This window comes from Xanthomonas vasicola, from assembly GCF_000772705.2.
GTDB classification, from domain to species: Bacteria; Pseudomonadota; Gammaproteobacteria; order Xanthomonadales; family Xanthomonadaceae; genus Xanthomonas; species Xanthomonas vasicola.
The window spans coordinates 1-57,671 of sequence record NZ_JSBW02000014.1 but is presented as its reverse complement, the minus strand read 5'-3'; the positions used below and the strand labels follow the sequence as shown (position 1 = coordinate 57,671).

Sequence of the window (57,671 nt, the reverse complement as noted above, 5' to 3'; positions counted from 1 at the left end):
TCCCAACCACGCTGTAGGCCATGGCGCGCTCACGCGCTGCGTGACGCCGCAAAGGCAGGCAGGTGTCTGGCAGTGCAAGCCTGCGCACTTCTCTGCAGTGGGCGTACGCAACGCACAGCGACCGCACTGACGCCGCCCTGAAAAAGGCAGTTGCGGCACCGCCGACCAAGACGCAGCGCCGCCATACCGCGCGTAGTAACGCCTCACACATCCCACTCTTCAACGCTGCACGGTCATGCGATCTGTGCCGCGCTTTGCCCTGGAATCACCGCAATGCCCACCATCACCTCGCGTTCGTCGTTCCGCAAGACACCTGCATCGTTGCTCGCCGTCATCGTCACTGCAGCGCTGGGCAGCCTCGCAGTTCAGGCGCACGCCCAAGACGCCACCGAAGCGGCGCTCTGCACTGATCGGCCGACCAAGTCCAATGCCACCTGCACCGTGCCGGCTGGCGATTGGCAGCTGGAAACCGACATCGGCAATTACACGCGCGACAGCCAGCCCGGCACACGCACGGAAACCTCGTACTTCACCAGCCCCACGCTCAAGTACGGCGTCAGCGACCGTATCGATCTGCAGCTCAACTGGGCGCCGCAGCTGCAGGTCAAGACCACCGACCGCGCCACCGGCGAACGCAGCAGCCTGAGCGGCGGCGGTGATCTGTATCTGCGCATGAAGGCACGCGTCTACGAGAGCGACACCGCCAGCGTGGCGTTGCTGCCGTTCGTCAAGGCACCCACCGCACGTAGCGGCCTGGGCAACGACACCTGGGAAGGCGGCCTCGCGCTGCCGGTCAACTTCGTGATGCCCAGCAGCTTCTCGCTGACGTTTGGTCCGGAACTGGATTGGTTGGCCGACAGCGATGGCAGCGGCAAGCATGTCGCCATCGTCAACGTGATCAATCTGGCGCATCCGCTCACGCCGAAGTTGTCGATGGCGGTGGAATTGTGGTCTTCGATCAACCGCGATCCTGCGCAGACCGTCGAGCAATACTCGGCCGATATCGCAGCGTCGTATCTGCTCAACCCGCTGTTGCAGCTGGATGTGGGCGCCAATTTCGGCCTCAACGACCGCACGCCCGACACGCAGGTCTACATAGGCCTGTCGCACCGCTTCTAAGAGCAACTAACAAAATTACTGCGCAGCCGCCAGACGGGCGCGGCCGGTGCTCGGTGCGGCATGTACCACTCGTACACCGCGGTTACTCCGCGCCGTCCACGCCTACCTGACGACTGCTCGCTACATTTTGTTAGCCGCTCTAAAGCGCTCAGTCGCCCATGTCGCAGGGATGCGGCATGGGCAAGCGATTGACGGCGTGACGCGCGATGTCGCGCCGCATGACCTCCTGCCTTTGCGCGTGCGCCGCAGCAACGCCTAACATCGACGTTTTGCCGTTGCCGGAGAGCTCGATGAAGCTGCGTCACGCCGTATTGCCCCTGTGTTTGCTGGCTGCCCTGCCAAGCCTAGCCGCCGCGCGCGGTTTCGATGTGCGCGACATGGTGGCACTTGACCGGGTGTCCTCGCCCACGCTCAGCCCGGATGGCAGCGTGGTGCTGTTCGCCAAGCGCCAGGCCAAGACCGCCAATGGCAAGCCGGCCAGCAGCCTGTGGGTGCGCAATCTGCGTACCCGCGATTTGTCGCCGCCCAAGCGGCTCACGCCGGAGGGTTGGAACGTCAACAGCCCGGCGTTGTCGCCGGACGGCAAGACCGTGTACTTCCTCAGCAGCAAAACCGGCAGCCAGCAGCTCTACGCGCAGCCGATGGCCGGCGGCACCCCGCAGCAACTCACCGCGTTTGCGGTGGATGTGGATAGCTACAAGCTCTCGCCCGACGGCAAGCGCATCGCTTTCAGTGCAGGTGTGTTCCAGGACTGCGGTTCGGATCTGGGCTGCACCAAGAAGAAGTTAGGCGAGCTCAAGAACAAAAAGGCCAGCGGCGTGGTGTACGACCAGTTGTTCGTGCGCCACTGGGATACCTGGAACGATGGCCGCCGCAATACCTTGTTCGTGGCCGAGTTGCCCGCTGCTGGTGCCAGGGCAGTGGTCGGGGCGTCGGCGATCAGCGCCACGCTGGCCGGCGATGCGCCGTCCAAGCCGTTCGGTGGCAATGACGATTACACCTGGTCGCCCGATGGCGCCAGCGTGGTGGCCAGCGTGCGCATTCCGCAGCCGCATGGCCCGGAAGCAGGCAAGAATGCCAAGACCGGCGCCAAGCCCACCGGCAATGACGAGCCGTGGCAAACCAACTTCGATCTGTACCGCCTGGATGCAAGCGGCAAGTCTGCGCCGGTCAATCTGACTGCGGCTAACCCGGCCTGGGATGCCGGCCCGGTGTTCAGCACCGACGGCAAGACGCTGTACTACCGCGCCATGAAGCGCCCGGGCTTCGAGGCCGACCGCTTCGGCCTGATGGCGATGGACGTGGCCAGCGGCAAGACGCGCGAGATCGCGCCGAAGTGGGACCGCTCGGCTGGCGAAATCGTGTTGAGCGACGACGGCAGCAGCCTCTACACCAGCGCTGACGATCTTGGCGAGCACCCGCTGTTCAAGATCGATATCGCCAGCGGCGAGGCGACCAAGCTGGTGGGCGAGGGTAGCGTGCACGCGCCGACGCTGGCCGGCAATACGCTGGCGTTTACCCGTAGCTCGCTCAAGAGTGGCGACCAGATCTTCGTCAGCGACACGCAAGGCCAGGGTCTGCGCGCGATCAGCCAGAGCGCCGCTCAACTGCTGCCCGACGTGCAGTTCGGCGACTACGAACAGTTCCAGTTCAAGGGTTGGAACAACGACACCGTGCATGGCTACGTGGTCAAGCCCTACAACTACCAGGAAGGCAAGACCTACCCGGTGGCGTTCCTGATCCACGGCGGCCCGCAGGGCAGCTTCGGCAATGGTTGGAGCAACCGTTGGAATCCGCAGACCTACGCCGGCCAGGGCTACGCGGTGGTCATGATCGATTTCCACGGTTCCACCGGCTACGGCCAGGAATTCACCGACGCCATCAGCCAGCATTGGGGCGACCGCCCGCTGGAAGATCTGCAAAAAGGCTGGACTGCCGCGCAGAAGCAATACGGCTTCCTCAACGGCGACAAGGCCTGCGCATTGGGCGCCAGCTATGGCGGCTACATGGTCTATTGGATGGCCGGCAACTGGAATCAGCCGTGGAAGTGCCTGGTCGACCACGACGGCGTGTTCGACAACCGCACCATGGGCTACGCCACCGAGGAATTGTGGTTCAGCGAATGGGAAAACGGCGGCACGCCGTGGCAGAACCCGGCCGGCTACGAGAAATTCAACCCGGTGCTGCACGTGGACAAGTGGAAGGTGCCGATGTTGGTCATCCACGGCCAGCAGGATTTCCGCATCCCGGTGGAGCAGGGCCTGGCCGCGTTCACCGCGCTGCAGCGCAAGGGCATCGATTCCAAGTTCCTGTATTTCCCTGACGAAAACCACTGGGTGCTCAAGCCGGATAACAGCATCTTGTGGCACGACACCGTCAATCGCTGGCTGAAGCAGCATATCGGCCAGTGACGGACGACCGACACGCCGCCAGGCGCGGCGTGTCGGTTGCACAAGGTAAATACGCGAGGCCTTACCTGGGAGAAGCGGCCTATCGTATTAGAGGATGTCGACTCACGCAGATCTTATGTCGCATCGATATCAGAAGAGACGCAATCCAGCATCTATTAGTTTCCCAATTCTCATATATACAAGTGAGCCGCACTGCCCAGGATTAGCGCCGGCGTATGCAGCAGCAGTCACAATCCCATACGCGGTAGATGAGCTCCAGACTGGGCCGCCGCTGTCACCGCCGAAGCAAGCTAGCTCCTTTCCAACCATGACCATGTAAGCAGAATTATCACAATTCTGGCCATTACAGGCCCCTGGCAAAAAGCCAAAACTTGTTGCCGATACAACTCCACAAGAAAACCCAGTATTTACCCCGCGATGACAAATTCGCTGCCCCACACTGGCCGTACCTGAAAATATTATAGCCTCGATACCAGCTGGATCAGTGGTCGATCCAGTAATTGACGATGATGCCTCATAACCTATGCTTGGAAAACTATGCCACTGCAAGTCATGACTGGCATCCCACATTTATTTTTTGAAGTCCAGAATAGCAGTTACCTGTCCAGGTTGTCCGGCAGGAACCCAGTTGTAATAAACCATGGTATTTGGGCAATGGCCAGCAGTTAATACTCCCGGCATTTTTGTCGCAACATCTCTAACCATAAAGCCAGTTGTACATTGGTTGCCGTTCGAACCCTGAAGTGTGTTGCCGCCCCGGAGGTATGCTGTATTCCGCATCGGCCCCGGCATGAAATCTATGCGGACCGGATTCCCGAGCGCTCTTGCAAGTGCAGAAACCTCCTTCTTTATACCTTCCTTTTCCGGCTCCGGAACGTAGACATACAAGACAATCTCACCTGTTTTCTCATCATAAAAATAACCCTGTAGCCCGGGTATACTCTTGACAATGGCCACCTTGTTCTCATTAATTATTTTCTGCACTTCCTCCATAGTCTTGCCAGCCCCGGTTCTAACTACAACAGGCACATCGCCAAACCTTGTCGATAGCTTTACTGGAGGAATCGGGTTATTACCTTTTAATCTGATAACATACCGGAAATCAGGTGAATCCTCCCAATAGGCACCTGCAAGACGATCTTTATAACGACTCGTTAAAGCTGCCAAATCTTTCGAGGAGCTTTCTTGAAGATTCACTCTTCTTGCTGCCTCAGAAGGACTTACCATGGCGCTCCTTGCGTAAGCCTTGACTTCGTCACTCTCTACATTTACGCCACGGGACTGAGCAGCCGAATTAAGAGAAACAAGAGAAACAAGAGAAAAGCTTAAAAATACTATTTTTGCGCAAAATTTCATCCTAGTCTCCTTGGATTTACCTGCAATTAATCTATAACATGCATCAATTTTAAGATCAACCCGAATCAATAAACTGCCTGATTAGCCCTTGCCTTCAGCCGGCTGTCGCAGGATCTGCGTCGGGCTGTGTGGATGCTGCTGTCAGCTGAAGCTAATGAGGTGGTGTGATGAGCATCAATGCCGCGCAGTTCCAGGCAAGATTGTCGATGCCTGAGTTCTTCGCGTCCTACAGCACCGAGGCTAATTGGCGTTGCTCTGGCTGGCATTCTCCATCATCTGCTCACGACTTCTTCCTGTGTTTTATTAGCCGCTCTAAGAGCGGCTAACAAAACGTAGCGAGCAGTCGTCAGGTGGGTGCGGGCGGCGCACAGGAACCGGAGTGTACGAGTGGTACATGAGGATTCCGAGCACCGGCCGCGCCCGCCTGGCGGCTGCGCAGTAGTTTTGTTAGCTGCTCTAAGTGCTATCGCGCACTTTACAAGTGGCGGTGGCTGCAGGGATTTCGCTGCCCTTGCTGTGCCGGACGAGTGCGCTCGCGCTTCAAGCGTGGCGGCATCATCTACTACCAGTGCAGTGCGTGTCGGCACCAGACCAGCCTGATCGCTGGCACGATGTTCCAAGGCACCAAGCTGCCGCTGCGCACCTGGTGCTGGCCTTGCAGCTGTTGACCTCGACCAAGACCAACATGGTCTCGCTGGAGCTGATGCGCCATCTGGGCATCAACGACAAAAGCGCCTTGCGGATGAAGCACAAGATCATGCAGGTCATGGCCGAGTGCTAAGCCATGCGCAAACTGACCAGTTTCGTGCAGATCGACGATACCTATCCTGGCGGCGAGCGCAACGGCGGCAAGGCCTGACGCGGATCGGAGAACAGGCAGCCGTTCCTGATGGCGGTGCAGATGATGCCACCTTCCCCCGCACCACGCTGTGTGGTGATCGAGCCGGTGCGCAGCTTGGACAACATCTCGCTGCAGGACTGGATCACCCGCAGCCTGGCGCCCGACGCAAGGTCTATACCAATCCGATGCCATCCCGTGCGATGGATGAGCACGCTTGGCGTGAACCGCTTGCAACGCCGCTGTGCAGATCACGGGCCAATGCATCCCAAATGCAATTGCCGCAGCGCATCACAGGCATGTCAAACTAGCGCATCTTCCTCTTCCCAGTTCCCTGCCAGGACCGCAAGGACCGTTTGCATGCGCACGTCGTTCCGCCCCGCATTGTGGGTAATCGCTCTGATCTGCAGTCCCGCCCTGGGCGCCGCGTCGCGGCCTGCCGTTGCGCCTGCGCGCGCCCCGATGGCGGTTGCGTCTTCCGAGCAAGGCAACGATGCGAGCGTGCCATTGCCGGCCACGCTGACATCCAGCATGGGGTATCGCGCGTTTGCGCAGGCGATGATGGAGCAGGGCTGGCAGCTGGTGGATCCACTCGCGGCCGATAGCTGCATGGCCGCTGGCGACTGCGACGTTGAGTTCATTGCGCCCGGTGGCAGTGCGCGCTTGCGCGTGCAGGTGGGCTCGCAGGCCGGTGCGGCGGTAGTGCAGAGCTGGCGTGCACGACAGGTGCCACTGGATCGCATCGGCAACCCGACCGCTGCGGCGGGAGATGCCAAGCCTGCATCGGCAGGAGTGCACGCAGGCAACACCTCGCGCTGAGTCCCCGGCCGCAGGCGGATCGCGCATGCGGCGTATCATGGCGCGGCAGGGGCGGATTGTTACGATCACGCGCCGCGTTTGATGCGCCTTCCCCGCTCCCGAGCCCATTGCACTGCATGAACCCTTGCGCATGAAGAGCATCGATCCTGCCGATCTGGAAGCGTTGTTCGATGCCGTGCCGGACGTGTTGTTCTTCGTCAAGGATCGCGAAGGCCGCTACACCCACGTCAACCAGACCATGCTGCGGCGGCTGGGGCTGAAATCGCGCAAGGAACTGATCGGCAAGCGTGTTGCCGAGGTCTATCCCAGTGGCCTGGGTGCCAATTACGCCAATCAGGACGAGCAGGTGCTGGCCGGCGAGGTGATCGACAACCTGCTGGAGCTCCATTTGTTCGCCAACCGTGAGCCCGGCTGGTGCCTGACCTGCAAGCGGCCGTTGCTAGTGAACGGCAAGGTGCAGGGCATCATCGGCATCTCGCGCGATCTGGGCCCGCAGGATGGCCACGAATCGCAATACGAAAAGCTGCGGCTAGCGCTGGCGTATCTCAACGCCAATTACGCGCAGAACGTCCGCATGCAGGCTCTGGTGGAGATCACCGGGTTTTCGATGTCCAAGCTGCAACGCTCGTTCCGCAAGGTGTTTCAACTGACGCCGCAACAAGTGCTGGCCAAGCTGCGCCTGCAGATGGCCATGCATCTACTGCATGAAAACAAGAGCCTGACCGAAATCGGCCATGCCTGCGGTTTCAGCGATCAAAGCGCTTTTGCGCGGCAATTCAAGCAAGCAGTGGGCATGACGCCACGCGAATATCGTGCGTTGGCGAATGCGCAGCAGTTTTCAACCGAGGCCGTGTAGAGTTCGGGGCGACCTCAACGTGCATGCGCAAGACGTGGGTTGAGCCTGAATCTCTTGCACTGCCTGATGAGGTGTTTTTCAAACAAGTGCCCTGTGGGGCGCCGATACCGCGTTGTGCAACTGGCCCAGGCGGCGAGCCTGGGCCGCAGCGCACGCCTTGTCTCGACGCGCCACAGGTCGCTTCGCATTCACCTCAAAGTGCATAGCGCGCTCCAAAGGGGGTCGGATGTGGTAACGGGTCTTGATAGGTCCAAGTGATTGGGGGATGCCTTGATAGCCTTGTCTGGTCCTTGAATAACGGCGTGCGCAGCCGGGTCGTCTTCGTATCAGTCACCACGCATTCGCGCGGCATGCCAACAGCGCGGCATTCGGTGGTTTACTAAAGCAGCGATGTCACGCACATCGAAATGAGTGGGTCGGGCTTCTTGCGTTGAAACGGTAATACGGATTTCGCTGCACACGTCATTGCTGAATTGCGTGATCAAAAACATGCCGGGCGGAGCCGGCAGTGAGGGACGCAGGCACGCCACATGCAGCACGAGAAGGCAGTCGGATCGAGCCCCATGGCACAGGTAACGCGATCACTGCGCGACGCATTGGCAACACGCGTCGCTGCTGGCTCGCAAGGCCTGGTTTACTGCACCACCACGTTCCACGCACATTCCGGGACTGGGTGACATCAGGACGTCGTGTGCGAGCAAATTGAATGGCAATATCGGAGGATGCACCGTGCCTAAAATTGAATCGACCAAGCAGGCCGCACCGTATCCCGCGCAATTGATTCAAACTGCACCGACACCATCGGGCTCGGGAGCAACCACAAGCGCGTCTGCCGACAGCGTGGCGCTCTCCGCGCAACTCGGCGGGCTTGCCATCAGACCGCGCAGACCGGGCCGAGCCTCCAGAGCCAATCCTCCAGCGACATCGTCTACCAACGCACAGGACGTCATGGCGGCGCTCTTTGCCGCGCCATCAGTTCCGGAAGGGGCAGATCTTTTCGAAGTATTGCGCAAGGCCACATCCAGGCTGAAACGCTTCGACGACTTGGCACGAGAACGTGACGCACCAGCGGATATCAGAGCGCTGGAAGCAAGACTCCAATCCGGAAAGTCTGCTATCGAATCCGCTCGACAAGCCTTGCAGGCGCTGGCCGAGCTGAAGATCCAACAATGCATGCCGATCGACAACGTCGCAGAACACGAGAATTTCCTGGTGCTGCATTTCGCAGTGGCCGCATCCCTGCACTACGACGCATGCGATAAGATGATCTATCAAAAAATGGCCACCGAATTGGGCCATGTGATGACCCAAAGGGTCGAGATGGTGCTGTTGTCTGCTGACGCCATCCGTCTGCAACAACCGGAACCATGGCTTGCGTTACGCGGGCATCTTCTGAATGTGCTTGCAGCGATGGAGGAGGTTTGCCAGCGCATCAAGTCGCCGATGACGGGTCAGAAGCCACGCGACTCGCTCAAGGACCATCTCCCGGTCGTCAGGGCGGTGATGGGAGCGTGCCATGAACGGATGCAGACCGTCCGCGGGATGCTCGTTGAAATAAATTCAAGGAGACTTGCCGAGGAGGCCAGCGATTGCGGCCTAACCCAGGTGCTTGACGCACTGTGGGAGCTTGAAGAAATCGAAAGCCTTCATCGCGCTGAGGTGGGCGAAGCGCTCAAGCAAGTGGTCCAGGTCCATATCGAACGCCTGTCCTCAACCGAGCACTCACTGACGCCGCAGATGCTGGCCATGTACAAGGAGGTGCTTGTCGATTACGCCGAGATACGCGGCCGAGCCGGGATGCAACTGTGTATGGATGCCGCCGCGCTCATCGAAGACGGGGGGCATGCCAGAGATCATCTATGGCCAACGATGCTCGATCTTGCACAGGCACTTGCCGACCAACGCCAGGCGCTTCTTGATATGTGCCAGTTCGCCGTCCAGGACAGACAGCTGATTGGCGCAGCAGCGGCTTCGCCCGAGCAAGCACCGTCATCGATCACACCAAGCGTGCCGAAAACCACGACGACAACAGGCAAATCGAGCAGGTCACGCAAGGCGCGCAAGCGCACGCCTGATGCTTCCAGCTCGGCGGCAGTGCCTGTGCGGCAGGTCATCGATGAGCGCAGCGCGGCGCAAAAGCAGGCCGACGAGATACTGAAAAGCATCGCCTTGGAGTCGTTGCCAGTGGCAGAAATCGGGGGGGATTTCATCGCGCTCGCCAAGCGCCTTGGCAAGGACACCACCGACGTAGAGCGCCTGATCAGTGACTCCAGGCACGACGCGGCGACGGCCTTCGATTTTGCCAGGACCTCCATGCAGGGCTGGTTCGGATCGAGTGAGCGCCTGCTGCAGCTCAAAAGCAAGCTCCGCGCAGGAGACGGGCGCATCGAACACCTCGACACGCGGTTGCGTCTTCTCCAGAGGATCGAGCACGATTTCGAACGGCGCGAAGCCGATGCGCTCAAGACCGATCCGCAACCACGTGCGCCACACCTGGAGCGCCTGTTGGCGATGCATGGACTGGCACGCGTCACGGCGCCGAACCGCCTTCGCTCGGAGGACGACATTGGCGACCGTGGCACGCTGTTCGAAGTGCGTATCGACCACATGCCGCAGTCCAATGGAGACATCCCGCGGCCCTGGTTCGTCCACGTACATACCGAAAAACCGGTAACCGCCGCCGGGCTGCGCGCGCTCCACTATAAGGACTTGGCCGCCGTCCACCTGAAGACGGAGAAAGAAGTCAACCTGGGCGCACGCTGGGAGGAGATGATGCGCGCCCTGGGAAATAGCGAGGCCAAGGTGCACCGGGCGACCATCGGCTCCAAGCTGCTGGCCCAGCTTTGGGCGGCCGGCGCTGGCGGGCAGCGATAGCCACAACGGTCAACGTCCCGTCGCACACCCAGACCACCAAGTCTCGCATCTGCTGCGAACAGGCACATCTGGGCGTCATGCGTGGCAATTGAATGGCAATATCGGAGGATGCACCGTGCCGAGAGTTCGAGCGACCAATCAAACCCCAGTGGATCCCGCGCAGTCCGCTCAACCAGCGGCGCCGCCACAGGATGCGGCAACCAACGCGAGCGTGCCTGACGACATAGTGGCGCCCTCCGCGCAACTCAGCGGGCTTGCCATCAGGCCGCGGAGAACGGTCCGAGCCTCCAGAGCCAATATTCCAGGGACATCCTCTGCCAACGCCAGGGACGTCATGGCGGCGCTCTTTGCCGCGCCGTCAGTTCCGGAAGGGCCAGATCTTTTCGAAGTATTGAGCAAGGCCACATCCACACTGATACGCTTCAACGACTGGGCACAAACAATAGGGCGGACGGATACAAAGGATATCGGAGCCTTGGAAACAAGAATCGGGACCGGAAAGTCTGCGATCGAATCCGCGCGACAAGGCTTGCAGGCGCTGAGTGAGCTTAAGATTCAACGCCGCATTTCATCCCCCGACATCGAAGCCCATGAAGATCGATTGGTTTCGTCTCTCGGACAAGCCGCAGCGATGACCTATGTGGCATGCGAACAACTGATCGATCAGAAATTTGCCCAGGAATTGGGTGCGACGCTTACGGATAGCACCGGCTTTGCGCAATTTGATCCCCAAGCCATCCGACTGGTGCAGCCGGAACCATGGCATGCGTTACGCGCTCATCTTCTTGATGTCATTGCAGCGTTGGAAGAGGTTTTCCGGCGTATCAAGTCGCCGATGACGAATCGGGCGCCGTCCGACGCGCAGAAGGGCCATCTGCCGCTCATCAGGATGACGATGGGATCTTGTTACACGCGCATGCAAGCCGTCCGTGCAGTCCTATCCGAAATATATGCAAGAAGACTCTCCGATCAAGCCAGCAATTGCGGCTTGCCACAGGTGATGGATCGACTGAACGCGCTGGAAGAAATAGACAGGAGCATGGATGCTAAGGCCGGACAAGCGCTCAATGAGCTGACCAATATTCATGTTGAACGCTATGTCTCAACCAAGCACTCGCTGACGCCGGAGATGCTGGCCATGTACAAGAACGTGCTTGTCGAATATGCCGAGCTGCGCGGCCGAGCGGCGACGCAGCTGTGTATGGATGCCGCCGCGCTCATCGAAGAAGGGGGGCATGCCAGAGATCGTCTATGGCCAACGATGCTCGATCTTGCACAGGCGCTTACCGACCAACGCCAGGCGATTATTGACTTGTGCCAGTTCGCCGTCCAGGACAGACAGTTGATTGGCGCAGCAGCGCCTTCGCCCGAGCAAGCACCGGCGTCAGTCACACCAAGCGTGCCGATAACGACAGCAGGCAAATCGAGCAGGTCACGCAAGGCGCGCAAGCCCACGCCTGATGCTTCCAGCTCGGCGGCAGTGCCAGCGCCGCAGGCAATCGATGCGCGTAGCGCAGCGCAGAAACAGGCCGACGAGTTACTGAGAGCCGCTCCCCTGGAGTCGTTGCCAGTGGCAGAACTCGAGGGAGATTTCATCGCGCTCGCCAAGCACCTTGGCAAGGACACCACCGACGTAGAACGCCTGATCAGTGACTCCAGGCACGACGCGGCGACGGCCTTCGATTTTGCCAGGACCTCCATGCAGGGCTGGTTCGGATCGAGTGAGCGCCTGCTGCAGCTCAAAAGCAAGCTCCGCGCAGGAGACGAGCGCATCGCACAACTCGACACGCGGCTGCGTCTTCTCCAGAGGATCGAGCACGATTTCGAACGGCGCGAAGCCGATGCGCTCAAGACCGATCCGCAACCACGTGCGCCACACCTGGAGCGCCTGTTGGCGATGCATGGACTGGCACGCGTCACGGCGCCGAACCGCCTTCGCTCGGAGGGCGACCGTGGCGACCGTGGCACGCTGTTCGAAGTGCGTATCGACCACATGCCGCAGTCGAATGGAAGCATTCCGCCGCCCTGGTTCGTCCACATACATACCGATAAACCGGTGATGCCCGCTGGGCTGCGCGCGCCCCACCCTAAGAACCTGGCCGCCGTCCATCTGAAGACGGCCAGTGAGGTCAACCTGGGCGCACGCTGGGAGGAGATGATGCGCGCCCTGGGAAATACCGAGGCCAAGGTGCACCGGGCAACCGTCGGCTCCAAGCTGCTTGGCCAGCTTTTGGCGCTTGGCTCTGGTGGACAGCGATAGCCACAACGGTCCACGTGCCGTCGCACACCTAGACCACCAGGTCTCGCATCTGCAGAGAACAGGCGCATCTGGGCGTCATGGGTGGCAATATCGGAGGATGCACCGTGCCGAGAGTTCGAGCGACCAATCAAACCCCAGTGGATCCCGCGCAGTCCGCTCAACCAGCGGCGCCGCCACAGGATGCGTCAACCAACGCGAGCGTGCCTGACGACTTAGTGGCGCCCTCCGCGCAATTCAGTGGGCTTGCCATCAGAGCGCCCAGGCCGGCCAGTGCGTCCAGAGCCAGTGCGCCCGCAGCATCATCCGCTAACACCAGGGGCGTCAGGGCGCTGCCCTTCAACCCGGCGCCTGTCTCAGGAAGGCCAGATCAGCTCAAGGTATTGCACACGGCTTCGGCCAGGCTGCAACTGTTCAATCACCTGGTCACAAACGTGGCGCCAATGGGGGTAGCAGACACAAGATCCCTTGAAGCAAGGTTAAGGTCCGGCGCATCGGCGATCGCATCCGCGCGACAGGGCTTGCAGGCGCTGAGCGAGCTCGAGATTCAACGCCGCATGTCATGCTCCGACATCGAAGCGCATGAGGATCGATTGGTTTCGTCTCTCGGACAAGCCGCAGCGATGAACTATTTGTCATGCCAAAGAATGATCGATCACAAATTGACCCGGGAAATGGGTTCTGCGCTTGCGCAAAGCAGCCATTATGCGCGGTTTAATGTCCAGGCCATCCGTTTGCAGCAGCCGGAATCATGGCATGCGTTACGCACGCATCTTCTTGATGTCATTGCAGCATTGGAAGAGGTTTTCCGACGGATCAAGTCGCCGATGACGAATCGGGCGACTCCCGACGTGCTGAAGGCCCAGCTGCCGATCATCAGGATCACGATGGGGTCTTGTCACACGCGGATGCAAACCGTCCGTGCAGTGCTGTACGAAATATATTCAAGAAGACTTTTCGATCAAGCCAGTCGTTGCGGCTTGCCACAGGTGATGGATCGATTGAGCGCGCTCGATGAAGTAGACAGGTGCATGGAAGCCAGGGTCGGGCAAGCGTTCACGGAGCTGACTAAGATTCATGTTGAACGCTTTCTCTCAACCGAGCACTCACTGACGCCGCAGATGCTGGCCATGTACAAGGAAGTGCTTGTCGAATACGCCGAGCTGCGTGGCCGAGCGGCGACGCAGCTGTGTATGGATGCCGCCGCGCTCATCGAAGAAGGGGGGCACGCCAGAGATCATCTATGGCCAACGATGCTCGATCTTGCACAGGCACTTGCCGACCAACGCCAGGCGATTCTTGATATGTGCCAGTTCGCCGTCCAGGACAGACAGCTGATTGGCGCAGCAGCGGCTTCGCCCGAGCAAGCACCGGCATCGATCACACCAAGCGTGCCGAAAACCACGACGACAACAGGCAAATCGAGCATGTCACGCAAGGCACGCAAGCGCACGCCTGATGCTTCCAGCTCGGCGGCAGTGCCAGCGCCGCAGGCAATCGATGCGCGTAGCGCAGCGCAAAAACAGGCCGACGAGGTACTCAAAGGCACTCGCTTGGAGTCGTTGTCAGTGGCAGAACTTGGGGAGGATTTCATCGCGCTCGCCAAGCGCCTTGGCAAGGATACCACCGATGTAGAGCGCCTGATCGGCGACTCCAGATATGACGCGGCGACGGCCTTCAATTCTGCCAGGACCTCCATGCAGGGCTGGTTCGGATCGAGTGAGCGCCTGCTGCAGCTCAGAGGCAAGCTCCGTGCAGGAGACGGGCGCATCGAACACCTCGACACGCGGTTGCGTCTTCTCCAGAGGATCGAGCACGATTTCGAACGGCGCGAAGCCGATGCGCTCAAGACCGATCCGCAACCACGTGCGCCACACCTGGAGCGCCTGTTGGCGATGAATGGACTGGCACGCGTCACGGCGCCGAACCGCCTTCGCTCGGAGGACGACATTGGCGACCGTGGCAGGCTATTTGAAGTGCGTATCGAGCACGCGCCGCAGTCCAATGGAGACATCCCGCGGCCCTGGTTCGTCCATGTACATACCGAAAAACCGGTAACCGCCGCCGGGCTGCGCGCGCTCCACTATAAGGACTTGGCCGCCGTCCACCTGAAGACGGAGAGAGAAGTCAACCTGGGCGCACGCTGGGAGGAGATGATGCGCGCCCTGGGAAATACCGAGGCCAAGGTGCACCGGGCAACCATCGGCTCCAAGCTGCTGGGCAAGCTTTTAGCGGCTGGTACTGGTGGGCAACAGTAACCACGACCCGCCGTCTGTCCTCGCCAAGGAAAGAGATCTCCGGAAAAGAACGCCCCACGACCGGCCTACTCACTCAATGTGCATGGGCAGCCTTGCCGCCCAGGAGAATGTTCTTCAAGCGAAAAAGCTAAGTCCTTAAATCCGCCAAGTGAATAAATGGTGGACGCCCTGGATCGAATCCCAAATGTGAAACCAGCTCCATAATCTCTTCATATTCGTTTGGATCAAGATCGACGTTATGCTCCAAGAGATGGTCGCATAGAATCTCGAATGCCAGTGCGCTTTCTCCATGATCAATATAATTCAGGGCGCCATCGACAAGGGAATTTTCAAGCCTGCCTGAGAATTTGCGTCCAAGGTCATGTATTAGTTGATTAATCATAAATTTATTCAATCTTTTTTAACCAAGGCATTGGCGTGTCGTCAGGGAAGGCCGTAATGACCTTCCCAATCGCCGGCTGATAAATAACGCGAATACGAACAGCCCCGCGCACTTCAAATGCGACCCACTTCGCTGGATCACCCCGACGCGTATAGGTTTCGCCACTACCAGTTTGCGCATACCAGGTCGTTTCAGGAGATGTGGCGATGTCGCCAATTTGATGGATGATCTGATCTGCCCCCCACGACTGCGGGAACACGCTCTTTCCTTGCTGTCCTGGCCACATATGCCCACCATTTCCAGATTCATCCCCGTATAGTATGTGCCGTTTGATCTCGAGTGGAATGATGTCCACATAGTTGTTCGGCTCTGCCATTGGGCTGGCGTGGTCGATGCCAAGCGCATCCAGCTGCCCGGGGTTTACGTCCTGCGGCCTTGAGGCGCTGGCCCTGAGCGAATGCGTCCCCGTTCGTGTCCGTCGGACGGGCGCAGGAGTGAGGAAGGCAAGGGCGGTGTGGCGTGCTTGGGCGTTGTGGGAGGCAACAGACACAGACGTGGCCGACTGCATGTAGTCTCCCCGCTGCAGCAGGCTTGGCAAAGATCTGAAGACTGTAATCATCCGATAGCTCCGGATCGAGCAGGTTGGGATCTTAGGGCTTTTCTGTCCTGACGATACTTGCACGAAGAAAGCCAATGTCAAAAGCTGTAAGCAGCCCGAAGGTTGGCTGACTTGAGGCGCGACGTGGCTCATGCGAGATGTCGCCGTCGGCAGGACTGATATTATGTATATCGCTGTCTGCAATATTACTTGCTGCGGTCTTCATTTCCAGGCTTTCTCAACCACGCTGAGGAAAGAGGAATTGCGTTCCAACACCTGGTTCACCAGCGCGGCATCCGGCATCCAATCCGCGCCAGACATGGATTACGTCAAATAAGACAGGGATGCCAAGCGGATTGCGTAATCGAGGATCAGCGGCAACAAGGCTGTCGTGAATCTCGCAGACATCGTCGATGTCCAATGCATCCGTTTTCGCTTTTTCCGTCAATTTCTTACCTTTCTCGGTATCGAGAACAGCATGGAAGGCCACTGTCAGCCATTGTTGCGTAGCCTCTTTGTCCATGGTGCCCTCAATCAGCCTGACTGCCGAGCCGACGATGTAACCCAAGCGCTTGTTGGCCTCCGCGCCTTGCCCCTTCGCGCAACATTTCACTGCTTAACCCAGCAGGCTTCGGGAAATTCCGGTTTTGACAAGTTGCGCCTGGCTATCGAGCATCCCGACCATGCCCACGTCGCTGCCTTCCAACGTCGCCTTGGAGCGCGAGAAGACCACAGCGCTTCCGGAAAGGCTCAGCGTGGGGCCAATGCCGCCAATCTCGGCATTGGTTGATAGAAACGCTATAGGCCGAATGATCGAAAATATAGGCTTATTCGCCCGGTTTACGACTGGAGCCGCGGCAAGCGCAAGTATGCTTTTGCTGCACGTTGCGTCCGGAGTTGCGCAATTAAGCACGGCGGCCGTGCTGGCCCGCGCCACGTTGCGGCAGGGCGTTAGTCCAGCCAATCGGGAAGCAGTTCCATGTTGCCGATCGTCGGCGGTCGCTGGGCTGCGTGGTAACGCCGCGTGATCGGCTGCAGGCAGCGGTAAACTTGCTGCGCCAGAGGTCGGGTTGATACGAGATTCCATACCGTGCTCAAGTGACTAGCGGCACATTCTGCAATGCGGCCAATCCCAAGCGACTCCGCTTGGCGCAATCGTCATCCGGTAAGCGAATATCGACCGAGCATCATCATCAACGCCACCCCGTGATCTGAACGCGAGCGGCATGCAAAAGTCGCTCGCGGCAGGGTGCTCTATCGCGGCTTGGTGGCGAACATCGCGCAAATGCTCATGCCGTTTGCGCTATCGAAGCTTTGGCTAAAGCGAAACAGTTGACGCTCTCCATAGGATGGGGCGCGGTAACCCGCCGCTGCCCCGCAAACGCGTTGTAGCGGCGAAAACCGAGGGGCGTAGGGCCGCCGGCGCGGCCAATGTGGCGTCCCCCGGTTTTAAGCCGGGTTCTCGGACCTTCCCTGGGCGCGCGATTACGCCAGCATGCGCACCTTCGGCTCGCGTGCCCACTGGCGTGTCTTCGCGGCGGTGATGAACGCCTTGGTATCGGCTGCTGGAACGACGCCTGCATCCTTACCGACATTGCCGGCCTTCAACAGCAATTGCGCACCATCGTCGAAGGCGATGGCCTTCAAATGCGCCCAGGCGAAGCTCACGAAATCCAGTGCTGCCGATTCGCGGGTCAGCAACTTGGCCGCTTCCGAAGACAGCAGTACCGCCACGGCATCGAACACCACCGACGGCGTCCCAGCCAGCTGCCCATCGGCGGCCAGTTGCTTGCCGTCGCTGAGCTTGGCGCCACCGAGCTTGGGGGCGACGATCTTGACCGTTGCGCCTGCAGCTTCCGCTGCCTTGCGCACTGCCTTGATTGCCGCTGCGTCGGAGCCATCGTGAATCAGGATGCCGACCGTGCGTCCCTTCAAGGTGTCTTTCATCTTGCCGATGACCTGCAAGGCAGGCGACAGCGGCATGTCGATCGGGGCCACGGCAGCCGGCGGTGCTGGCGGTAGGGCAGTCATGCCCATGCCATCGGCCACACGCTGCGCGAGCTCCTGGTCGATGTGGCGCAGATGCCCCACGATGGCTTCGCGCACGTGTGCGGTTTCCACCTTCGACAATTCGAACACTAATGCCGATGCCATATGCGCCTGTTCCGGTGCGGTCTGGCTGCGGAAGAACAGTCTTGCCTGGCTGTAATGATCGGCAAAGCTCTCTGCACGCACGCGACCCTTCGCACCCTCTTCGGCCGGGGTTGCATGGCTGGGGAATCCACGCAGCGCTTCACGCGGCGCATCGGCCTGCAGCGAGCTGGGCTCATAGGCAACACGGCCCTTCGGCACGCCCATCTGCATGTGACCATCGCGCTGATTGTTGGCGAACGGACACTTGGGTGCGTTGACCGGAATCTGATGGAAGTTCGGCCCCCCCAATCGGCTCAGCTGCGTATCCAGATACGAGAACAGGCGCCCTTGCAGCAGCGGATCGTTGCTGAAGTCGATACCGGGCACGATGTTGGCCGGGCAGTAAGCAACCTGTTCGGTTTCGGCAAAGAAGTTGTCCGGCCAACGGTCGAGCACCATGCGGCCGACGATCTGCAACGGCACCAACTCTTCGGGAATGACCTTGGTCGAGTCCAGATGATCGAACGGGAAGGCATCTGCTTGGGCCTCGGTAAACAACTGCACGCCGAGTTCCCATTCCGGGAAGTCGCCGCTTTGGATCGCTTCGAACAGATCGCGACGGTGAAAATCCTGATCGGCACCGGCGATTTTGACGGCCTCGTCCCAGATGGTCGACTGCAGGCCCAGCTTGGGACGCCAATGGAATTTGACGAAGGTGCTCTCGCCTTTTTCATTGAGGAAGCGAAAGCTGTGGATGCCGAAGCCTTCGATCATGCGCAGCGAACGCGGAATGGTGCGGTCGCTCATCGCCCACATCATCATGTGCATCGATTCGGGCGTCAGTGAGATAAAATCCCAGAACGTGTCGTGTGCGCTAGCGGCCTGCGGAAAGCCGCGATCAGGCTCCATCTTCACTGCATGAATCAGGTCAGGGAACTTGATCGCATCCTGGATGAAGAACACCGGGATATTGTTGCCGACCAGATCCCAGTTGCCTTCCTTGGTGTAGAACTTCACCGCGAACCCGCGCACATCACGCGGCGTATCCACCGAGCCGGCGCCGCCCGCAACGGTAGAAAAACGCGTAAACAGCGGCGTTTTTTCACCGACTTCGGTAAAGATCTTGGCGGTGGTGTATTGGCTCAACGACTTGGTGAGCTCGAAGTGGCCGTGCGCAGCGCTGCCACGCGCATGCACGATGCGCTCAGGGATGCGCTCGTGATCGAAGTGGGTGATCTTCTCGCGCAGGATGAAATCTTCCAGCAACGTCGGTCCGCGCGGCGTCGCGCGCAGCGAGCTCTGGTTGTCGCCAACCGGAATGCCTTGATTGGTGGTCAGTTGCGGATGCGTACCGCCGGCCTTCTGGTGCAACTCATCGCCGGTGCCGCGCGACACATCGGCCGTTGCGCTTGCAGGTGGGAGGGCAGAAATCTGCGCAGATTTATTGGGGAGCTTGGTCATGTGGGGCTCAACTCTGGCGCGCTTGGGATGCGGGCTGAGCAATGGAGCCTGGGAGTGGTGCTGTTAAGTGTATGTGTCTGCATGCGAACGAATACTCACATGCATAGTCAACATTGCGCGGCGTCGCGGTTGCATGCTGCATTGGTCACACATTGCGTACCGCCATGTAGTGCGTTACGCAACGAACGCGACCATTGCGAGCTTTAGAGCAAATCTAGCGGCTGTTTACGCGTAGGCGGCGCGAACGCGCGATCAATCTCGGCAAGATCTTCTGCGTTCAATTGCAGCGTGCAGGCGGCGGCGTTGGCACGCACATGAGCCGGTGTCCCGGATTCGGGAATGGCGATGACGCTGCCGCTGCGGATCGCCCACGCAAGCGCTACCGCGGTTGCTGCCACGCCACGACGGTCGCCGATGGCGTGCAGCACTGGATGATCGAGCAACGCGCGGCTACCAAGCGGCGAGTAGGCCATCACTGCGACATCGTGCGCGGCGCACCATGGCAGTAGATCGAATTCGATGCCGCGGCTGCCAGCGTGATACAGCACTTGGTTGACCAGGCAATGCGAACCGCCATCGATTGCCCACAGCTCTTCCATATCATCGACATCAAAGTTCGACACCCCCCAATCGCGGATCTTGCCGGCATCGCATAATGCTTCGAACGCCTCCACCACCTCGGCCAAGTTACTGCCGCCGCGCCAGTGCAGCAGGTACAGATCCAGCGTACGCACGCCCAGCCGTTGCAAGCTGGCTTCGCAGGCACGCGCAATCCCGCGTGCGCTGGCATTGCTGGGCAATACCTTGGACACCACATAAGGCGGCTGCGCGCGGCCGATGGCCTGGCTGATTAATTGCTCCGAGCGGCCATTGCCATACATTTCCGCAGTGTCGATCAGCTGCATGCCCAATTGCTGCCCGAGTTGCAGCGCTTCGATTTCCTGCTGCGGCGCATGCCGGCCCTGGCCCAGATTCCAGGAGCCTAGGCCTAATGCGGGCACGCTGCGGCCGTTGCGCAGTCGCACCTGTGCGCAGGGGGATGCAGTGGATGCGGGCATGAGTGGCTCCTGTCGCGTTGGTATGAGAATGACGACTGCATGACGCCGATGTCGCCAAGTTACCGCGACGATGGCTGCTCTGATGTTGCCGCAGTGTCTGCATGCGCATCCCAGAACGCGCAACGATGACGCTGCACGAAGTCGGGCGTTGTGCCGATCCTGTGCGGCGACAACGTCAGCGGTGTCTCACCATCGAAGCGCGGCCACAGTGGCCGCCCACCACCGTTGGGATCGCCAGTGCGTGCGAACGCACCCCAGTAATCCTGCAGCGTATTGGCAAGCGCCTGTTGCGCTGGAGTGAACTGCGCATCGCCACTGAGTACCCATGGGCGCTGGAACAGATACACCAATTCGGACGCATGAAAAGCGCCCAATGCACGCGAAAACGGCAGGCGCAACAAACCATACGGCGCCTGCCGGTCGTCGAATTCATAGGCGTACACCGGCGCATGCGTGCGCAATGCCTGCCCAAGCCGACGCGTGGGGCAGGCGAAGCCACCATCGGTGACGATGTCGGCGAACGCCTCCCAGCGCGATTGCGCGGCGACATCCGCGTACTGCGCCAGGATAGGCTCGGGCGACGCATGCATGCGCTGCACGCGCGCGTCATAGCCGCTGCGCAGGTTGAGCTTGCCGATGTACGACAGCAGCTGCGCAAACAAACGCCCCTCGTCGCGATTGTTGCCGATCAGCACGGGTACCTGCGCGTGTTGACCGTTGCCAATTGCAGCGCTCGGTGGGAGCGGTAACACCTCACCACCGGACATCGGCGCCCACGCGTCGCTGCCGGTCAGCCCGCGTCGTTGTGGTTTTGCATCGGCCAGCGTGTCGGCCGGCAATGCGCGTAGGCAGGCGGCGACATCGCTGGTCTGCGTGCAGCCCAACTTCTGCGCCATGCGCACACCGCCGCTTTCTGCCTCGCGCTGCGGCACGCTGGAATCGCTTGCCAGGCAACTACCACTTTGCAGAATGGCACGTTGAAACAAGCCGGCCGCGCCGGGCGAGGCAAGTTGATAACAGATGCTCCATGCGCCGGCCGATTCGCCGAACACGGTGACGTTCTGCGCATCGCCACCGAACGCGGCGATGTTGCGCTGTACCCAGCGCAATGCCGCTTGCTGATCGAGCAATGCGTAGGCGCCTTCGCCTTCGCCACGCAAGCTGGGATGCGCGTAGAAACCGAACACGCCCAACCGATAATTGGGTGCCACCACGATGACGTCTTGGCGCGCGGCCAACGCGCTCAGGTCGTAGTCGACATTGCTGCCCAGCTCCAGCGCGCCGCCATAGATCCACACCATGACCGCGCGTGGATGCGCAGGTGCGGGGCCGGGCGGTGCGTAGACATTGAGCGTGAGGCAATCTTCGGAGACATGTTTCTGGCCGAAGCGATACCGCGGCAGGCAGGCTGGCCCGGCTTGGGTGGCATCGCGGATTTGCGTCCACGGGGTCGGCGACTGCGGCGCGCGGAAGCGCAAGGCGCCTACCGGTGGCGCTGCAAACGGCACGCCTAAAAATGCACGCCCCTGCGCACTGGCAACGCCGCGTACCGGACCGGCTGCGGTCTGCACCACCTCTGCGCGTGCATCCGGCGCATGGACCAGCGCCGGCACTTCGCCGGGACGACGTGGTGCGCAGCCGATCAGCAGGCAGGCGGCCATCAGCACGGCGCCAAAGTATTTCAGTTCACGCATGCGCTTGGGTCTGTTGTGGGAGTGAGCGTCCGTCATCATCCTGATGGCACGTGTAGGCCAGGCAAACTAGGCGTCCGCGCCCGAGCAGCAGTTGGTGGGTGTGGTAGGCGCCATTTGCCGAACGGACGTGCGAGCTCATTCTTCATCTATGCGTCGCATCTCGCTCAAGGCAGATGTTTCGGTAATGACATCTGTAGCGACAGCGACGGACACTCTTTCGAACTAGCGAGCTCGCGGCTCGCATTGCAACCGCAGTGCCAGGGCCACATGGTGGAGCGCGCATCGCGATCACCATTCATGCGTAGCGCAATAAAAAAACCCAGCCGCGTTACCGGCTGGGCTCTCTTGTTTGACGTCGCCGGTGCTGCGATCAGGCCTCGGCGTCTTCCTTATACGCATCTACCGGAATGCATGCGCACATCACGTTTTTGTCGCCGTAGACGTTGTCCACGCGTGCCACCGGCGGCCAGTACTTCTGCTGCTTGAGGCTGGGCAGCGGGAAGGCCGCCAATTCGCGCGGGTAGGCATGGGTCCATTCGCTGGCCGACACCTGCGTTGCGGTATGCGGTGCGTGCTTGAGCGGGTTGTCCTCGCGGTCCAGGCGGCCGTCTTCAATGGCACGGATCTCTTCGCGGATCTGGATCATCGCGTCGATGAAGCGGTCCAGCTCATGCTGCGATTCGCTTTCGGTCGGTTCCACCATCAGCGTGCCGGCAACCGGGAAGCTCAACGTCGGTGCATGGAAGCCGAAGTCGATCAGCCGCTTGGCGATGTCTTCGGCGCCGATGCCGCTGGTCTTTTCCAGCGGGCGCACGTCGAGAATGCACTCATGCGCCACCAGCCCGTTGCGGCCGGTGTACAGCGTCTTGTAATGCGGGGCCAGACGCTTGGCGATGTAGTTGGCGTTGAGCAATGCCACCTGCGTTGCCTTGCGCAGACCGGCGCTGCCCATCATGGTCATGTACATCCAGCTGATCGGCAGGATCGAGGCAGAACCATAAGCCGCCGCGCTGACCATGCCCCCAGTGCGCAAGGAGCCGGCAGCTCCGCTTTCGGAGTTGAGTCCGCCGCCATGGGCGGCGACATCTTGACCTTCGTCGGCATGGATGCCGGCACGAGGAAGGTAAGGCGCTAGGTGCGACTTCACCGCGCACGGGCCCACGCCCGGGCCGCCGCCGCCGTGCGGAATGCAGAAGGTCTTGTGCAGGTTGAGGTGCGACACGTCCGAGCCCCACTTGCCGGGCTTGGCCACGCCGACCAGCGCGTTCATGTTGGCGCCGTCGGTGTAGACCTGGCCGCCATGCGCATGCACCGCTTCGCAGATCGCCACCACGTCCTCTTCGAACACGCCATGCGTAGAGGGGTAGGTGATCATCAGCGCGGCCAGACGGTCGGAATATTTTTCCGCCTTGGCGCGGATGTCTTCGACATCGACGTTGCCGTTGGCATCGCACTTGGTGACCACCACGGTCATGCCGCACATCTGCGCCGAAGCCGGGTTGGTGCCGTGCGCGGATTCGGGAATCAGGCAGATATCGCGATGCGCTTCACCGCGCGAACGGTGATACGCACGGATTGCCAACAGGCCGGCGTACTCGCCTTGCGCGCCGGAATTGGGCTGCAGGCTCACTGCGTCGTAGCCGGTGCATTCGACCAGCATCGCTTCCAGCTCGTCGATCAGCTGCGCGTAGCCGGCCGATTGTTCTGCCGGTGCCAGCGGATGGATGGCGCCGAACTCGGGCCAGGTCACCGGAATCATTTCGGCGGTGGCATTGAGCTTCATCGTGCAGCTGCCCAGCGGGATCATGGTGCGATCCATCGCCAGGTCCTTGTCGGCCAGCGAGCGCATGTAACGCAGCAGTTCGTGTTCGCTGTGGTGGGTGTTGAACACCGGGTGGGTCATGAAGGCACTGGTGCGCAGCAGACCCTGCGGCAAGGCATCGGCGGTGGCGGTATCGAGTGCATCCACATCGGCAGTGGCACCGAACAGCTGCGCCAGCGCAACCACATCGGCGCGCGTGGTGGTTTCGTCCAGGCTGATGCCGACCGCTTCGCTATCGATGGCGCGCAGGTTGATACCGGCCGCACGCGCACGGGCGTGGATGGCCTCGGCATCGATCGCCTTGACGTGCAGCGTGTCGAAGAAATGCTCGCCCACGGTAACGCCGGCACTACGCAATGCGGCGGCCAGGATGGCAGCCAGGCGGTGCGTGCGGCGCGCAATGCGGGTCAGCCCATCGGGGCCGTGATACACCGCGTACATCGAGGCCATCACCGCCAGCAGCACCTGCGCGGTGCAGATGTTGGAAGTGGCCTTTTCGCGGCGGATATGCTGTTCGCGCGTCTGCAAGGTGAGGCGATACGCCGGGTTGCCGGCAGCATCGACCGACACACCGATCAAACGGCCCGGCATCGAACGCTTGTAGGCATCGCGACACGCCATGAAGGCCGCATGCGGGCCACCGAAACCGAACGGCACGCCGAAGCGCTGCGAATTGCCGACCACGATGTCTGCGCCCCATTCGCCGGGCGCGGCAATCAACGTCAGTGCGAGTAGATCGGTGGCCACAGCGACCAGGCCGCCTTGCGCATGTACGGCATCGGCCAGCGTGGCGTGATCGCCGATATGGCCGAAGCTGTCCGGATATTGCAGCAACACGCCGAAGCATTCGGCCTGCAGCGCTTCTTGCGGCGTACCGACGCGCAACACGATATCCAGCGGCTCGGCGCGCGTGCGCAGCAATTCCAGCGTTTGCGGGTGCACCGCGTCGTGCACGAAGAAGGTGCTGGACTTGGACTTGGCCGAGCGTTTGGCCAGCGTCATCGCTTCGGCCGCGGCGGTGGCTTCGTCCAGCAGCGAGGCATTGGCGATCTGCATGCCGGTCAAATCGGCGCACAAGGTCTGGAAGTTGATCAGCGCTTCCATGCGGCCTTGCGAAATCTCTGCCTGGTACGGTGTGTACGCGGTGTACCAGGCCGGGTTCTCCAGGATGTTGCGTAGGATCACCTTCGGCGTATGGGTGCCGTAATAGCCCTGGCCGATAAAGGTGCGTTGCACCTGATTCTTGCTGGCAATCGCGCGGATCTTGGCCAGCGCTTGTTCTTCGGTGATCGCGTCGGGCAGCGCGAGCGCGGCCGGCGATTTGATGTTGCCCGGCACGATGGCGTCGGTGAGCGCATCCAGCGACGCGTGGCCAACCACCTCCAGCATCTGCGCGATTTCCGCGTCGTTGGGGCCGATGTGGCGTTCGACGAACGCGCTGTGGTGTTCGAGGTCGCGCAGGGAAGACGGGGTCTGGGACATGGCGGGCATCCGGGGCAGGTGCAGACGAATGGTCGACCCGCACCGCAACCGGCATGACGCGCATGTGCGCACCACGACCTGCCGCAGCGACGGTCTTCCTCGCGCCCCTCTGTCCTTTTGCCTGAGAGTTTAAAAACGCGGCAAGGCGCATGGCCTGCCTGCGTTTCGTGCCCCTTCGGCGCCGGCATCGGCCGGTCTCTCCAGAGTTGTACTGCGGATGGTATCGGGCCTGAGCGATTACGGGCTGTTGCGCCTTCGGCAGCGGCAGTGCCGCTTCTCCCACCGTGTTGCCTGGCTAGTATAGCCAGCGCCCAGCCGCTTGGCGAAATGCTGCGCGGCTCGCTCGACCGCCGCAGACCGGGCGAGTCGCCTCGTCCGGTCTCCAAGTCCTCAGGGGCCGCGGTCACCTCCGCTAACCGGTGGTCCGGCGACTGCAGCGCCCGCTCGATCCTGCCAGTGCAGTCGGATCAAGGTTTCCCTTTTTTGGGCGGCGGCTGTTGTGTTGGGTCGTGGTGGTCATTCGCGCCCGGCGGGGGATAGTCCCCACCGCCGACATGCTTCCACAGACGCTGGTCCAGCGGCTCTAGCCGGCCCTTGGCGCCGGCCGACCGCTGGAGCGATCCCGCGCCATTGGATGGCGATTTTTTCAATAGTTCCATGTTGACGTCCTCGCAGGTTGTGCCCTTCGTACGCAGCGTCACGCTGCCCGAAGGGACGGCGGCGTGACCGCTCGGCCATCTGCCCGGTGGCCGGTGAGACTAAATATGTCTGGACTGCTGGACCGTTGGCCCTGCCGCGCGGAGTACGACCATGCGCACCAGCGTGCGCGGTCTTCGGAGCGACACATCACCGGCGCACGAGGGTGTGTGCGCGGCAACGAACGTCGCATCTGCCAAGTGCGCGGCGGTACAAGGCAGTGCGATGCCGGTCACCGCAAGCGCTGCCATGGCATGGCCGGAGCGTCGGCATTCGCAAAGCGCAGCGTATTTGCGCAGCGTGTCCGCGTGCGCTGTGGCGCACCATGCAAGCTTGGTCAGCGATGCGTTCAGCCGGCATGCCGCCGCCGACCAGCATCGGACAGGGGAAGCGCGACGTGGACTACCATTTCATCTCCGGGCTGCCGCGTGCAGGCTCTTCGTTGCTGGCCGCATTACTGCGGCAGAACCCGCGAGTGCATGCCGATGTCACCTCGCCGGTCGCGCGGCTGTATGCGGCGATGCTGATGGGCATGAGCGAGGAACATCCCTCCAACGTGCAGATCGACGACGCGCAGCGGTCGCGGCTGTTGCGTTCGGTATTCGACGCCTATTACCGGGATCGCCAGGGGCTTGGCACGGTGTTCGATACCAATCGCGCCTGGTGCAGTCGCCTGTCGGGTCTGGCCACGCTGTTCCCGCACAGCCGCATCATCTGTTGCGTGCGCGATGTCGGCTGGGTCGTCGATAGCTTCGAGCGCCTGGCGCAGACCCAGCCCCTGCGCTTGTCGGCGGTGTTCGGCTACGACCCGGAAGACTCGGTTTCGATGCGCGCTGACCTGCTGACCGCACCGCGCGGCGTGGTCGGCTATGCGCTGGATGGGTTGCGCCAGGCGTTCTACGGCGACCATGCCGATCGCCTGCTGCTGTTGCGCTACGACACACTGGCACAGCGGCCGGCGCAGGCGATGGAGCAGGTCTATGCCTTCCTGCAACTGCCGGGGTTCGCGCACGATTATGCCGGTGTCCAGGCCGAGGCCGATCGCTTCGATACCGCACTGCAGATGCCAGGCCTGCATCGTGTCCGTCGCGGGGTGCATTACGTCCCCCGGCGCAGTGTGTTGCCGCCGGCGCTGTTCGAGCGGCTGCAGGAGCTTGCCTTCTGGGAAAGCGAGCCCTCGCATGGAGCCCTGCTGGTATGAGCAGACACGTGGCTTGGCAACGCACGGCGGCGCGCCGACGGCACTACCGAGCAGGCGGGCAGCACGGCCGGGCGTCGGCGGCTGCGGGCGGATGACGACACTGTTCCGACGCGAGGCAATGGACTACCGGCAGCGCAGTCGGCTCGGGCCGGTGGTGCTGCGCCAGCATCGCGCGCTGCGTTGGTGCGTAGGCCTGCTGATGGCAGCGGTGATCCTGCTGCTGATCGGATTCTTCCGTCTGGGCTTCGCCCGTAGCAAGACCTTGCATGGCACGGTTGTCCCGGCAGACGGAATGATCGCACTCACCACGCCGCAGTCGGGTGTGGTGGTGCAGGTCGGCGCCGTGCAGGGCCAGGTCGTCGCTGCTGGCCAGATGCTGTTTGTATTGGAGGCCGAGCATCGCGACGATCGCGGGCGGCCGACCCGGCGTGCCGCTGCGGTGCTGGCTGAGCAGCAGCGCCTGGCCGTCGAGGCGATGGCGCAGCTGCGTGCCCAGGGGCGCATGCAGCAGCAGGCGGCTGCGCGGGCCTTGGCCGGCCTGCGTGATCGCCTGCAGCAGGTCGACGCCGAGCTGGACTTGCTGCGCCATCGGCAGCAGCTGACCCAATCGATCGAGCAGCGTTATCGCACCGCCTTGACGCGTGGCCTGGTCAGTCAGCAATTCGTCGACGAGAAGCAGGCCGACGTGCTCGATCAACGCACGCATACCCTAGAAGTGGAGCGCGAACGTATGGCCTTGGCCGATGCGCTTGCGCAGGCCCAGGCCGAGTTGCAGCAATTGCCGTCCAGCTTGCGCCAGCAATTGGCGATAGCCGGTGCCGGCCTGCAAGAGGACCGGCGTGCGGCGATCGAGCAGGCTGCCGCGTCGCGTTGGGAAGTGCGCGCGCCGCGTGCCGGGCGCATGGCGCTGCGGCCGCTGCAGCGAGGGCAGGCGGTTGTGCAGGGACAACGGCTGGCCGATCTGCTGCCGACGTCCATAGCGACCGAGGTCGTGTTGTACGCGCCCTCCGGGGCCGCCGGGCTCATCGGCCCCGGAATGCCGGTGCAACTGCGCTTCGATGCCTTGCCCTACCAGCATTACGGTCAGTTTGCCGGGCGGGTGGTCGAGATCGCCGCGGCGCCCGAGCCGGCGCGGGTCGACTCCGCGTCGGCGAGCGAACCGTTATACCGCGTGCGGGTGCGCCTGGCCGGGGATGCCGCGCTGCGTGCAGGACGCATGGCGGTCCTGCGACCGGGCATGCGCGTGCAGGGCACGCTGGCACTGGAATGGCGGCGTTTCTCGCAGTGGGCGTTCGAGCCGCTGTCCAACGTGTACGGCACGCTGCGATGAGCCGCTGGTGGGCGCAGCTGCGCCGAGCGTCCGGCGTGCGTGCCTTGCCAATGATCCTGCAGGGGCAAGTCGGCGAATGCGGATTGGCGGCCATGGCCATGATCGCCCACCATCACGGTTGCCACATCGGCCTAGCCGAACTGCGCCGCCGGTTCCTGCTGTCGCGGCAGGGAACCAACCTGGCCAATCTGGTCGCGATTGCGCAGGCGCTCGGTCTGCAGCCGCGCGCGCTGCGGCTGGAAATGGACGCGCTGCCGGATCTGCAGTTGCCCTGCATCGTGCACTGGGATCTGAATCATTTCGTCGTGCTCAAGCGGGTGGGCGCCCACCGTCTGCAGATCCACGATCCGGCCAGCGGGCCACGGAGCCTGACGCCCGGCGAATTCGCTCGCCATTTCTCCGGAATCGCGCTGGAACTCAGCCCGACTGCCGACTTCCGTCCGCAATCTGCGGCGCCGGCAGTGGCGTTGTCCTCGTTGATCGGTCGTGTCCACGGGCTTGGACGGGCGGTCTGGCAGGTGCTCGCCTTGGCGTTCGCGCTCGAGGTGCTCAGCCTGGGGATGCCGTTCCAACTGCAGTGGATCATCGATCAGGCGGTGCCGTCGGCCGACATCGGGCTGATCCATGTCCTTGGCGCCGGGTTCCTGTTGCTGGTGGTACTGCAAGCATGCATCGGCCTGCTGCGCGGATGGTTGATCGCCAGCGTGTCGGCGCAGTTGGGCTTTCAATGGATGGGACAGGTGTTTGCGCACCTGCTCTCGCTCCCATTGGCGTATTTCGAGAAACGTCACCTCGGTGGCATCCAGTCGCGCTTCGCCTCGATCACGCAGGTGCAACGCACCTTGACGACCGGATTCACCCAGACGCTGGTGGATGGCGTGCTGGTGGTCGGCACCCTCGGCCTGATGCTGGTCTACAGCGTCGGCCTCAGTGCGATCACGCTGGTGGCGGTGGCGCTGTATGCAGCGACGCGGTTGCTGTGGCTGGGGCGGATGCGCGAAGCCGCCGCCGAGCAGTTGTTGTGGGACGCGCGCCAGCACACCCATCTGTTGGAAAGCGTACGTGGCATCCAGGGCGTGCGGCTGTTCGGTCGCCAGCAGGTGCGGCGCATGGATTGGACCCATCTGCTGGCCGAACAGACCAATGCACAACTGCGTCTTGCGCAGGGCGAGGTCTGGCAGTCGTCAATCAAGCTCCTGCTGTTCGGATGCGAGCGGGTGCTTGTGATCTGGCTCGCCGCGTTCGCGATCCTGCGCGCGCAGCTTTCGCTCGGCATGTTGCTTGCGTTCATGGCCTATCGCGAGCAGTTCGCCACGCGCTTGTCCGAGCTGATCGATCGCCTGGTGGAGTTCCGCCTGTTGCGCGTCCATCTGGAGCGGGTGGCCGACATCGTCCATCAGCCGCGGGAGGAGGCCGGCCAGCGCATCGATGCACCGGCCTGGAACGACACCACCATCGAACTGTGCGGCATCGGCTTCCGCTATGCCGACGATACGCCGGCGGTGCTCGAAGACGTCAGCGTGCGCATCGCCAGCGGGGAATGCGTGGCCATCACCGGTCCGTCCGGGTGCGGCAAGACCACCCTGGTGAAGTTGATCCTCGGACTGTTGAAACCCAGTGCTGGGCAAGTGAAGATCGGCGGGCGCCCGCTGGCCGACGCGGCGCTGGCGCACTATCGCGCCATCGTCGGCACGGTGATGCAGGACGATCTGCTGTTCACCGGATCGGTCAGCGAGAACATCAGTTTCTTCGACCCGGAGCCGGATCAGGCGCAGATCGAACGTTGTGCACGCATCGCCGGCGTGCACCAGGAGGTGGAGCAGATGCCGCTCGGCTACGCCTCGTTGTTGAGCGAGGCGGGCACCGGGTTGTCGGGCGGGCAGCGGCAACGCGTCTTGCTGGCGCGCGCCCTGTATAGGTCGCCGCGCATCCTGGTGCTGGACGAGGCAACCAGCCATCTGGACGTCATGAACGAACACCGCGTCAATCGCGCCATCCAGGCGATGCAGGTCACTCGGATCATCGTGGCGCATCGGCGCGAAACCGTGGGCATGGCGGCACGTGTCATTACTTTGGAACGCGGACGCGTGGTGAGCGATCAGCCGATCGCCGCTTGGCAGCGGCTGCAGGAGCGCTCGGCCGCCGCCGACTGATCGCGGCGTTCGCCGCTGGCGCCGAGCAGGGCCGGTGTGTCCTTGCCTGCGCGCCTGGCCGCTTGGTTGGGCGGGACGAAAATACCGTGCTGGCACCAAGCGACCCCGACAGCGATCCGGTGTCTGTATGCCGCGCGTGCGCTCCGGCGCTGGCCGAACATCTGGGCAGTTGGCGTAAAGTGTCGGATCATTTGCCCCCATGCTCGCCGCTGCGGTCGTTTGCCTGGCCACTGCTAAAGGTGCCTGCGCGTTGGGGAATCGTCCGGATACCCTGCGCATGACTTCTGCTGTTCCCACCTCCCGTCGCATGGCGCTGCTGCTTGCCGGGCTGTCGATGTTCGGCCCGTTTGCGATCGACACCATCTTCCCGGCGCTCTCCCAGCTCAGCCGCAGCCTGGCGGTGGACCAAGTGGCGATCCAGCAGACCGTCAGCGTCTATCTGCTGGCCTACGGCCTGATGAGCATCGCGCATGGGCCGTTGTCCGATGCCTGGGGCCGCAAGCGGGTGATGCTGGGCGGGCTGGCGTTGTTTATCGCCGGCTCGGTCGGATGTGCGCTGTCGCAAGACTTGCCCACGCTGCTGGCGTTCCGCGCGCTGCAGGGCCTGTCGGCCGGCGTGGGCATGATCGTCGGGCGTGCAGTCATTCGCGACCTGTTCAATGGGCCGGATGCGCAGCGGCTGATGAGCCAGGTGTCGATGATCTTCGGCATTGCGCCGGCCATCGCGCCGATCATTGGCGGCTGGATCCTGCTCAGTGGCGCCGGCTGGCCGTTGATCTTCTGGTTTCTGGTGGTGGTCGGCCTGGTGCTGCTGGTCGCCACCCTGATCTGGCTGCCGGAGACCCACCCGGTGGAAGCGCGCACACCGCTGCAATTCAAGCGACTGCTGCAGGACTATGTGCGCATCGGCTTCAACCCGCGCTTCCAGCGCCTGGCTGCGGCGGGGTCGTTCAATTTCGCCGGCATCTTCCTATACATCGCCTCGGCGCCAGTGCTGATCATGCAGCACCTGAAGTTGGGCGAAGGCGACTTCGCCTGGCTGTTCATTCCCACCATCGGCGGCATGACGCTGGGCTCGTTCCTGTCCGGGCGCATGGCCGGGCGCATGGATCCGGTGCGGCAGGTCCGCATCGGCTTCATCTGCTGCGGTGTGGCGGCGCTGGTCAATCTGGCCTACACATTTGCGGTGGCGCAGATCGCCTTGCCGTGGGCGGTGCTGCCGATCTTCCTGGCGGGCATGGGCATGGCGGTGATCTTCCCGATCCTGGCGCTGGCGGTGCTGGACATGTACCCGCAGCAGCGCGGCCTGGCGTCCTCGCTGCAGGCCTTCACCCAGTTGATGACCAATACGGTGGTAGCCGGGGTGTTGTCGCCGCTGCTGAGTGAACACCCCCAGCATCTGGCGATCGGCATGACCGGCTTTTTCTTGCTGGGCTGGCTATTCTGGCGCTGGGAGCGCCGCAGCGGCCGCCGGTTACGGCACCGCCAGGCCACCGAGGCAGTGCCTCTGGAGCCGGCCGACCACCTCTGACCTCACGGGAGCCTGCATGTCCACCGATTCCAAGTTGCGCCGTGATGCCCGCAAGCGCGCCGCCGAGCGCCAGCGCAACCAGGCCGCCGCCAATCCTGCGCCGGTCTCCCTGATCGAGCCGCATGCCGAGCTCCGCGACCAGCAACGCACGCTATTGGCCGGCATCGTCCGCCGCGACGGCGAATGGGTGCTGGGCATGGATGGCCGCATCGCCGGCGAAAGCACCAGCGCCGCGCAGGTGCTGGCGCTGATCATGCGCGCCGCCGAGTTGCACGAGCGCCAGGGCACACCGGTCCGGCTGACCTACTCGGACGCGCTCAAGGACGCCGCGCACGCCGAAGCCCGTGCCGACGGCATGGAGTTCGAGCAATTCAAGACCAGGTTGAGCGAAAGGCTGCAGGGGGGCGCCAAGCTCAATTGAGCTTGGTTGCAGACGCGCGTTTAGCAGCAGGGCGTCATGTCATTGCCGCGATCCGGCAATGACATAAGCAATATATGTCACCGCGCTGCAGCAGCTGCAGTTGTCGCGGTAGCTGGAGTGGCAGCGGTTGCCTGCCATCCACACATCTGCCCCTGATTCTGCTGCTTCAGCCATTCGCTCATCGGCGCGAAATACTCCAGCATCGGGCCGGCGTCGAGCTTGTCGCTGCCGGTGAGTTCCTTCAACGTGGTCTGCCACGGTTGGCTGGAGCCACGCTGCAGCATCGACCAGAACTTTTGCCCGGCGTCCTTATTGCCGTAGAAGCTGCATTCGTACAGCGGGCCTTGATGCCCGGCGGCCTGGCACAAGCCTTTATAGAACTGAAATTGCAGGATATGCGCCAAAAAATAGCGCGTGTACGGTGTATTGCCGGGCACGTGGTACTTGGCGCCGGGGTCGAAGAAGTCTTCGCCGCGTGCGCTCACCGGCGCCACGCCCTGATACTTGGCTTTCAGTTCCCACCAGGCCTGGTTGTAATGCTCGGGCGTGATCGAGCCGTCGAACACGCCCCAGCGCCAGCGGTCGATCATCAGGCCGAACGGCAGGAACGCCACCTTGCTCAGCGCCATGCGCATCTGCGAATTGATCAACGACTCACGGCCGGTTTGTTGTTCGCCCACCAAGCCGATCGACTGCAGATACTTGGGCGTCATCGCCAGCACGATGGTGTCGCCGATCGCTTCGTGAAACCCATCGTTGGCGCCGTTCTGGAACAGCGGCGGCAACGGGTTATAGGCCAGGTCGTAATAGATGTGGCCCAACTCGTGGTAGATGGTGGTGAAGTCTTCTTCGGTGGGTTTAATGCACATCTTGGTGCGCACGTCCGCATCGATGTTCTGGTTTGGTTCGCCGCCCATGTTCATGTCCCAGGCACTGGCGTGGCAGACCACATCGCGGTCCAGCGGTTTGATGAACTGCGAGCGCTGCCAATAGGTGTCCGGCAGTTTGGGCATGCCGAGCGAGGTGTAGAAATCCTGCGCGCGCTCGGTCATCTGTTTGGCGGTGCGCAGTTGCGCTTCGCGTTCGGCGTTGAAGCGTGCGGCCGCGCCTCCATCGCCGCCGGTGTTGCGTGCCAGCACCGCAGTGAGGTTGCCCTGATACTGCTTTTCCAGCGCCGAGGTGATGTCCAGATCGCCGGCACCGGGGTAGGGCTGCAGCAGATCCCACAGATTGCTCCAGTCCTGCTGCCACATATTGCCCATCAGATGCGCCGGCAACAGGCCGCCGGCGACCTCGCCCTTGTCCTTGCCGTATTGCGTATCGAGTTTGCCGCGCGCATAGCACTGCAACTGCGTGTACAGCGGTTTGACCTGTTCCCACAAACGATCAGTTTCGCTGGCCAGTTGCGCCGGCGGCATGTCGTAGCCGCTGCGCCAGAGCACCCCGACGTCGGCGAAGCCGAGTCCGCGCGCGCCTTCGTTGGCGAGCTCGACAAAGCGTTGATAATCCTTGCGCATCGGCTGTGCGGTGCTGTGCCAGCCCTTCCATGCGTCGAGTTGTTCGTTGTAGTCGCGGCTGCTGGCCAGCACTTGCTCCAACTCACCGAGCTGGCGGCAGCGGCGCTGCTCGCCGTCGCCCACGCAGTAACTGCCGGCGCCGTAGTCGCCTTCCATCTTGGCGGCGATGCGGGTGAGTTCGGCCAGTTTGGCCGGGTCACGCGGTGCGGGCAGGGCGCTCATCAATTTCAGCAACTGCAGCGCACGCGCGCTGTCGGCCGACATCGGTGTGCCGACGTACTGCTTGGATTGTTCGATCCAGCGATCCAACTGCGCCAGCGAGCGCTCGTTGGCCTTGGCCGCAAGCAATTGCGAATCGCTGTTGATATAGGTCGACGAAAGCCACTGCGCGGCGGTGGTTTCCGGATAGGCTGCCTTGTAGTCGGCGCTGATACGCGCAACGAACTGGTCGGCGCTTTCCTCCGGCGCGGTCTTGGTTGCGACAGGTTTGGCCGGCGGTGCCGCATCCCGGCGGCAGGCCGACAAGCTCAGGGTGCCGGCAGCCACGGCCAACGCCAGCAACAGCAAACGAGGATTCACGGGTGGTCCTTGCAGTGAAGTCCGGCGAAGGCTAGAGCGCGCCGGGTTTCAGGGCAAGGGCAACGCCCGCCACGCATCCACTGGTGCGGGCTTTGTGGCAGGCGCTGCCAATCAGTGCAACGTCGTGCCGGTGCACTTGGCGAACAGATCGCGCTCGGGTGCGTAGACGCTGGTCTTGACCTGCATCAATCCCAGCACCGATGGGAACAGCGCATCCTGATCGGTGTATTGCCCTGCACGGTGGCGCAGGCAGGCTTCATCCAGCCCGCGATCGCGCGCGAACTCCGGCGAGAACCACATCACCATCGGCACGTGGGTCTGCTCGTTTGGCGCGATGGCATACGGCACGCCATGCAGGTACAGGCCCTTTTCGCCGAGCGATTCGCCGTGATCGGAGAGATAGATCATCGCCGTGTCGTAGTCCGGCAGGCCGCGCAGCGCATGGATGGCCTGATTGAGGAAATGGTCGGTGTACAGGAGCGAATTGTCGTAGGCGTTGACGATGTCCTGGCGGCTGCAGCTGCCCAGGTCTGCGGTCTTGCAGACGGGCTTGAAGCGTTCGAACTGCGCCGGGTAACGTTCGAAGTAACTCGGTCCGTGGCTGCCCAGTTGATGCAGCACCACGACGCGGTCGCCGGGCTTTGCCCGCACCTGCGCAGCCAGATCGCTCAGCAAAATCTCGTCCATGCAGCGGCCATCGGCGCACAGGCCCTGCGTGGTGGCATCGTCCAGCTTCTGGAGCTCCAACCCGTCGCACACGCCCTTGCAGCCAGACTGGTTGTCGCGCCATAGCGTCGAAATACCGGCGTGTTCCAGTACATGCAGGAACGACTGATGGCCACGGATCATGTCCTCGTTGTAATCGCGACGGCCGTACGGTGAGAACATGCACGGCACCGACACTTCTGTGCTAGTGCCGCACGAATGCATGTCCGGGAAATTGATCACCCCGGCCTGTGCTAGCTTCGGCGTGGTCTGACGGGCGTAGCCATTGAGGCCCCAGTTCTGCGCACGTGCGGTTTCACCCAACACCACCAGCAACAGGCGCGGGCGGCTGCCCGGCGCACGCGGCGTGGCCATGGCGTCGTGTTCGATCGGCTGTTTGGGGGCACGCTTCATCGGCGAATCGGATTTGAGATTCTGCCGCAGTGCCACGATGTAGTTGATCGGCGTGGCCAGGTAACGCACTTCGCGGTGGTTGCGCATCAACGCAGAAATATCCTGCGACGACAGCATGGTGCCTGCGGCACCTACCAGCGCCACGGCCAGCAGAAAGCCCACCCGCACCAGGAACGCCTTGCCCACGCTGTACGCGCGCAGACGTGTGCGCCATAGCAGTGCGGTCGGGATCAGGAAGTAGCACAGCAGCGGCAGGATCAGGCCGGGCGTGAGCAACTCACGCGATTCCTTGTGATCGGTATGCAGCACATTGCGCAGCATGTCCGCATCCAGATAGACGTTATAGCTGTCCATGTAGTGCGCGGCCAGGGCGGTGGTGAACAGCAACAGCGTCAGCAGCGGCTTTGCATTCCAGCGCCAGACCAAAACGCCCAACAGCAGCGCATGCACGGCCACCAGCAGCGCCATCAACGAGATCGCAAACCCAATGCTGCCCGGATGCGTGGCCATGGCCGTGCGCCAGAACAACTGATTGCACACCAACGCGAAAAACAGGCTCGAAAGCAGCACCAGCGCTTCGGTCGACACCGTCGGCCGCGTACTCCATGTCAGCGCGCGCAGGCCACTGCGCGTGCGCGGTTCCGGCAACCAGGTACTCATGCAGCATCCCCCGAGAGCAACGTCACGCCAGGTGCGCGACGCGGCCTTTGCAGCATCACGCAGTACAGTGCAAGTGCGCTCACCCAGCACACTGCCAGCGACCACAGGTCGTGCGAGAGAAAATGCGCGCCGCGCAGTTGTTGTGCAACACCGAAAATGAGACCTGCTGCCAAGCCTGTAAACAAACCTGCGAACCGCCATGCAGGACCGAGCGCTAGCGCACAAAAATACAGCGCTACCCACGCATAACCGGCACTGGCATGGCCGGCAGGAAAACAACCAGACGCGGTAATGCCATGGCGCGATTCGAATAGCCCGATCATCGCTTGCGTACCGCCATAGCGGCTCAGATCCCACGGGCAATCCATCGCCGTCCACGACTTGAGCAGCGACACCAGCGAGGTCGCCAGTGCGACGGAGGCGGCCAAGTAAGTCAGCGGCCAGCGCAACACCTTCAGGCGTGGCCTGCACCAGGCAACAATAGCCAGCACCAGAACGCCGACCCCGGCTGCCGTGCTCAACCATTTACCCACGTGGTGGATCACGACACTGGTGAACCAGTGGTCCTTGAGTAGCCAGTGCCCGCCTTCCAGCCGATACAGCGCATCGGCAACCCATTGGTCGCCACCGGCGCCCATCAGCAACGCGCTTGCCAACAGGACGCAGGCCATGGGCAGCCACAGATGGCGCACAAAGAAGTGCGTCTCCATGCCGTTGGCGGTATGCGCCACGGTCGGCGCGTGGCTGGGAAACGTTGTCATTAAGATGTCGGCCTGTGTCAATGCCCGACATCTTCGAAACCCGGATGTCGGAAAGCGGTCGGACCGGGGTTGCTCGGCCGTTAACCCGGCACCAAGCATTCAGTCTGCATCGCCTTCGCTACCGGTTTGTTCGGCGTCGGACGCAGTGGAGATGCAACCGGCATGCCATGCCGTGCCCGGCAGCAATTCCCATTGGTTGCGATTGGACTCGCCGATATCGATGCGTTGCGCCGGATCGATACATGCCGGTACCGCTTCTTTGAGCACGAACAGCCAGCGGGTGTGCGGCGATTGCGCGAGCCACGGGCCGGCCTTGGCCCATTGGTCCCTCCAGCTCGCCTTGAAGCCGAAGTCGGTGACCGGACGATCGGCCTGCAGCAGGTTCTGTTCGCGCCAGGCCAGCATGCCCAGTTCTGCGTCCGGGCCGATGCGCTGGCCCACCCGCTGCATCAACCGTGCGGACGAACTGTACGGATCCAGCGCCGGCATCAAGCCCAGGCCATACACCGTCCACAACGCGGCGGTCATCACCACTAATGCGGTGCCAGCGCGTTTGCCGCGCGACCATGCAGTGGCGGCCAGGCCGACCGCGCCCAGGCCGATCAACCAAATGCCCACGGACTGCAGCGAGGCGAGCTCCATGCCGCGCTTCACTGCGGTGTTTTCGGCCCAGTACAGATGCAGCGCAATGCCGGCGCCCAGCGCGAAACCGGCGACGGCAAGCAGCAGCACATACCCGGTCAGCAGCATTCGCACGCCGCGCCGGCGCAACAGCCCGGCCAGCAATGGCGCCGCGGCAATGCACAGCGCCGGCAGCATCGGGAAGATGTAGACCTCTCGCTTGCCCGGGCTGGCGCTGAAGAACAGCAGCACCAACACGCTCCAGGCAAGCAGCAGCAGATAGCGGGGGTCGCCGCGCCGTAGCCGCCGCCACCAGGCCGGCAGCAACCACGGTAACAACAGGCAGCCCGGCAACCACAACGTGGCGATCACCTGCAGGTAGTACCAGGTCGGTTTGACGTGATGCCAGGCGTGCGCATAGCGCGTGCCGGTCTGCTTGAACAACAGCTCGTGCGCGTAGGCATGCAGCTGTGGGTTGTCGCTGTGCAGCAGTGCAATACACAGCGGCCCCAACCACACCGCGGTGCCTGCCACGAAGGCCGGCAGCACCAGCAACCAGCTACGTGCTGCCTGCGCACGCGCCGGCAGCACGCTCACGTGTGTGGGTCGCAGCGCCATCCACGGCAGCAACAGCAGCAGCGGCAGAAAGCCGACGCCCTTGGTCACCGTGCCGACACCCGCGGCAAACAGGCCCAGCGTCCAGGCGCGCCAGTCCGGCCCGCGCAGCAGGTGTCGCAACATTCCCCACAACGACAGGGTAGTCAGCGCCACCAGCACCATATCGATCTGCGCGCGCTTGGCCATCAGGCCGAACTGCAGCACCGTGAACAAGGCCAGCACCGCATAGGCCGCCATGCGCCGATTCCACAGCCGGCACGCGATATCCCAGGTCAGCCACAACGTGGCCAGCGCGGCCAGCAGCGACGGCAGCAGGAAGGCCACCGGCCAGTGCGGTATCACCGCGTAGGTCGCAGCCTGCAACCACATGAACACCGGTGGCTTTTCAGCGTACAACTCGCTGCCACGGTGCGGCAACAGCCACTGACCGGTCTCGACCATGGTGCGCGCAGCCAGCACGAAGCGCGGTTCGTCTGGCGGGTTGGGCTGGCGCATGCCAAGGCCGGCCAGCAGGCTGACGAGAATCAAAAGCAGTGCGGCCAGCAGCGCGCGCTGGCGGGATGGGGAAGCAGAGATGGCAGGCGACACGCGCACGCCCTGAGTAAATGCGGGCAGACACTATCTGGCAAGTGGGTCGGAAATTTGTCGGAACAAAGTGCGCCGCATCGAAGTGGGCAGCGCAGGCATCGCAGTTGTGCGGGGGATTGGAGCGCAACCGATTGGAAGGCCGCACCGGCGATACCGGCTGTGTTTGGCTGGCCTCGGTTAGGATGCGCACACTGTGCCTGCCTGGCCGCCCTGGAACCCCGCTCATGCGGCTGCTGGTCATTGAAGACAACCGCAATATGGTTGCCAACCTGTTCGAGTACTTCGAAGCGCGCGGACATACCCTGGACGCCGCGCCCGATGGCATCACCGGCCTGCACCTGGCCACCACCCAGCACTACGATGCGCTGATCCTGGACTGGATGATGCCGCGCATGGACGGGCCGGAAGTGCTGCGCCGCCTACGCGAACAGCACCAATCCGAGTTGCCGGTGATCATGCTCACCGCGCGCGATGAACTGCCGGACAAGATCGCCGGCTTTCGCGCTGGCGCCGACGACTACCTGACCAAACCGTTCGCGCTACCCGAGCTGGAAGTGCGCATCGAAGCCTTGTTGGCGCGCGCACATGGCCGTCGGCGCGGCAAGCTGCTGCAAGTGGCCGACCTGCGCCTGGACCTGGCCACGCTGGAAGCCACCCGCGCCGGCCAGGTGCTGCATCTGTACCCGGCCTGCCGCAAGTTGCTGGAAGTGCTGATGCAGGACAGCCCGGCGGCGGTGACGCGGCAACGCCTGGAGCAATCGCTGTGGGGCGACGACCCGCCCGACGGCGACATGCTGCGTTCGCACATCTACGAGCTACGCCGCAGCGTTGATGGCCCGTTCGCAGAAAAACTGATCCACACCTTGCCCCGGCTCGGCTACCGGCTGGCGCAGCTGGATGCGGCCGAAGCGCCTGGCGCAGGCGACAGCAGCGATGTCTAAGCAGCGTCCCCTGGGTCGCCGCGTGCTGGTGTGGTTGTTCGGCTACACGCTATTGATGACGCTGGCGGTGTTCGGTACCGCGCAGTACCTGCACGAACGTGCCGAACACGGCGTGTGGCGCTCACTGCTGAATTCCGAACTGGACAGCATTCTCGAGCGCAGCGTGCAGAATCCGGATTACCACTGGCAGGATTCGGACACCTTGCGGCTGTACCGCATCGACGACGTCGCGCGCACACCGCCGGTATTGCGCAGCCTGCATCCAGGCTTGCACGACGGCCTGGAAATCGCCGGCCGCCAGAGTGCGGTGATGGTGCGCGACACCGCGCATGCCGGGCGCCTAGCGCTGGTGCTGGACATCTCCGACTTCGAAGCACTGGAAAAATTCCTGACCCGCTGGATGCTGGCCGCTGGTATCGCGCTGATTGGCATCACCTTGTTGATGGGCACCTACGCGATGGCCCGGTTGGTGCGCCCGCTGGTGGAACTGGCACGCGACATCGGCGCATTACGTCCGGGGCAACGCGCGCAGCAGATTGCGGTCGGGCCGCAGGGCAGCGCCGAGCTTTATGTGATTGCCGATGCGCTCAACAATTATCTCGAGCGCAATAGCCAGTTTGTGGACCGCGAGCGCGCCTTCATCGACAGCACCAGCCACGAATTACGCACGCCCATCGCGGTAATCGGCAATGCGGTGGAGTTGGCGCTGGAGCAGCCCGGTACGCCGCCGGTAGTACGCCATCAGTTGCAGCGCATCGGGCAGACCAGTGCCTCGGTCGAACAGTTGATCACTTTGCTGCTGGTGCTGGCCAAGGACCCGAGCCGGCTGGTGCGCAGCAGCGACTCGTTGCGGCTGGACCAGCTGCTGCCGGATATCGTGACCGACCACACGCACCTGTGCGCCGACAAGGATCTGCAGCTGATCGTGGACCCGCTGCCGCCGTGCAGCCTGGTTGCGCCGGTTGCCATCGTGCAGACCGCCATCGGCAACCTGCTGCGCAACGCCATCGAAAACAGCGACCGCGGCATCATTCGCATCTCGCTATCTGCGCCCGGCGTGGTGCGCATTGCCGACCCGGGCCACGGCATGGCGCCGGAAGAGATCAGCGCCATCTACATGCGCTTGGCACGCGGCAACGCACGCCAGGGCAGTGGCATCGGGCTGGAATTGATCGGGCGGCTATGCGAACACCTCGGCTGGCATCTGCAGCTGGATTCCAACGCAGGGCAGGGCACGGTGGCGACGCTGGATCTGTCCGGCGCCACCGCAGCGGTTCACTAAAGCGCCCCAAAAACCGACTGAGCTCACCGCCGGGCGACCGGTGCTCGGCGCGGTATGTACCACGCGTCCACGACAATCCCTGCGCGCGCTTTCGGCACCTGCCTAACGATTGCGCGCGACGATTTGGTTGCTGCTCCAGCGCTCAGCGCAGGATCAGGCCGGCAACAAGCCGCGCGCGTGCAACCAGCTGCGCGCATTCTCCGCGTCCTGCTCGAACCAGGCGCGCGTGGAGCCCAGCCGATATGTATAGCCCCAGCTGTCCATGTCGGCCATCAGGCGCGCGCTGCCCACGCCGGGCAACTGCTCTGCCAGCAGGATCTGCAGGTAACAGGTCGCGTCTTCTTCCTCCACCGAATCGGTGGCGTCTGTATGGACCGCGGCGCGTTTTTCCGCGGGCAGCACGATCAAGTGCCCCGCTTCGTGCAGGAGCGAATGCACCGGCGTGTCGTCGCGCACATACACATCGCAGCCGATGATGCCGGCTTCCGGTTCGCCCCAGAAACTGCCAGGAATCGCCGCGCCCGATTCCACACGGTGCAGGCGCAAGCCATAGCGCGCGAGCAGCGCGGCGGGTGCGTCCAGGCCGATATCGGCCACGCACAGAACATCGGCAGCGGTGGGTGTTGCAGTGGGGGTGGTGGTCACGCGCAATCGCTCGCGGTCGGGTCACATGCAACAACGGCACCGTGCGAACGCGGTGCCGTTGTTTGCGCTTACTTGTCGCCGTCTTCCGGCAAGGCGACCGAGATATCCAGCACGTCGTGTTCGCCATCCTTGACCAGATCCACACGTACCGCATCTGCATCGATGTTGACGTATTTCTTGATCACTTCCAGCAATTCGCGCTGCATCAGCGGCAGGTAATCCGGCCCGCCGCGGTGGTTGCGCTCCTGCGCAATGATGATCTGCAGGCGGTTCTTGGCCGTCTCGGCGGTGTTCTTCTTGCTCTTGAGAAAATCGAGCAGGCCCATGCTTACCCTCCGAACAGCTTGCTGAAGAAGCCTTTCTTCTCCACGGATGTGAATCGCATCGGGCGCTCCTCGCCCATGATGCGGGCGACTGCGTCTTCATACGCCTGGCCGGCGGGTGACTCGCCATCCAGGATCACCGGTTCGCCCTTGTTGGAGGCATTGAGCACGTCGCCGGATTCGGGAATCACACCGATCGCCTTCAGCCCCAGCACTTCTTCCACGTCGGTGATGCTGAGCATCTCGCCGCCTTCCACGCGACCCGGGCTGTAGCGGGTCAGCAGCAGGAACGCCGGCACGCTCTTGCCTTCTTCGGCCTTGCGGGTCTTGGAATCGAGCAGGCCGATGATGCGGTCCGAGTCGCGCACCGACGACACTTCCGGGTTGACCACCACCACTGCGCGGTCGGCAAAATACATCGACAGGAACGCGCCTTTTTCGATACCGGCCGGCGAATCGCAGACGATGTAGTCGAAGCCGTCGGCGGCCAGTTCCTTGAGCACCTTCTCAACGCCGTCCTGGGTCAGCGCGTCCTTGTCGCGGGTTTGCGAGGCAGCCAACACGTACAGGTTGTCGAAGCGCTTGTCCTTGATCAGCGACTGCTTGAGCGTTGCTTCGCCGTGCACAACGTTGACGAAGTCGTACACCACGCGCCGCTCGCAGCCCATGATCAGGTCCAGGTTGCGCAGGCCGACGTCGAAGTCGATGACCGCAACTTTCTTGCCGCGCTTTGCCAGCCCGCAGGCCAGGCTTGCGCTGGTGGTGGTCTTGCCGACGCCGCCCTTGCCGGAGGTGACTACGATGATTTCAGCCAAAGGATTTCTCCGAATATTTCTGTGGTTGGGCCGCGTCAATCAAGCGCAGCGATCTTGATCTGATCCTGCTCCAGCCAGACCTGGACGGCCTTGCCACGCAGGTCCATGGGAACATCGTCCAGCACCTTGTAGTGGCCAGCGATGGCGACCAGTTCGGCGTGGAAGTCGCGGCAAAAGATGCGCGCGTCAGGGTTGCCCTGCGCGCCGGCCAGAGCGCGGCCACGCAGGGTACCGTAGATATGGATGCTGCCGTCGGCGATGACCTCGGCCCCGGCACCCACCGTACTGAGTACGGTCAGGTCGCAGTTCTCCGCATACAGTTGCTGGCCCGAACGCACCGCGGTGCGCTGCATCCGGCCAGGGGCAGGACGCGCGGCCGGCGGTGCCTGTTCGGCACGTGCAGGCGGCGGTGGAGGCGGTGGCGGGCTCACCGCGGCCGACTCGTACTGGGCGCGGAATTTGGCCAGCAACGGCACACCCAACTGCTGGGACAGCAGGTCGATCTCGCTGGTGCCATAGGCCAGCGCCACCGGCAGCACGCCGGCCTCGCGCAGACCGTCCAACAGCGCCTTGGCCGTCGCCAGGTCCGGCACCTGCGACAGCCCGCCGAAATCCAGGATCACCGCGGCGCGGCCGAACAACTTGGGTGCGCGGCTCACGCGCTCGCGCATTTCCTGCACCAGCCGCGGCACGTCCAGCGTGCGCACGCGCAGGTTGGCGATGCCCACCTGGCCGATCTTCAGTTCGCCGGCCTGTTCAAAATCCACATTCACACTTGCCACTACTCAGCTCCCCGTCGATGGGTTGGTGGTGGCGGCATGACGCGGCCGGCCCACCCACGGCAAGTCTTCGGGCAACTTGCCGCCATAGGTCTCTTTGACCCACGGATAGCTGCACATGTCTTTCATCAGCATGCTGGCGCGCACTTCCACATCGGCCATGGTGTTCTGGCCAACCTCGCGGAAGCCGAAGCTGCCATGGAACAGCAAGGCCGCGTCGGCGCCGTGGTCCAGGAACACCTCACAGGCCAACTGCGGGTAACGCAGCTCGGTGTAGCTCTGCACATCGGCATAGAACGCCCGCCCGACGCCACCACCGCGGCGGCGGCTGGCGACCACGATGCGGTCGATGTAGAAGAATTCCGGATGACGGTCCCGGAACCAGGCGAAATTGCTGCTGTCGTGGGCACTGCCACTTCCGAACCCAACCAGAAACCCGGCCAGGTTGCCGTCGCGCTCTGCGACGCGGAAATATTCGGCCTGCTCATAGAAACGTTGCAGTTTGGCTGAATCCAGCGGCAGGATCGCCAATCCGGCATTGTTGTTCAGGGCCAGGACGGAATCGAGCTCGTGCTCGCGCACGTCGCGGATGACGATCGACATTGGGACTCCGTGAGGTAACGCGTCGACCCGAAATCGGATCTGCGTCGGATTATTACATGCGTGGCCTGAAGCGGCGACCCGGCGCACGCGATCTGCCCGGCGCGTGGCATGCGAACGCGGGCATCGCCACGTCAGCAGCACCGCCGCTGCTGCTGCTCCTATATCCATTGACCGTACCCGCAAGCACCAGCCCGCATGCATGACTTCCGGCAAGAGGGCAGCGCGGTCGCTTACGCCTAAGATGCGGACATGTTGGGATACCTCAGTCATACGCGCGTCCTGCGCTTCGCCGGCCTGTTCACCTGGGCGATGATCGTCATGCCGTTGGTGTACACGTACTGGCCGCCGGCCGAAGAGGGCGACCACCGCAGCGTGGCCGAGGCGGTCATGATGTCGGCATTCTTCATCGGCTTTGGCGCCAGCTACTTCTGGTTGACCCGCGGCTTGAACAGCGGAGGGCACGCGCACTGGTACGACCGGCTGATCCTGTTGCTGCTCACCATCTGCGCACTGGCGGTGAGCTACTTGAGCGGAACCGGGCTCGGCAGCATCCTGATGATGGTCGCCGCCGGGGTGATCCCGTGGCTGCTGCCGCTGCGCGTGGGCGTGCTATGGCTGGTGCTGAGCCAGCTGGCGGTGCTGCCGGTGTTCTACTACCTGCGTCCGGACTTCACTCTGTTTGCGGCGTTGATGCAGTCGCTGTTGTACGGCGGCTTTTCGATGTTCATCTTCGTCACCAGCCTGGTGGCCCGCCAGCAGACCGATGCGCGCGAAGAGCAGCGCCGGCTCAACGCCGAACTGCGCGCCACCCGCGCGCTGCTGGCCGAGAGCGCGCGCGTCAACGAGCGCACCCGCATCTCGCGCGAGCTGCACGACCTGCTCGGCCACCACCTCACTGCGCTCAGTCTCAACCTGGAAGTGGCAGGCCACATCACCGAGGGCCAGGCCCAGGAGCACGTGCGCCAGGCGCACACGCTGGCCAAACTGTTGCTTACCGATGTGCGCGAGGCGGTCAGCCATCTGCGCGACAGCGGCGCCATCGATCTGGAGGCGGCGCTGCGCCCGCTGGTCACCCAGGTGCCGTCGCTGGATATCCACCTGGATATCGCCCAGCCGCTGACCCTGGACGACCCCGAGCGCGCCCACGTGCTGCTGCGCTGTACCCAGGAAATCATCACCAATGCGGTGCGCCATGCCGGCGCGCGCAACCTGTGGATCCAGGTACGCCGCGATGCCGATACGGTGCTGATCGACGCCCGTGACGACGGCCACGGCGCCGCTGCGGTCGCGCCCGGCAACGGGCTGCGCGGCATGCGCGAGCGGCTGAACCAGTATGGTGGGCAGCTCGAGATTCAAACCCGGCGGGGTGACGGCTTCGGCCTGCGCATCGCTGTTCCAGGCGCGCCGGCACTGATGCCTGCGGCCGTGACCCAAGGAGTGTTGTGATGATCCGTGTGTGCCTGGTCGACGATCAAACCCTGGTGCGCCAGGGGATCCGCTCGCTGTTGGCGCTGGACGACGGGATCGAAGTGGTGGCCGAGGCCTCCGACGGCAAGCAGGCGGTGGAGCAGATTCCGCAGATCCAGCCGGACGTGGTGCTGATGGACATGCGCATGCCGGTGATGTCCGGCCTGGAAGCGCTGCAGATGCTCTCGCGTAACGGCACGCTGCCGCCGACGATCATCCTGACCACCTTCGACGACGACCAATTGGTGCTGGCCGGGCTCAAGGCCGGCGCCAAGGGCTATCTGCTCAAGGACGTCTCGCTGGAACAGCTGGTCGGCGCCATCCGCACCGTGGCCGACGGCGGCTCGCTGGTGCAGCCGGCAGTGACCCAGCGCCTGCTCTCGGGCCTGGAACACATGCGTAACGAGTTCGTCAGCCTGGATCGGCCGGATCCGCTCACCGACCGCGAGACCGAGATCCTGCGGCTGATGGCGAGCGGCTTTTCTAACAAGGAAATCGCCAATTCGCTGGGCGTGGCCGAAGGCACGATCAAGAATCACGTCTCCAACATCCTCTCCAAGCTCGGCGTACGCGACCGCACCCGCGCGGTGCTGAAGGCGTTCGAGTTGCAGTTGGTCTGAGGTCGGCGCGGCGCGTGCCTGCGGCCGGGCAGGGATTCGCATTCAGGGCACCGCGGCCCCGTCAACGCCGCGCTATGGGGCCGTGCAATGCCGTACGGCAACCGCAACATCACACACACGCAGCGCGCGATGTGCATGATAGCGGCGCGCAATCGCCCAAACCCTTGTGCAGGTTGGGATTGCGCATCCCCCACGCGTCGTGTTGCGCGGTGACTGACACCGCAAGACCGCGCTACCCGTCGCACAACTGAACATCTGTCTCGAAGCCTGCTAGGATGGTGGCTTCGCTTCACTCAACCCGGCCGTGGGATCGGCCCCGGAGACCTCCTGAATGACCCGTATTATCGAGTTCCTGATCGCCTTGGGGATCGTGGCTGGCTTGTTTGTCGTGGTGGGCTTGGTGTTGCCCTCGGAGCGGCAGATGTCCGAGAGTGTTGAGACCAACCGCAGAATGACGATTGTTTACGACACCGTGAACAGCTTCCGTCGTTTCAAGGATTGGAACCCGCTCGTGCTGCGTGACCCGAAGATCCAGCTGAAGCTGGCCGGCCCGGAAGAGGGCAAGGGTGCACGCGTCGAATACAGCTCCACCGAGGGCTATATCGGCAAGGGCAGCTGGGAGATCACCAACAGCGTCAAGAACGAGCGTGTTGAGATCGCGATCGACGATCCCACCAAGGGCTACGACAAGGTCACCAATTTCACCCTGGTGCCGACCGGCAAGAACAACAAGAATGTCAAAATCACCCAGGACTACAGCGTCAAGTACGGCTGGAACCTGTTCGGTCGTTACGCCGGCTTGTACGTCAGCCGCCACGTGGGCGACGACCTGAAGCTGGGTCTGTCGCGTCTGGCGACCGCACTGGCCACTGTTCCGAACTTCGACTACCGCGCTGAGCTTGACGGCAAGCCGGTGTTGAGCGATCTCAAGATCGTCGATGTGCCGGCCGAGGACCTGTTGGTCGTCACCGCGGGCAACATCGATCGTGACAACGAGACGATCAAGAAGTCGATCAAGGACAACCAGGAGTGGATAAAGCGCGTGATGGATTCTAACGGCCTTGAGGCTGCTGGTCCGGTTCGCATCGTGACCACCGACTTCGCCTCCGACAAGTACGCGTTCGACGTCGTGCAGCCGGTGCGCAAGCGTGCTGGTGGCGCGCCGAAGACCGACGCCAAGGCAGACACCGCCAAGGCCAACGCTAAGAAAGACGACGCTGCTGCCGCGGCACCGGTCGATGCAACGCCAGTGGCTGCAACGGGCGACGAGCTGAAGCTCAATATCCCGTCCGAAGCACCGGTGAAGTACCAGCGCGTTCCGGCTCACCGTTCGGCATTTGCGACCTATGCAGGTCACATGGCAGGTCTGGACGCAGTGCGTAACTCGCTGCGTGCATGGGCTGCGACCAGCGGCATGGATGTGACCGATCGTCCGTACGAAGCTTGGAAGGGCGGTGTGGACAAGTCGTTCACCCAGGACGGTACGTACGACGTCTACTGGGCCATCAAGTAATCGTCTCACCACGATGACGTGATCCAGACCAAAAACGCGCCGCAGTCCTGCGGCGCGTTTTTTTTGCGCTACGGTGCTGTCATGGAAGTTGCCTGCATGTCTTTGCTCGATCGTCGTAGGAAATACCCTTCGCTGCTGGCGTTTTGCGGCGGCCTGCTGGCTGCCATAGCGGTCGGTCTGTCGGCCTACGCTTCGCACGGCGTGACTGATGCACTGGTGCAGTCGCGACTGCAGCTTGCATCGCTGTATGCGTTCGGCCATGGCGCAGTGCTGACCGTGCTGGGTTCTGCCGAAACGCGTGTGCTCGGCCGGATAGGTTTGTATCTGCTATTGCTGGGCACCTTGCTGTTCGCCGGTAGCCTGGTCGGCGGCGCGTTGCTGCATTGGCCGACCAGCTTGGCGCCGATTGGCGGCGGCAGCCTGATGCTGGGCTGGGTGGTGTTGGCCATCGGCGCCTTGAGGCGCTGAGCATGCCGCGCCACGCCCGCGGATTCGATGTGGAGGCTGCGTTCGCACATCTTGCTCGGCGCGACCGCGCGTTGGGCGCGTGGATGAAGCGCATCGGCCGGATCGCACCGCAGCCGGGATGGCGCAAGCCGTTCGACCCGGTGGATGCGCTGGCACGCGCCATCCTGTTTCAGCAACTCAGCGGCAAGGCGGCATCCACCATCGTGGCGCGGGTGGAAGTGGCGATCGGCGCGCAGCGCCTGCATGCCTGCGGCGTCTCAGGCAATAAGGCGCTGGCCCTGCGCGATCTGGCACGGCGCGAAAGCGCAGGCGAGATTCCCTCGCTACGCAGGCTCGCTTTCATGGACGACAACGCTATCGTCGATGCCCTGGTGCCAGTGCGCGGCATTGGTCGTTGGACGGTGGAAATGATGCTGATGTTCCGCCTGGGCCGCCCCGATCTGCTGCCCATCGACGACCTGGGCGTGCGCAAAGGTGCGCAGCGCGTGGACAAGCAGGAGCAAATGCCGACTCCCAAGGAACTGGCCGTCCGCGGCGAACGCTGGGGCCCATATCGCACCTACGCCGCGTTTTATCTGTGGCAGATCGCCGACTTCAGCGTGGAGACCAAAGTGCCGACACCGCGCTCGCAGGAGTAGCGCACTTGCAAGCATGGCCGACGCGACGATCGGTCGTGTCGTATGGCGCATGAGGTACGGCCGGCTTACGTCGCCGACCAACGCCAGTGCCAAGGCTCGTAAACGATGCCATGCGGGTTGTTGCGTGGATAACTCAGGCGGTAGCCGAACGCGTGCGCATTGCCGCACAACCAGGCGAATGCAGGCGTGGTTTCGAAGGATTCCTCGGCAGGCGGTTCGCCCGGTGTGCCGATGTCCAGCGCGTTGCCGCTGTGATGTTCGCTGAAACCTGGTGCTGCGTTGACCGCCAGAATCTGCTCCAGGGTGAGCCCGCGCGCGAACTTGCGCTCGAAGATGCCCAGTTGGTAATCGTGGCTGCGGTAGCCTGAAATCGTATCGAGCACGATGTCTGCGCGCAACGCAGCCGCACGCATTTGTCGCCATGCGCGCGCAGCGCCGGCACTCAGCCACAGCGGCCGACCGAAGCGATCGCGCCCGGCAAACTGCAGTGCAGCCGGTTCGGCGATCAGTTGCAGGCCGGTCTGTTGCGTGTAGGTGTCGGCTGCAAGCCCTAGCTGCGCCAGACGGCGCTGCAATCCATCGATTGCAAGTACGCCGTCGTGTGCCTGGCCAATGCGACCAGCGGCGGTGTCCAGCCGATCCAGCGCTTCGTCCAGTCCAGGCTCACGTGCCAGCCGTGGAATCAGCGGAATGATGCCCTGCGGTAGCTGCGCTGCCAGATATCGCCCATCGCGTTTGCGTCGCAATAACCAATCAGCCTTCGCGAGCACGCGTGCGTCGGCATTGCTGCGCGCATGCATCAGGGCGGCAGGCAATAGCTCGATGGCGGTGGTGTTGAGCAGCAGGGTCGAGTTCGTGTGCATCACAGCAGGGTAGGGCTAAGCATGGCTTACGGCCAGCTGTCGTAGATCCTCGAGCAATTGGCGCGGCTGCTCAGGACTGAGCACCACCAAGCCGTTTTCCCGCAATGGCAAAATCAGGACCCGTGTCGACTGGGTCAGCAGATAAAAGCCTCTATTTGCCGATTTGCTACGGTAATACCCCGACTTGAATCCGGGATAGCCGAAACCGCACAGCTGTAGGCCAGGCTTGAAGCCAGTGTGTTCGGCAAGATCGGCAATGCGTGCGTTGTCCAGGTGTATTGCGCGCAGTGGCACGCGCCTGGTGAAAAATGTCGAGCGCACGATCAGGCTGTTATGGTCCAGCCGGATACTGCGCCGCGTATGCGCAAGGGTACACACCACTGCCGCCGTCAACAGGATGCCCAGGTTTGCAATGAGTGTGCCGGGGTGGCTATGGCTGTCTGCGTGTACGGCGCCGATAACGCCGGCGACTGTCAACAGCGGCAGCCACAGCCAGACTACCAAGCCCCAGCGCGTCACCGGAGCAACGGCATAGTCGCGCTTGGGCGGACGTACGCGTTGCCCCGTACGCGCCTCCGGCGCAATGGGGCTGCCGTGGGATTGGCCAGATCGCGCCACCATCTCACACCTCCTTTAACGCAGGCAACGCAACACATAGTGGTTTCTGCATGGCGACGTTGAGCTGCTTCCGACCCTGGCCAAACCGCGTATTCGATTGGGCTTGGGTTTCACTCGGCGCAATGTTGACGATAAATGACGGTTTCAGCTCAATGGCTAGGGGGGTCGACCGCTTGTTCATGTCGATGATTCCTTATCGTCTTGCGGCTTCGACAGCCGCCCGGCCTTGCGCAGTGCATCGCGCAGCACGTATTCGATCTGCGCATTGAGACTGCGCAATTCGTCGTCGGCCCAGCGCTGCGCGGCGGCCAACACATCGGCGTTGATACGCAGCGGGTAGGCCTTTTTTTCGCTCATTCGCCGTCTCTGCGGCTGCCGTGCCGGCGCAGGTGCATCACCATCGACACGATCAGCACGTTGACGCCGATGATCATGCCGATCACCACCGCATAGATGCCGGCACGGTTGTCGCCAGCCCAGTACAGGCACGCGGCGCCGACCAGGATCACCAGGCTGATCAGCGCCCAGCGCAGGCCCAGGCCGCGTGCGCGGTCGTCATCGTCCGCACCAATGGACGCGGCGATCGCCAGCGCGGGCAAGCCGGAAAGCGCAACCACCAGGGGCACCATGACATTCATCGATTCGCCTCAATACAACGAGCCGGCGTTGACCACCGGTTGGGTACCACGATCAGAACACAACACGGTGAGCAGGTTGCTGACCATATGCGCCTTGCGCTCTTCGTCCAACTGCACCACGCCATTTTTCTGCAATTCGGACAGCGCCATTTCGACCATGCCCACCGCACCGGCGACGATGCGCGAGCGTGCGGCAATCACGGCATTGGCCTGCTGACGCTGCAGCATGGCCTGGGCGATTTCCGGCGCGTAGGCAAGGTGGCTGATGCGCGCCTCGATCACGTCCACGCCAGCCTGGGTCAGGCGCTCGTCCAGATGTCGCTTGAGCTGCTCGCTGATCTCGGCCGGATGACTGCGCAGCGAGATCTGCTCGTCCTCATGCTGGTCGTACGGATAGCTGGTGGCCATCGCGCGCAGCGCCGCTTCGGATTGGATATGCACGAAGCTCTCGTAGTCGTCGACGTTGTAGACCGCTTCGGAGGCATCCAGCACCTGCCACACGATCACCGCGGCAATCTCGATCGGGCTGCCATCCAGCTCGTTGACCTTGAGTCGTCCGCTTTCGAAATTGCGCACGCGCTGGCTGACGCGCCGCTTGGCGTAGAACGGCACATTCCAGCGCAGGCCGGCGTCCTTGACCGTGCCGACGTACTTGCCGAACAGGCTCAAGACCGCGGCCTGGTTGGGCTCCAGCGTGTACATGCCGGCCAGCATGAAAATGCACGCCGCCGCGACCAGCACTGCGGCGATGAACGCGGCCGGCGTGACGCTGGTGTTGGCCATCATCGTCAACACGTACCAGGCCGCGCCGATGAGGCCGGCGCCTGCGACGAGGACGACGGGAATGCCGGGTAACGAGCCGATCGGCTTCTCTTTCATGAGGGCGAGTCCTTTAGTGAAGTCATAAAAAAGATATCAATATGATATCAGCCAAGCAACAGCCGTTCGTCGGGCGTCGGCCTTAGCAGCCGTTAGAATGGCGGCCCCCCTCGTTCTGGACTGCGCCCATGACCACCCTCGGCACCCCGCTATCGCCTTCCGCCACCCGCGTGTTGTTGCTGGGCTCGGGCGAACTGGGCAAGGAAGTGGCGATTGAGCTGCAGCGTTTCGGCGTGGAAGTGATCGCGGCCGATCGCTACGCCAATGCCCCGGCGATGCAGGTGGCACACCGCTCGCATGTGCTGGACATGCTCGACCCCGCCGCACTACGTGCGCTGATCGCCAGCGAGCGTCCGCATTTGATCGTGCCGGAGATCGAAGCGATCCATACCGAAACCCTGTTAGCGCTGGAGCGCGAGCAGGGCCAGAAGGTCATCCCGACTGCGCGTGCCGCGCGCCTGACCATGGACCGCGAAGGCATCCGTCGCCTGGCCGCCGAAACACTGGGTCTGCCGACCTCGCCGTATCGCTTCGTCGACACCGCCGCCGAATACCGCGAGGCGATTGCGGCAGTGGGCTTGCCGTGCGTGGTCAAGCCGGTGATGTCGTCGTCGGGCAAAGGCCAGAGCACCTTGCGTAGCGAAGCCGATATCGATGCGGCGTGGGAGTACGCGCAAACCGGTGGGCGTGCCGGTGCTGGCCGCTGCATCGTCGAAGGCTTCATCGATTTCGATTACGAAATTACCTTGCTCACCGTGCGGCACGCCGGCGGCACTTCGTATTGCGACCCCATCGGCCACTGGCAGCAGGACGGCGACTACCGCGAAAGCTGGCAGCCGCAGCCGATGTCTGCCGGTGCATTGCGCCGCTCGCAGGAGATCGCCAAGGCCATCACCGACGATCTCGGCGGCTGGGGCCTGTTCGGCGTGGAATTGTTCGTCAAGGGCGACGAGGTGTGGTTCAGCGAAGTCTCGCCTCGCCCGCACGACACCGGTCTGGTCACACTGGTCTCGCAGGAGTTAAGCGAATTCGCGTTGCACGCCCGCGCCATTCTCGGCCTGCCGGTGGGCGCGGAAGATGGCGGCGTGATTCGTCAGAGCGGCCCCTCCGCATCCTGCGCGTTGCTGGCGCATGGCAACGGCGTGCCTGTGTTCGACAACGTGGCCGATGCGCTGCGCGACCCGGACACCGCACTACGCCTGTTCGGCAAACCCCGTGTGGACGGCCATCGTCGCGTCGGCGTCACCCTGGCACGCGCGGACAACATTGATGCTGCACGCGAGAAGGCGCGCGTTGCGGCGGCTGCGCTGACGATTCAGCTGCAGGCCTGAGTTTCCTGTCGACTCGCATTGGTGCAGTCGAAAGATTGCTGCACCGTAGACCTGGTTTGCTGGCTCTGAAAAGTCAGTTGGTAGCTAACAGGCGAGGCGCCAGGGAATGAACTCCCGACGACTCTCGCCCGGTCAGCTCATGGTTCGAGCTGCTGGAGCCTGCGTTTGTTCCTGTTGCAGGTTCCGTTGCTGCTCTGCCTGCACGCGCTCGGCTGCAGCCTGCGTCCATGCCTGACTGCTCTGCTTCAGCGTTGTATTGAGTGCGACGACCGTATCGACATGGGCGCGCAACTGGTCGTGCGATCCAGCCAAGTAAGGATTGTTCTGCACAGCAAATGCACGCGAGGCATCGTCGCTCAGTCTCACTTCGTCTATGCGTTCTATTCCCATCTTGCAGGATTGCACCGCCAGGCAGCCCGCAAGATTGGCGCTGCGCGCATCCGTTTGCCGTCCATGTTCGCGATCCAGGGTCTGTACGTGATCCTGCGCCTGTGTAAACAGTTGGTAGCCTGGATGCGTGGGGTCCTTCAACGATGGCGCGTGCCGCTCTTCGCTGAGAATGTGCTGCTGCAACGACCTTTGTGCCGGAAGCGGGTTCCGAATTTCCTTGTTCAACGCGCACGTGCGGAGGCTCGGGACGCTTTCTTAGTTGCCAGCCACATCCACCCACACCGCATGATGGTCGCTGCCATCGGCAATCGCCGCTTCCGGTGCGTGGTTGGCCGGCCAGAAAATGCCGCTGCCGATCAGGGTGAATTGGCGCGACGGCAGCACGTAGTCCAGGCGCATGGTGCCGGCTTGCGGGCCGAAGTCGCCGGTCACTTGATGCGGGTCGCCGCTGTGAGCGATGCCCAGCGTGGCGTATTCGGCGGTTTTCTCCGGGCCGCCCTCGCTGCGTGGGGTGGGGTATTGAAGGACGCGCGGGTGCTCGATCAACGCGCGGATCGCGTCATGCCGGCCGGCGCCATCGACCGGGTCGTTGTTGAGATCACCGAGGATGACGAAGCGCGCATCGCCAGCCAAGCCGCCGCAGCTGCCTTTGTCGTCGCAGAGCCAGCGTTGGCTCTCGGGGGCGTTGTCCAGATACGCGCGCCACAGCTGCAGTTCGTCGTGGTTGCGCGCGGCGTTGCGCTTTTCGGCACCGTCAAACACCGGCGGGGTGGGGTGTGACACCAGCGCATGCACCACACCCAATGGCGTGCGCACCGGCACATCCCAATGCGATTTGGACGACAGCCGTAGTTGTGCCCAGATGGCATCGCTGTAGTACGACGTCTTGGTGGCCGGATCGATCGGCCGCACTGCACCGGGCAGCGCGCTCCACTTCAGCAACTGGAAACTACGCACTGCCTGCTCGTCGATCGGGTAACGCGACAACAACAGCATGCCGTACTGGCCGGGGTGCAACCCGTAGCCCCATGCATCGTTGCCACGTGCGCGCCCTTCGCCGCCGATGCTGCCGTTCTTGTCCAGATCCAGACCACTCGGCATGCCGGTATTAACCTGTGCCAGATAGCGGTACGGATAATGCAACGCCTCGCCGCCGCCCGGCTGGGCCACCTGCAGATAGCGGTGCTGGAACAGATCGGCAGCGCGGTGTTCCGGGTCGAAGTCGAACTCGTTAAGCAGCACCAGATCTGGCCGCACGCGCTGCAGTACCGCAGCGATCTTGCGCGCATGCGCGCTATCGCCCTGCAGCTTGCGGATCAGGCCGCCAGCCTCGTCCGAATACAGCGAGGTGTTATAGGTGGCGATGCGCAGCTGGGCCGCAGCGGGCCGGGAGGCGAGGGTGTCGGTGTGCATCTTGGGCGACGGCGCGCGGTGAGCGCAGGACGCGCACAAGGCGGTCAGCGCAAGCAGCAGGAGAGGTTTGATCATCGCCGGATTCTCGCATGTGCGATGCGACATGCCGATGTCGCAATCCGGCGGTTCAACCGACCGATGCGTGTGCCGGCAAGCCGCGCCAGTGGCGGCCATCGTAGGCTTCCAGTGCACTGAAACGGCGCTTGTAGTTCATCTTCGCGTGGCCATCGATCCAGTACCCCAGATAGACATGTGCGCGGCGCTCGCGCTGCGCCCACTGGATCTGCTGCAGGATCGCGAATGTGCCTAGGCTGCGCGCAGCTGCCTCCGGCGCGTAGAACGTGTAGACCGCCGATAGCGCATGCGCGGTGACATCGGTCACCGCGACAGCCAGCAGCCGGCCAGGCAAATGCGCGATGGCTGGTTCGCGGATCTCCAGAAAGCGCCCATGCGACCAACCGCCGATCAGGAACTGGTCGAACTCGGTGGCGCCATGCTCGTCCATGCCGCCGCCGGGATGCCGGTGCTTTAGGTACTGGCGATAAAGCGCCAGTTGTTCGTCGGTGCGCTCGGCGGCCACCACGCGGACGACCAGATCTTGATTACGCGCCAGGCAACGGCGTTGACTGCGGTCGGGATGAAACGCATCCACCGCGATGCGTACTGGCACACAGGCACGGCACCGTTCGCAGTGTGGCCGGTAGACCAGATCGCCGGAGCGACGGAAGCCCCAGGCCAGTGCTTGCGGATAAATAGCACCCAGGCGCGGATCGTGCGGATCCAGCACCAGATCGCGCGCTTGCCGGTCGGACCAATAGCCACAGGCATGCTCGCCGGTCTGGAACAGGCGCAGGTCGTCGTGGGTGTCTGCATGGATGGCCATGGCCGAAGGATAGCGCCTGCGCGTCGCAGCAGCGGCGACTATCCGCCGGATGAATACGCCCGGCCCGGACGTCAACGCGCGCATCGGTGGCTCGTTGATGTGGGTGTTGGTGGCAGCGCACGGATGATCCGCACGCACCACCCACGCGATGCGGCCCAATGCAGGTGCCGCGTGGTTACCATCTCTCAGGAGTGTCTCATGACGTCACGCAAACCTTTCCTCGCCCTGGCCGTGCTGGCCGCGCTGTCCACCGGCGCCGCGTTCGCCGCCACCGTGCCGGCTTCCGGCGATGCGGCGCGTCCTGCCAAGCTCGACAAGAACGGCGATGGCGTGATTGACCGCAGCGAGGCGGCTGCAGATCCGGCCCTGGCTGCCCAGTTCGATACGCTGGACACCAACAAGGACGGCAAGCTGTCGCGCGACGAGCGTCCGCATCATCGTGGTCCTGGCCGTGATGGACGCGGCGGACCTGGCGAATGGATGGCCAAGCTCGATACCAACAAGGACGGCCGTATCAGCCGCGAAGAAGCCAAAGCCGACCCGAAGTTCGCCGCGCGCTTCGACCAGATGGATCTCAACAAGGACGGCTTCGTTGACCGTACCGACCGCGAACTGCGCATGCAGCAGCATCGCGATGCATGGTTCGCCAAGGCCGACACCGACAAGGACGGCAAGCTGAGCAAGGCCGAGTTCGATGCTGCGTCCAAGTGGCGTGGCGGGCACGGACCGGGTGGAATGGAGGGGCGCGGCGACTATGGCAAGCCTGCGCCAGCAACCGCACCTGCGACCAATCGCTGAGGTCTCGCTGACCGCGGCGCTCGTGGTTCACCCGCGAGCGCCGTTCGGGTGACTGGTTTAGGTGTTTGATCCCAGGATTTGATGGTGCACCATTTTCCATCGGGTGGAAGGGGCACTATGGGACAGGTTATACACGGGAGCGCCACTACGACAGAAGCGATCCGTCGAGCGATACAACAGAGTCAAGAGCGCCTGAGAGCGCTTTCCAAGCGTTACGGCATCCATCAAAAGACGGTGGCGAAGTGGAAGAAGCGGACCTCGGTTGCCGATTTTGCCAACCGGGCCGACGCAGCCGTGGCCCACCGTGTTGTCCGTTGCGGAAAAGGCGGCGATTGTCGCTTTCCGCAAGCACACCTTGCTGCCGCTGGACGACTGTCTCTACGCACTGCAGCCAAGCATTCCCCATCTGACGCGCTCATCGTTACACCGTTGCCTGCAGCGCCATGGCATCTCGCGGCTACCCGACATCACGGGCGACAAGGCCGCGAAGAAGCGGTTTAAAAGCTATCCGATTGGCTACTTTCATATCGACATTGCAGAAGTACAAACAG

47 protein-coding genes, 2 other RNA genes, 3 pseudogenes and 1 riboswitch are annotated in these 57,671 nt (G+C 62.8%); of the genes and pseudogenes, 24 read left to right on the top strand and 28 right to left on the bottom strand.

Annotation, left to right across the window (positions count from 1 at the left end; translation table 11 throughout):
• The first annotated feature begins 273 nt into the window (after nt 1-273).
• The 3 genes from NX05_RS03160 (at nt 274) to NX05_RS03155 (ending at nt 3,530) form a co-directional block, all read left to right on the top strand.
• On the top strand, nt 274-1,119 hold the full coding sequence (locus NX05_RS03160) for a transporter (protein ID WP_039431900.1): 846 nt from the start codon (nt 274-276) through the stop codon (nt 1,117-1,119).
• A gap of 60 nt (nt 1,120-1,179) precedes the next feature.
• A non-coding RNA gene (locus NX05_RS21630) (sX9 sRNA) lies at nt 1,180-1,255 on the top strand.
• A 154-nt stretch (nt 1,256-1,409) separates the two neighbouring features.
• Nucleotides 1,410-3,530: a S9 family peptidase gene (locus tag NX05_RS03155; RefSeq protein ID WP_039431902.1), complete on the top strand. Its 2,121-nt coding sequence runs from the start codon at nt 1,410-1,412 to the stop codon at nt 3,528-3,530.
• Between the two features lie 570 nt (nt 3,531-4,100).
• Here NX05_RS03155 and NX05_RS24660 read toward each other — a convergent pair.
• Entirely contained in the window at nt 4,101-4,886 is a 786-nt protein-coding gene (locus NX05_RS24660; RefSeq protein ID WP_230597786.1) for a S1 family peptidase, read from the bottom strand.
• Between the two features lie 320 nt (nt 4,887-5,206).
• Nucleotides 5,207-5,282: non-coding RNA, sX9 sRNA (locus NX05_RS03175), on the bottom strand.
• Between the two features lie 59 nt (nt 5,283-5,341).
• Between NX05_RS03175 and NX05_RS21620 the strand changes: the two are divergent.
• The 6 genes and pseudogenes from NX05_RS21620 to xopP (NX05_RS03125) form a co-directional block, all read left to right on the top strand.
• Nucleotides 5,342-5,892 (top strand): annotated as a pseudogene (locus NX05_RS21620) (IS1595 family transposase); the annotation flags it as partial.
• A gap of 192 nt (nt 5,893-6,084) precedes the next feature.
• Nucleotides 6,085-6,543, top strand: coding sequence for a hypothetical protein (locus tag NX05_RS03145; RefSeq protein ID WP_039431904.1), 459 nt, complete (start codon nt 6,085-6,087; stop codon nt 6,541-6,543).
• A 130-nt stretch (nt 6,544-6,673) separates the two neighbouring features.
• Entirely contained in the window at nt 6,674-7,399 is a 726-nt protein-coding gene (locus NX05_RS03140) for an AraC family transcriptional regulator (protein WP_039431906.1), read from the top strand.
• 729 nt (nt 7,400-8,128) lie between these two features.
• Complete coding sequence (gene xopP / locus NX05_RS23515; RefSeq protein WP_053012829.1) at nt 8,129-10,273, top strand: type III secretion system effector XopP; 2,145 nt, start codon at nt 8,129-8,131, stop codon at nt 10,271-10,273.
• 115 nt (nt 10,274-10,388) lie between these two features.
• A complete protein-coding gene (gene xopP / locus NX05_RS03130) occupies nt 10,389-12,533 on the top strand; it encodes a type III secretion system effector XopP (protein WP_053012828.1) in 2,145 nt (714 codons plus the stop codon).
• A 104-nt stretch (nt 12,534-12,637) separates the two neighbouring features.
• Complete coding sequence (gene xopP / locus NX05_RS03125; protein WP_053012827.1) at nt 12,638-14,788, top strand: type III secretion system effector XopP; 2,151 nt, start codon at nt 12,638-12,640, stop codon at nt 14,786-14,788.
• Between the two features lie 127 nt (nt 14,789-14,915).
• On the opposite strand, the gene NX05_RS23510 is transcribed toward xopP (NX05_RS03125), so the two are convergent.
• From NX05_RS23510 to raxX, 8 genes and pseudogenes are all read right to left on the bottom strand, one after another.
• Nucleotides 14,916-15,170 carry a MafI family immunity protein gene (locus NX05_RS23510; protein ID WP_126922588.1) on the bottom strand — a complete coding sequence of 85 codons (255 nt, stop codon included), beginning with the start codon at nt 15,168-15,170 and terminating at the stop codon, nt 14,916-14,918.
• Nucleotides 15,171-15,174: 4 nt separating this feature from the next.
• Nucleotides 15,175-15,921: an EndoU domain-containing protein gene (locus tag NX05_RS03120; RefSeq protein ID WP_039437404.1), complete on the bottom strand. Its 747-nt coding sequence runs from the start codon at nt 15,919-15,921 to the stop codon at nt 15,175-15,177.
• A gap of 163 nt (nt 15,922-16,084) precedes the next feature.
• Nucleotides 16,085-16,855, bottom strand: a pseudogene (locus NX05_RS24655) (type III effector protein XopC2); the annotation flags it as partial.
• 398 nt (nt 16,856-17,253) lie between these two features.
• Nucleotides 17,254-19,362 (bottom strand): catalase, encoded by a 2,109-nt coding sequence (locus NX05_RS03105; RefSeq protein WP_039437401.1) that lies wholly within the window; start codon nt 19,360-19,362, stop codon nt 17,254-17,256.
• A 203-nt stretch (nt 19,363-19,565) separates the two neighbouring features.
• A complete protein-coding gene (locus NX05_RS03100; RefSeq protein WP_039437400.1) occupies nt 19,566-20,420 on the bottom strand; it encodes an aldo/keto reductase in 855 nt (284 codons plus the stop codon).
• A gap of 59 nt (nt 20,421-20,479) precedes the next feature.
• Complete coding sequence (locus NX05_RS03095; RefSeq protein WP_039437397.1) at nt 20,480-22,114, bottom strand: carboxylesterase/lipase family protein; 1,635 nt, start codon at nt 22,112-22,114, stop codon at nt 20,480-20,482.
• Nucleotides 22,115-22,484: 370 nt separating this feature from the next.
• On the bottom strand, nt 22,485-25,427 hold the full coding sequence (gcvP, locus tag NX05_RS03090) for an aminomethyl-transferring glycine dehydrogenase (protein WP_172645742.1): 2,943 nt from the start codon (nt 25,425-25,427) through the stop codon (nt 22,485-22,487).
• A gap of 90 nt (nt 25,428-25,517) precedes the next feature.
• A riboswitch (glycine riboswitch) is annotated at nt 25,518-25,632 on the bottom strand.
• 253 nt (nt 25,633-25,885) lie between these two features.
• Nucleotides 25,886-26,077: a RaxX family RiPP gene (gene raxX, locus NX05_RS24340; RefSeq protein ID WP_146092222.1), complete on the bottom strand. Its 192-nt coding sequence runs from the start codon at nt 26,075-26,077 to the stop codon at nt 25,886-25,888.
• A 434-nt stretch (nt 26,078-26,511) separates the two neighbouring features.
• On the opposite strand from raxX, the gene raxST reads away from it, so the two are divergent.
• From raxST to NX05_RS03065, 5 genes are all read left to right on the top strand, one after another.
• Nucleotides 26,512-27,315 carry a RiPP modification sulfotransferase RaxST gene (gene raxST, locus NX05_RS03085; RefSeq protein WP_039437606.1) on the top strand — a complete coding sequence of 268 codons (804 nt, stop codon included), beginning with the start codon at nt 26,512-26,514 and terminating at the stop codon, nt 27,313-27,315.
• Nucleotides 27,296-28,645 carry an HlyD family secretion protein gene (locus tag NX05_RS03080; RefSeq protein ID WP_172645741.1) on the top strand — a complete coding sequence of 450 codons (1,350 nt, stop codon included), beginning with the start codon at nt 27,296-27,298 and terminating at the stop codon, nt 28,643-28,645. The genes raxST and NX05_RS03080 overlap by 20 nt, the downstream gene beginning before the upstream one ends.
• Complete coding sequence (raxB, locus tag NX05_RS03075; RefSeq protein WP_039437388.1) at nt 28,642-30,798, top strand: peptidase domain-containing ABC transporter RaxB; 2,157 nt, start codon at nt 28,642-28,644, stop codon at nt 30,796-30,798. Before NX05_RS03080 ends, raxB begins: the two co-directional genes overlap by 4 nt.
• A gap of 277 nt (nt 30,799-31,075) precedes the next feature.
• A complete protein-coding gene (locus NX05_RS03070; protein WP_017112713.1) occupies nt 31,076-32,329 on the top strand; it encodes a multidrug effflux MFS transporter in 1,254 nt (417 codons plus the stop codon).
• A gap of 16 nt (nt 32,330-32,345) precedes the next feature.
• The gene (locus NX05_RS03065; protein WP_010379106.1) at nt 32,346-32,750 is read left to right on the top strand and encodes a hypothetical protein; all 405 of its coding nucleotides are present in this window, start codon (nt 32,346-32,348) and stop codon (nt 32,748-32,750) included.
• Nucleotides 32,751-32,827: 77 nt separating this feature from the next.
• Here NX05_RS03065 and NX05_RS03060 read toward each other — a convergent pair whose 3' ends face one another.
• The 4 genes from NX05_RS03060 to NX05_RS03045 form a co-directional block, all read right to left on the bottom strand.
• Nucleotides 32,828-34,846 carry a M2 family metallopeptidase gene (locus NX05_RS03060; protein WP_026112324.1) on the bottom strand — a complete coding sequence of 673 codons (2,019 nt, stop codon included), beginning with the start codon at nt 34,844-34,846 and terminating at the stop codon, nt 32,828-32,830.
• 111 nt (nt 34,847-34,957) lie between these two features.
• Nucleotides 34,958-36,625: a phosphoethanolamine transferase gene (locus NX05_RS03055; protein WP_039437385.1), complete on the bottom strand. Its 1,668-nt coding sequence runs from the start codon at nt 36,623-36,625 to the stop codon at nt 34,958-34,960.
• Nucleotides 36,622-37,386, bottom strand: a complete 765-nt coding sequence (locus tag NX05_RS03050) for a phosphatase PAP2 family protein (RefSeq protein WP_039437383.1) — start codon at nt 37,384-37,386, stop codon at nt 36,622-36,624. Before NX05_RS03050 ends, NX05_RS03055 begins: the two co-directional genes overlap by 4 nt.
• A 99-nt stretch (nt 37,387-37,485) precedes the next feature.
• Complete coding sequence (locus tag NX05_RS03045; protein WP_039437381.1) at nt 37,486-39,219, bottom strand: ArnT family glycosyltransferase; 1,734 nt, start codon at nt 39,217-39,219, stop codon at nt 37,486-37,488.
• Between the two features lie 218 nt (nt 39,220-39,437).
• Between NX05_RS03045 and NX05_RS03040 the strand changes: the two genes are divergently transcribed.
• Together NX05_RS03040 and NX05_RS03035 are read left to right on the top strand one after the other, a co-directional pair.
• The gene (locus NX05_RS03040; RefSeq protein ID WP_010379111.1) at nt 39,438-40,154 is read left to right on the top strand and encodes a response regulator transcription factor; all 717 of its coding nucleotides are present in this window, start codon (nt 39,438-39,440) and stop codon (nt 40,152-40,154) included.
• Nucleotides 40,147-41,436: a sensor histidine kinase gene (locus tag NX05_RS03035; RefSeq protein WP_039437378.1), complete on the top strand. Its 1,290-nt coding sequence runs from the start codon at nt 40,147-40,149 to the stop codon at nt 41,434-41,436. The genes NX05_RS03040 and NX05_RS03035 overlap by 8 nt, the downstream gene beginning before the upstream one ends.
• Before the next feature lie 153 nt (nt 41,437-41,589).
• Here the strand turns inward: NX05_RS03035 and NX05_RS03030 are convergent, their stop codons facing one another.
• The 5 genes from NX05_RS03030 to NX05_RS03010 all read right to left on the bottom strand — a co-directional run bounded on the left by NX05_RS03030 (nt 41,590) and on the right by NX05_RS03010 (nt 44,601).
• A complete protein-coding gene (locus tag NX05_RS03030) occupies nt 41,590-42,087 on the bottom strand; it encodes a hypothetical protein (protein ID WP_010371560.1) in 498 nt (165 codons plus the stop codon).
• A gap of 62 nt (nt 42,088-42,149) precedes the next feature.
• Nucleotides 42,150-42,407, bottom strand: coding sequence for a cell division topological specificity factor MinE (gene minE, locus NX05_RS03025; RefSeq protein WP_003484370.1), 258 nt, complete (start codon nt 42,405-42,407; stop codon nt 42,150-42,152).
• Between the two features lie 2 nt (nt 42,408-42,409).
• Nucleotides 42,410-43,219, bottom strand: a complete 810-nt coding sequence (gene minD, locus NX05_RS03020; protein ID WP_017118284.1) for a septum site-determining protein MinD — start codon at nt 43,217-43,219, stop codon at nt 42,410-42,412.
• 35 nt (nt 43,220-43,254) lie between these two features.
• Nucleotides 43,255-44,001 carry a septum site-determining protein MinC gene (gene minC / locus NX05_RS03015; RefSeq protein ID WP_010371550.1) on the bottom strand — a complete coding sequence of 249 codons (747 nt, stop codon included), beginning with the start codon at nt 43,999-44,001 and terminating at the stop codon, nt 43,255-43,257.
• Between the two features lie 3 nt (nt 44,002-44,004).
• Nucleotides 44,005-44,601, bottom strand: coding sequence for a GNAT family N-acetyltransferase (locus tag NX05_RS03010; RefSeq protein WP_039437373.1), 597 nt, complete (start codon nt 44,599-44,601; stop codon nt 44,005-44,007).
• Between the two features lie 249 nt (nt 44,602-44,850).
• Between NX05_RS03010 and NX05_RS03005 the strand changes: the two genes are divergently transcribed.
• The 5 genes from NX05_RS03005 to NX05_RS02985 all read left to right on the top strand — a co-directional run bounded on the left by NX05_RS03005 (nt 44,851) and on the right by NX05_RS02985 (nt 49,307).
• Nucleotides 44,851-46,047, top strand: coding sequence for a sensor histidine kinase (locus tag NX05_RS03005; RefSeq protein ID WP_010371541.1), 1,197 nt, complete (start codon nt 44,851-44,853; stop codon nt 46,045-46,047).
• Nucleotides 46,047-46,688 carry a response regulator gene (locus tag NX05_RS03000; RefSeq protein ID WP_010371538.1) on the top strand — a complete coding sequence of 214 codons (642 nt, stop codon included), beginning with the start codon at nt 46,047-46,049 and terminating at the stop codon, nt 46,686-46,688. The genes NX05_RS03005 and NX05_RS03000 overlap by 1 nt, the downstream gene beginning before the upstream one ends.
• Before the next feature lie 331 nt (nt 46,689-47,019).
• Nucleotides 47,020-48,201 (top strand): polyketide cyclase, encoded by a 1,182-nt coding sequence (locus NX05_RS02995; protein WP_039437368.1) that lies wholly within the window; start codon nt 47,020-47,022, stop codon nt 48,199-48,201.
• A gap of 81 nt (nt 48,202-48,282) precedes the next feature.
• Nucleotides 48,283-48,669, top strand: a complete 387-nt coding sequence (locus tag NX05_RS02990) for a DUF423 domain-containing protein (RefSeq protein ID WP_039437603.1) — start codon at nt 48,283-48,285, stop codon at nt 48,667-48,669.
• A 2-nt stretch (nt 48,670-48,671) separates the two neighbouring features.
• Nucleotides 48,672-49,307 carry a DNA-3-methyladenine glycosylase family protein gene (locus NX05_RS02985; RefSeq protein WP_039437366.1) on the top strand — a complete coding sequence of 212 codons (636 nt, stop codon included), beginning with the start codon at nt 48,672-48,674 and terminating at the stop codon, nt 49,305-49,307.
• A gap of 65 nt (nt 49,308-49,372) precedes the next feature.
• Here NX05_RS02985 and NX05_RS02980 read toward each other — a convergent pair whose 3' ends face one another.
• From NX05_RS02980 to NX05_RS02960, 6 genes are all read right to left on the bottom strand, one after another.
• A complete protein-coding gene (locus NX05_RS02980) occupies nt 49,373-50,170 on the bottom strand; it encodes a M15 family metallopeptidase (RefSeq protein WP_039437363.1) in 798 nt (265 codons plus the stop codon).
• A 15-nt stretch (nt 50,171-50,185) separates the two neighbouring features.
• The gene (locus NX05_RS02975; RefSeq protein ID WP_230597782.1) at nt 50,186-50,689 is read right to left on the bottom strand and encodes a PH domain-containing protein; all 504 of its coding nucleotides are present in this window, start codon (nt 50,687-50,689) and stop codon (nt 50,186-50,188) included.
• Between the two features lie 103 nt (nt 50,690-50,792).
• On the bottom strand, nt 50,793-50,969 hold the full coding sequence (locus NX05_RS24335) for a hypothetical protein (protein WP_173568300.1): 177 nt from the start codon (nt 50,967-50,969) through the stop codon (nt 50,793-50,795).
• The gene (locus NX05_RS02970; RefSeq protein ID WP_039437358.1) at nt 50,966-51,145 is read right to left on the bottom strand and encodes a type II toxin-antitoxin system antitoxin; all 180 of its coding nucleotides are present in this window, start codon (nt 51,143-51,145) and stop codon (nt 50,966-50,968) included. Before NX05_RS02970 ends, NX05_RS24335 begins: the two co-directional genes overlap by 4 nt.
• Nucleotides 51,142-51,426 (bottom strand): hypothetical protein, encoded by a 285-nt coding sequence (locus NX05_RS02965; RefSeq protein ID WP_039437356.1) that lies wholly within the window; start codon nt 51,424-51,426, stop codon nt 51,142-51,144. Before NX05_RS02965 ends, NX05_RS02970 begins: the two co-directional genes overlap by 4 nt.
• Before the next feature lie 9 nt (nt 51,427-51,435).
• The gene (locus NX05_RS02960) at nt 51,436-52,305 is read right to left on the bottom strand and encodes an SPFH domain-containing protein (protein WP_010371510.1); all 870 of its coding nucleotides are present in this window, start codon (nt 52,303-52,305) and stop codon (nt 51,436-51,438) included.
• A 128-nt stretch (nt 52,306-52,433) separates the two neighbouring features.
• On the opposite strand from NX05_RS02960, the gene purT reads away from it, so the two are divergent.
• Nucleotides 52,434-53,636, top strand: coding sequence for a formate-dependent phosphoribosylglycinamide formyltransferase (gene purT / locus NX05_RS02955; RefSeq protein ID WP_017112719.1), 1,203 nt, complete (start codon nt 52,434-52,436; stop codon nt 53,634-53,636).
• 132 nt (nt 53,637-53,768) lie between these two features.
• Here the strand turns inward: purT and NX05_RS02950 are convergent, their stop codons facing one another.
• The 3 genes from NX05_RS02950 to NX05_RS02940 are packed head-to-tail and all read right to left on the bottom strand — an operon-like array spanning nt 53,769 to nt 56,481.
• On the bottom strand, nt 53,769-54,251 hold the full coding sequence (locus NX05_RS02950; RefSeq protein ID WP_227254336.1) for an XVIPCD domain-containing protein: 483 nt from the start codon (nt 54,249-54,251) through the stop codon (nt 53,769-53,771).
• A gap of 30 nt (nt 54,252-54,281) precedes the next feature.
• Nucleotides 54,282-55,613 carry an endonuclease/exonuclease/phosphatase family protein gene (locus tag NX05_RS02945; RefSeq protein WP_010371500.1) on the bottom strand — a complete coding sequence of 444 codons (1,332 nt, stop codon included), beginning with the start codon at nt 55,611-55,613 and terminating at the stop codon, nt 54,282-54,284.
• Nucleotides 55,567-56,481 (bottom strand): arginyltransferase, encoded by a 915-nt coding sequence (locus NX05_RS02940; RefSeq protein ID WP_017112721.1) that lies wholly within the window; start codon nt 56,479-56,481, stop codon nt 55,567-55,569. The genes NX05_RS02945 and NX05_RS02940 overlap by 47 nt, the downstream gene beginning before the upstream one ends.
• Before the next feature lie 39 nt (nt 56,482-56,520).
• Here NX05_RS02940 and NX05_RS02935 point away from each other — a divergent pair, with 39 nt between their 5' ends.
• A complete protein-coding gene (locus NX05_RS02935) occupies nt 56,521-57,120 on the top strand; it encodes an EF-hand domain-containing protein (protein WP_010379153.1) in 600 nt (199 codons plus the stop codon).
• 117 nt (nt 57,121-57,237) lie between these two features.
• Nucleotides 57,238-57,671: pseudogene (locus tag NX05_RS02930) on the top strand (transposase family protein); the annotation flags it as partial.

Coding starts and splice junctions, on each gene's coding strand:
- NX05_RS03160 (WP_039431900.1), top strand. CDS start 274: ATGCCCACCATCACCTCGCGTTCGTCGTTCCGCAAGACACCTGCATCG.
- NX05_RS03155 (WP_039431902.1), top strand. CDS start 1,410: ATGAAGCTGCGTCACGCCGTATTGCCCCTGTGTTTGCTGGCTGCCCTG.
- NX05_RS24660 (WP_230597786.1), bottom strand. CDS start 4,886: ATGAAATTTTGCGCAAAAATAGTATTTTTAAGCTTTTCTCTTGTTTCT.
- NX05_RS03145 (WP_039431904.1), top strand. CDS start 6,085: ATGCGCACGTCGTTCCGCCCCGCATTGTGGGTAATCGCTCTGATCTGC.
- NX05_RS03140 (WP_039431906.1), top strand. CDS start 6,674: ATGAAGAGCATCGATCCTGCCGATCTGGAAGCGTTGTTCGATGCCGTG.
- NX05_RS23510 (WP_126922588.1), bottom strand. CDS start 15,170: ATGATTAATCAACTAATACATGACCTTGGACGCAAATTCTCAGGCAGG.
- NX05_RS03120 (WP_039437404.1), bottom strand. CDS start 15,921: ATGAGCCACGTCGCGCCTCAAGTCAGCCAACCTTCGGGCTGCTTACAG.
- NX05_RS03105 (WP_039437401.1), bottom strand. CDS start 19,362: ATGACCAAGCTCCCCAATAAATCTGCGCAGATTTCTGCCCTCCCACCT.
- NX05_RS03100 (WP_039437400.1), bottom strand. CDS start 20,420: ATGCCCGCATCCACTGCATCCCCCTGCGCACAGGTGCGACTGCGCAAC.
- NX05_RS03095 (WP_039437397.1), bottom strand. CDS start 22,114: ATGCGTGAACTGAAATACTTTGGCGCCGTGCTGATGGCCGCCTGCCTG.
- gcvP (WP_172645742.1), bottom strand. CDS start 25,427: ATGCCCGCCATGTCCCAGACCCCGTCTTCCCTGCGCGACCTCGAACAC.
- raxX (WP_146092222.1), bottom strand. CDS start 26,077: ATGGAACTATTGAAAAAATCGCCATCCAATGGCGCGGGATCGCTCCAG.
- NX05_RS03080 (WP_172645741.1), top strand. CDS start 27,296: ATGGAGCCCTGCTGGTATGAGCAGACACGTGGCTTGGCAACGCACGGC.
- raxB (WP_039437388.1), top strand. CDS start 28,642: ATGAGCCGCTGGTGGGCGCAGCTGCGCCGAGCGTCCGGCGTGCGTGCC.
- NX05_RS03070 (WP_017112713.1), top strand. CDS start 31,076: ATGACTTCTGCTGTTCCCACCTCCCGTCGCATGGCGCTGCTGCTTGCC.
- NX05_RS03065 (WP_010379106.1), top strand. CDS start 32,346: ATGTCCACCGATTCCAAGTTGCGCCGTGATGCCCGCAAGCGCGCCGCC.
- NX05_RS03055 (WP_039437385.1), bottom strand. CDS start 36,625: ATGAGTACCTGGTTGCCGGAACCGCGCACGCGCAGTGGCCTGCGCGCG.
- NX05_RS03050 (WP_039437383.1), bottom strand. CDS start 37,386: ATGACAACGTTTCCCAGCCACGCGCCGACCGTGGCGCATACCGCCAAC.
- NX05_RS03040 (WP_010379111.1), top strand. CDS start 39,438: ATGCGGCTGCTGGTCATTGAAGACAACCGCAATATGGTTGCCAACCTG.
- NX05_RS03035 (WP_039437378.1), top strand. CDS start 40,147: ATGTCTAAGCAGCGTCCCCTGGGTCGCCGCGTGCTGGTGTGGTTGTTC.
- minE (WP_003484370.1), bottom strand. CDS start 42,407: ATGGGCCTGCTCGATTTTCTCAAGAGCAAGAAGAACACCGCCGAGACG.
- NX05_RS03010 (WP_039437373.1), bottom strand. CDS start 44,601: ATGTCGATCGTCATCCGCGACGTGCGCGAGCACGAGCTCGATTCCGTC.
- NX05_RS03005 (WP_010371541.1), top strand. CDS start 44,851: ATGTTGGGATACCTCAGTCATACGCGCGTCCTGCGCTTCGCCGGCCTG.
- NX05_RS03000 (WP_010371538.1), top strand. CDS start 46,047: ATGATCCGTGTGTGCCTGGTCGACGATCAAACCCTGGTGCGCCAGGGG.
- NX05_RS02995 (WP_039437368.1), top strand. CDS start 47,020: ATGACCCGTATTATCGAGTTCCTGATCGCCTTGGGGATCGTGGCTGGC.
- NX05_RS02990 (WP_039437603.1), top strand. CDS start 48,283: ATGGAAGTTGCCTGCATGTCTTTGCTCGATCGTCGTAGGAAATACCCT.
- NX05_RS02985 (WP_039437366.1), top strand. CDS start 48,672: ATGCCGCGCCACGCCCGCGGATTCGATGTGGAGGCTGCGTTCGCACAT.
- NX05_RS02980 (WP_039437363.1), bottom strand. CDS start 50,170: ATGCACACGAACTCGACCCTGCTGCTCAACACCACCGCCATCGAGCTA.
- NX05_RS24335 (WP_173568300.1), bottom strand. CDS start 50,969: ATGAACAAGCGGTCGACCCCCCTAGCCATTGAGCTGAAACCGTCATTT.
- NX05_RS02970 (WP_039437358.1), bottom strand. CDS start 51,145: ATGAGCGAAAAAAAGGCCTACCCGCTGCGTATCAACGCCGATGTGTTG.
- NX05_RS02965 (WP_039437356.1), bottom strand. CDS start 51,426: ATGAATGTCATGGTGCCCCTGGTGGTTGCGCTTTCCGGCTTGCCCGCG.
- NX05_RS02960 (WP_010371510.1), bottom strand. CDS start 52,305: ATGAAAGAGAAGCCGATCGGCTCGTTACCCGGCATTCCCGTCGTCCTC.
- purT (WP_017112719.1), top strand. CDS start 52,434: ATGACCACCCTCGGCACCCCGCTATCGCCTTCCGCCACCCGCGTGTTG.
- NX05_RS02945 (WP_010371500.1), bottom strand. CDS start 55,613: ATGGCCGCCACTGGCGCGGCTTGCCGGCACACGCATCGGTCGGTTGAA.
- NX05_RS02935 (WP_010379153.1), top strand. CDS start 56,521: ATGACGTCACGCAAACCTTTCCTCGCCCTGGCCGTGCTGGCCGCGCTG.